At 72.4% G+C, this 53,725-nt stretch carries 66 protein-coding genes and 1 pseudogene (2 of these 67 running past the window's edge); 34 read left to right on the forward strand and 33 right to left on the reverse strand.

Annotation, left to right across the window (positions count from 1 at the left end):
* A protein-coding gene (gene htpG, locus OG494_RS15705; RefSeq protein ID WP_328456318.1) for a molecular chaperone HtpG crosses the window boundary here: on the reverse strand, positions 1-1,414 show its 5' portion. The gene continues 509 nt to the left of window position 1, outside the view; the window shows 1,414 of its 1,923 coding nt (coding positions 1-1,414); the start codon lies at positions 1,412-1,414; its stop codon lies beyond the left edge, outside the window.
* A 158-nt stretch (positions 1,415-1,572) separates the two neighbouring features.
* Between htpG and OG494_RS15710 the strand changes: the two genes are divergently transcribed.
* The 4 genes from OG494_RS15710 to OG494_RS15725 all read left to right on the forward strand — a co-directional run bounded on the left by OG494_RS15710 (position 1,573) and on the right by OG494_RS15725 (position 4,968).
* Positions 1,573-2,526 carry an alpha/beta hydrolase family esterase gene (locus tag OG494_RS15710; protein ID WP_328456320.1) on the forward strand — a complete coding sequence of 318 codons (954 nt, stop codon included), beginning with the start codon at positions 1,573-1,575 and terminating at the stop codon, positions 2,524-2,526.
* Between the two features lie 122 nt (positions 2,527-2,648).
* Positions 2,649-3,110: an HNH endonuclease gene (locus OG494_RS15715; protein ID WP_328456322.1), complete on the forward strand. Its 462-nt coding sequence runs from the start codon at positions 2,649-2,651 to the stop codon at positions 3,108-3,110.
* A 121-nt stretch (positions 3,111-3,231) separates the two neighbouring features.
* Entirely contained in the window at positions 3,232-4,587 is a 1,356-nt protein-coding gene (locus OG494_RS15720; RefSeq protein ID WP_328456324.1) for a serine/threonine-protein kinase, read from the forward strand.
* Between the two features lie 51 nt (positions 4,588-4,638).
* Positions 4,639-4,968: a hypothetical protein gene (locus tag OG494_RS15725; protein ID WP_328456326.1), complete on the forward strand. Its 330-nt coding sequence runs from the start codon at positions 4,639-4,641 to the stop codon at positions 4,966-4,968.
* Between the two features lie 292 nt (positions 4,969-5,260).
* Here OG494_RS15725 and OG494_RS15730 read toward each other — a convergent pair whose 3' ends face one another.
* Complete coding sequence (locus tag OG494_RS15730; RefSeq protein ID WP_328456328.1) at positions 5,261-6,187, reverse strand: LysR family transcriptional regulator; 927 nt, start codon at positions 6,185-6,187, stop codon at positions 5,261-5,263.
* A gap of 72 nt (positions 6,188-6,259) precedes the next feature.
* Between OG494_RS15730 and OG494_RS15735 the strand changes: the two genes are divergently transcribed.
* Positions 6,260-7,159, forward strand: a complete 900-nt coding sequence (locus OG494_RS15735) for a DMT family transporter (RefSeq protein WP_328456330.1) — start codon at positions 6,260-6,262, stop codon at positions 7,157-7,159.
* On the opposite strand, the gene OG494_RS15740 is transcribed toward OG494_RS15735, so the two are convergent.
* From OG494_RS15740 to OG494_RS15760, 5 genes are read right to left on the reverse strand one after another with little or no spacing between them, the layout of a single operon-like run.
* Complete coding sequence (locus tag OG494_RS15740; protein WP_328456332.1) at positions 7,125-8,048, reverse strand: dihydrodipicolinate synthase family protein; 924 nt, start codon at positions 8,046-8,048, stop codon at positions 7,125-7,127. The two genes, OG494_RS15735 and OG494_RS15740, sit on opposite strands and share 35 nt — an antisense overlap.
* Positions 8,048-9,001 (reverse strand): ABC transporter ATP-binding protein, encoded by a 954-nt coding sequence (locus OG494_RS15745; RefSeq protein WP_328456334.1) that lies wholly within the window; start codon positions 8,999-9,001, stop codon positions 8,048-8,050. Before OG494_RS15745 ends, OG494_RS15740 begins: the two co-directional genes overlap by 1 nt.
* Positions 8,998-10,896, reverse strand: coding sequence for a dipeptide/oligopeptide/nickel ABC transporter permease/ATP-binding protein (locus OG494_RS15750; RefSeq protein WP_328456336.1), 1,899 nt, complete (start codon positions 10,894-10,896; stop codon positions 8,998-9,000). The genes OG494_RS15745 and OG494_RS15750 overlap by 4 nt, the downstream gene beginning before the upstream one ends.
* Positions 10,893-11,852, reverse strand: coding sequence for an ABC transporter permease (locus tag OG494_RS15755; protein ID WP_328456338.1), 960 nt, complete (start codon positions 11,850-11,852; stop codon positions 10,893-10,895). The genes OG494_RS15750 and OG494_RS15755 overlap by 4 nt, the downstream gene beginning before the upstream one ends.
* Before the next feature lie 15 nt (positions 11,853-11,867).
* A complete protein-coding gene (locus tag OG494_RS15760) occupies positions 11,868-13,466 on the reverse strand; it encodes an ABC transporter substrate-binding protein (RefSeq protein WP_328456340.1) in 1,599 nt (532 codons plus the stop codon).
* Positions 13,467-13,609: 143 nt separating this feature from the next.
* On the opposite strand from OG494_RS15760, the gene OG494_RS15765 reads away from it, so the two are divergent.
* The 3 genes from OG494_RS15765 to OG494_RS15775 all read left to right on the forward strand — a co-directional run bounded on the left by OG494_RS15765 (position 13,610) and on the right by OG494_RS15775 (position 17,753).
* Positions 13,610-14,338 (forward strand): FadR/GntR family transcriptional regulator, encoded by a 729-nt coding sequence (locus tag OG494_RS15765; protein ID WP_328456342.1) that lies wholly within the window; start codon positions 13,610-13,612, stop codon positions 14,336-14,338.
* Positions 14,339-14,451: 113 nt separating this feature from the next.
* Positions 14,452-16,587: a hypothetical protein gene (locus OG494_RS15770; protein ID WP_328456344.1), complete on the forward strand. Its 2,136-nt coding sequence runs from the start codon at positions 14,452-14,454 to the stop codon at positions 16,585-16,587.
* Between the two features lie 14 nt (positions 16,588-16,601).
* Positions 16,602-17,753 carry a S53 family peptidase gene (locus OG494_RS15775; protein WP_328456346.1) on the forward strand — a complete coding sequence of 384 codons (1,152 nt, stop codon included), beginning with the start codon at positions 16,602-16,604 and terminating at the stop codon, positions 17,751-17,753.
* Positions 17,754-17,832: 79 nt separating this feature from the next.
* Here the strand turns inward: OG494_RS15775 and OG494_RS15780 are convergent, their stop codons facing one another.
* The 6 genes from OG494_RS15780 to OG494_RS15805 all read right to left on the reverse strand — a co-directional run bounded on the left by OG494_RS15780 (position 17,833) and on the right by OG494_RS15805 (position 22,402).
* Positions 17,833-18,468: a response regulator transcription factor gene (locus OG494_RS15780; RefSeq protein WP_328456347.1), complete on the reverse strand. Its 636-nt coding sequence runs from the start codon at positions 18,466-18,468 to the stop codon at positions 17,833-17,835.
* Between the two features lie 3 nt (positions 18,469-18,471).
* Positions 18,472-18,873, reverse strand: a complete 402-nt coding sequence (locus OG494_RS15785) for a hypothetical protein (protein WP_328456348.1) — start codon at positions 18,871-18,873, stop codon at positions 18,472-18,474.
* Positions 18,874-18,918: 45 nt separating this feature from the next.
* Entirely contained in the window at positions 18,919-20,133 is a 1,215-nt protein-coding gene (locus OG494_RS15790) for a cytochrome P450 (protein ID WP_328456350.1), read from the reverse strand.
* Between the two features lie 378 nt (positions 20,134-20,511).
* The gene (locus OG494_RS48360) at positions 20,512-20,637 is read right to left on the reverse strand and encodes a hypothetical protein (RefSeq protein WP_442874415.1); all 126 of its coding nucleotides are present in this window, start codon (positions 20,635-20,637) and stop codon (positions 20,512-20,514) included.
* 232 nt (positions 20,638-20,869) lie between these two features.
* Positions 20,870-21,364, reverse strand: a complete 495-nt coding sequence (locus OG494_RS15800) for an Lrp/AsnC family transcriptional regulator (RefSeq protein ID WP_328458949.1) — start codon at positions 21,362-21,364, stop codon at positions 20,870-20,872.
* Between the two features lie 486 nt (positions 21,365-21,850).
* The gene (locus tag OG494_RS15805; protein ID WP_328456352.1) at positions 21,851-22,402 is read right to left on the reverse strand and encodes a copper resistance CopC family protein; all 552 of its coding nucleotides are present in this window, start codon (positions 22,400-22,402) and stop codon (positions 21,851-21,853) included.
* 127 nt (positions 22,403-22,529) lie between these two features.
* On the opposite strand from OG494_RS15805, the gene OG494_RS15810 reads away from it, so the two are divergent.
* From OG494_RS15810 to OG494_RS15830, 5 genes are read left to right on the forward strand one after another with little or no spacing between them, the layout of a single operon-like run.
* Positions 22,530-23,012 carry a hypothetical protein gene (locus OG494_RS15810; RefSeq protein WP_328456353.1) on the forward strand — a complete coding sequence of 161 codons (483 nt, stop codon included), beginning with the start codon at positions 22,530-22,532 and terminating at the stop codon, positions 23,010-23,012.
* Positions 23,005-24,195 (forward strand): WXG100 family type VII secretion target, encoded by a 1,191-nt coding sequence (locus tag OG494_RS15815; protein ID WP_328456354.1) that lies wholly within the window; start codon positions 23,005-23,007, stop codon positions 24,193-24,195. Before OG494_RS15810 ends, OG494_RS15815 begins: the two co-directional genes overlap by 8 nt.
* On the forward strand, positions 24,192-24,506 hold the full coding sequence (locus tag OG494_RS15820; RefSeq protein ID WP_328456356.1) for a hypothetical protein: 315 nt from the start codon (positions 24,192-24,194) through the stop codon (positions 24,504-24,506). Before OG494_RS15815 ends, OG494_RS15820 begins: the two co-directional genes overlap by 4 nt.
* A complete protein-coding gene (locus tag OG494_RS15825; RefSeq protein ID WP_328456358.1) occupies positions 24,499-25,191 on the forward strand; it encodes a hypothetical protein in 693 nt (230 codons plus the stop codon). Before OG494_RS15820 ends, OG494_RS15825 begins: the two co-directional genes overlap by 8 nt.
* On the forward strand, positions 25,188-25,739 hold the full coding sequence (locus tag OG494_RS15830) for a hypothetical protein (protein ID WP_328456360.1): 552 nt from the start codon (positions 25,188-25,190) through the stop codon (positions 25,737-25,739). The genes OG494_RS15825 and OG494_RS15830 overlap by 4 nt, the downstream gene beginning before the upstream one ends.
* A gap of 19 nt (positions 25,740-25,758) precedes the next feature.
* Here the strand turns inward: OG494_RS15830 and OG494_RS15835 are convergent, their stop codons facing one another.
* Entirely contained in the window at positions 25,759-26,544 is a 786-nt protein-coding gene (locus OG494_RS15835; RefSeq protein ID WP_328456362.1) for a helix-turn-helix transcriptional regulator, read from the reverse strand.
* Positions 26,545-26,592: 48 nt separating this feature from the next.
* Between OG494_RS15835 and OG494_RS15840 the strand changes: the two genes are divergently transcribed.
* On the forward strand, positions 26,593-27,366 hold the full coding sequence (locus OG494_RS15840) for an ESX secretion-associated protein EspG (protein ID WP_328456364.1): 774 nt from the start codon (positions 26,593-26,595) through the stop codon (positions 27,364-27,366).
* A 64-nt stretch (positions 27,367-27,430) separates the two neighbouring features.
* On the opposite strand, the gene OG494_RS15845 is transcribed toward OG494_RS15840, so the two are convergent.
* From OG494_RS15845 to OG494_RS15860, 4 genes are read right to left on the reverse strand one after another with little or no spacing between them, the layout of a single operon-like run.
* The gene (locus OG494_RS15845; RefSeq protein WP_328456366.1) at positions 27,431-27,817 is read right to left on the reverse strand and encodes a hypothetical protein; all 387 of its coding nucleotides are present in this window, start codon (positions 27,815-27,817) and stop codon (positions 27,431-27,433) included.
* Complete coding sequence (locus OG494_RS15850) at positions 27,814-28,083, reverse strand: YbaB/EbfC family DNA-binding protein (RefSeq protein ID WP_328456368.1); 270 nt, start codon at positions 28,081-28,083, stop codon at positions 27,814-27,816. Before OG494_RS15850 ends, OG494_RS15845 begins: the two co-directional genes overlap by 4 nt.
* The gene (locus OG494_RS15855; RefSeq protein WP_328456370.1) at positions 28,080-29,117 is read right to left on the reverse strand and encodes a CHAP domain-containing protein; all 1,038 of its coding nucleotides are present in this window, start codon (positions 29,115-29,117) and stop codon (positions 28,080-28,082) included. The genes OG494_RS15850 and OG494_RS15855 overlap by 4 nt, the downstream gene beginning before the upstream one ends.
* Position 29,118: 1 nt before the next feature.
* Positions 29,119-29,853 (reverse strand): transglycosylase SLT domain-containing protein, encoded by a 735-nt coding sequence (locus tag OG494_RS15860; RefSeq protein WP_328456372.1) that lies wholly within the window; start codon positions 29,851-29,853, stop codon positions 29,119-29,121.
* 136 nt (positions 29,854-29,989) lie between these two features.
* Between OG494_RS15860 and OG494_RS15865 the strand changes: the two genes are divergently transcribed.
* The 4 genes from OG494_RS15865 to OG494_RS15880 are packed head-to-tail and all read left to right on the forward strand — an operon-like array spanning position 29,990 to position 32,415.
* Complete coding sequence (locus OG494_RS15865) at positions 29,990-30,499, forward strand: L,D-transpeptidase (protein WP_328456374.1); 510 nt, start codon at positions 29,990-29,992, stop codon at positions 30,497-30,499.
* A 19-nt stretch (positions 30,500-30,518) separates the two neighbouring features.
* Positions 30,519-31,298: a putative protein N(5)-glutamine methyltransferase gene (locus OG494_RS15870; RefSeq protein ID WP_328456376.1), complete on the forward strand. Its 780-nt coding sequence runs from the start codon at positions 30,519-30,521 to the stop codon at positions 31,296-31,298.
* A gap of 44 nt (positions 31,299-31,342) precedes the next feature.
* On the forward strand, positions 31,343-31,825 hold the full coding sequence (locus tag OG494_RS15875; RefSeq protein WP_328456377.1) for an RNA polymerase sigma factor: 483 nt from the start codon (positions 31,343-31,345) through the stop codon (positions 31,823-31,825).
* The gene (locus OG494_RS15880) at positions 31,822-32,415 is read left to right on the forward strand and encodes a methylated-DNA--[protein]-cysteine S-methyltransferase (RefSeq protein WP_328456379.1); all 594 of its coding nucleotides are present in this window, start codon (positions 31,822-31,824) and stop codon (positions 32,413-32,415) included. The genes OG494_RS15875 and OG494_RS15880 overlap by 4 nt, the downstream gene beginning before the upstream one ends.
* Here OG494_RS15880 and OG494_RS15885 read toward each other — a convergent pair.
* Complete coding sequence (locus OG494_RS15885) at positions 32,396-32,659, reverse strand: hypothetical protein (protein WP_328456381.1); 264 nt, start codon at positions 32,657-32,659, stop codon at positions 32,396-32,398. The genes OG494_RS15880 and OG494_RS15885 overlap by 20 nt on opposite strands.
* Before the next feature lie 184 nt (positions 32,660-32,843).
* Between OG494_RS15885 and OG494_RS15890 the strand changes: the two genes are divergently transcribed.
* From OG494_RS15890 to OG494_RS15900, 3 genes are read left to right on the forward strand one after another with little or no spacing between them, the layout of a single operon-like run.
* A complete protein-coding gene (locus tag OG494_RS15890) occupies positions 32,844-33,557 on the forward strand; it encodes a 2OG-Fe(II) oxygenase (protein WP_328456383.1) in 714 nt (237 codons plus the stop codon).
* Complete coding sequence (locus OG494_RS15895; RefSeq protein WP_328456385.1) at positions 33,554-33,931, forward strand: hypothetical protein; 378 nt, start codon at positions 33,554-33,556, stop codon at positions 33,929-33,931. Before OG494_RS15890 ends, OG494_RS15895 begins: the two co-directional genes overlap by 4 nt.
* Positions 33,931-34,425, forward strand: coding sequence for a methylated-DNA--[protein]-cysteine S-methyltransferase (locus tag OG494_RS15900; protein WP_328456387.1), 495 nt, complete (start codon positions 33,931-33,933; stop codon positions 34,423-34,425). Before OG494_RS15895 ends, OG494_RS15900 begins: the two co-directional genes overlap by 1 nt.
* Before the next feature lie 8 nt (positions 34,426-34,433).
* Here the strand turns inward: OG494_RS15900 and OG494_RS15905 are convergent, their stop codons facing one another.
* Positions 34,434-35,036, reverse strand: a complete 603-nt coding sequence (locus OG494_RS15905; RefSeq protein WP_328456389.1) for a LysE/ArgO family amino acid transporter — start codon at positions 35,034-35,036, stop codon at positions 34,434-34,436.
* 70 nt (positions 35,037-35,106) lie between these two features.
* Between OG494_RS15905 and OG494_RS15910 the strand changes: the two genes are divergently transcribed.
* On the forward strand, positions 35,107-35,991 hold the full coding sequence (locus OG494_RS15910; protein ID WP_442874482.1) for a LysR family transcriptional regulator ArgP: 885 nt from the start codon (positions 35,107-35,109) through the stop codon (positions 35,989-35,991).
* Between the two features lie 34 nt (positions 35,992-36,025).
* Positions 36,026-37,027: a methyltransferase gene (locus tag OG494_RS15915; protein WP_442874416.1), complete on the forward strand. Its 1,002-nt coding sequence runs from the start codon at positions 36,026-36,028 to the stop codon at positions 37,025-37,027.
* A 647-nt stretch (positions 37,028-37,674) separates the two neighbouring features.
* Here the strand turns inward: OG494_RS15915 and OG494_RS15920 are convergent.
* Positions 37,675-38,298: a TetR/AcrR family transcriptional regulator gene (locus OG494_RS15920; RefSeq protein WP_328456393.1), complete on the reverse strand. Its 624-nt coding sequence runs from the start codon at positions 38,296-38,298 to the stop codon at positions 37,675-37,677.
* Between the two features lie 65 nt (positions 38,299-38,363).
* On the opposite strand from OG494_RS15920, the gene OG494_RS15925 reads away from it, so the two are divergent.
* Entirely contained in the window at positions 38,364-39,872 is a 1,509-nt protein-coding gene (locus OG494_RS15925; RefSeq protein WP_328456395.1) for an FAD-dependent oxidoreductase, read from the forward strand.
* Positions 39,873-39,913: 41 nt separating this feature from the next.
* On the opposite strand, the gene OG494_RS15930 is transcribed toward OG494_RS15925, so the two are convergent.
* Positions 39,914-40,933, reverse strand: coding sequence for a hypothetical protein (locus tag OG494_RS15930; protein ID WP_328456397.1), 1,020 nt, complete (start codon positions 40,931-40,933; stop codon positions 39,914-39,916).
* Positions 40,934-41,061: 128 nt separating this feature from the next.
* Here OG494_RS15930 and pip point away from each other — a divergent pair, with 128 nt between their 5' ends.
* The gene (gene pip / locus OG494_RS15935) at positions 41,062-41,997 is read left to right on the forward strand and encodes a prolyl aminopeptidase (RefSeq protein WP_328456399.1); all 936 of its coding nucleotides are present in this window, start codon (positions 41,062-41,064) and stop codon (positions 41,995-41,997) included.
* A gap of 122 nt (positions 41,998-42,119) precedes the next feature.
* Here the strand turns inward: pip and dmpG are convergent, their stop codons facing one another.
* The 3 genes and pseudogenes from dmpG to OG494_RS15950 form a co-directional block, all read right to left on the reverse strand.
* Positions 42,120-43,151, reverse strand: coding sequence for a 4-hydroxy-2-oxovalerate aldolase (dmpG, locus tag OG494_RS15940; RefSeq protein WP_328456400.1), 1,032 nt, complete (start codon positions 43,149-43,151; stop codon positions 42,120-42,122).
* Positions 43,148-44,047 (reverse strand): acetaldehyde dehydrogenase (acetylating), encoded by a 900-nt coding sequence (locus OG494_RS15945; protein ID WP_328456401.1) that lies wholly within the window; start codon positions 44,045-44,047, stop codon positions 43,148-43,150. Before OG494_RS15945 ends, dmpG begins: the two co-directional genes overlap by 4 nt.
* 64 nt (positions 44,048-44,111) lie before the next feature.
* Positions 44,112-44,588, reverse strand: a pseudogene (locus OG494_RS15950) (LysR substrate-binding domain-containing protein); the annotation flags it as partial.
* A gap of 29 nt (positions 44,589-44,617) precedes the next feature.
* Here OG494_RS15950 and OG494_RS15955 point away from each other — a divergent pair.
* Genes OG494_RS15955 through OG494_RS15965 form a run of 3 tightly spaced genes read left to right on the forward strand, consistent with a single transcriptional unit; the run spans position 44,618 to position 45,872 of the window.
* Complete coding sequence (locus OG494_RS15955) at positions 44,618-45,100, forward strand: VWA domain-containing protein (protein WP_328456403.1); 483 nt, start codon at positions 44,618-44,620, stop codon at positions 45,098-45,100.
* On the forward strand, positions 45,097-45,486 hold the full coding sequence (locus tag OG494_RS15960; RefSeq protein WP_328456405.1) for a hypothetical protein: 390 nt from the start codon (positions 45,097-45,099) through the stop codon (positions 45,484-45,486). Before OG494_RS15955 ends, OG494_RS15960 begins: the two co-directional genes overlap by 4 nt.
* Entirely contained in the window at positions 45,465-45,872 is a 408-nt protein-coding gene (locus OG494_RS15965; protein ID WP_328456407.1) for an OsmC family protein, read from the forward strand. The genes OG494_RS15960 and OG494_RS15965 overlap by 22 nt, the downstream gene beginning before the upstream one ends.
* Positions 45,873-45,876: 4 nt before the next feature.
* On the opposite strand, the gene OG494_RS15970 is transcribed toward OG494_RS15965, so the two are convergent.
* Positions 45,877-46,152, reverse strand: a complete 276-nt coding sequence (locus OG494_RS15970; RefSeq protein WP_328456409.1) for a hypothetical protein — start codon at positions 46,150-46,152, stop codon at positions 45,877-45,879.
* 82 nt (positions 46,153-46,234) lie between these two features.
* Here OG494_RS15970 and OG494_RS15975 point away from each other — a divergent pair, with 82 nt between their 5' ends.
* Complete coding sequence (locus OG494_RS15975) at positions 46,235-46,447, forward strand: hypothetical protein (protein ID WP_328456411.1); 213 nt, start codon at positions 46,235-46,237, stop codon at positions 46,445-46,447.
* A 26-nt stretch (positions 46,448-46,473) separates the two neighbouring features.
* The gene (locus tag OG494_RS15980; protein ID WP_247052670.1) at positions 46,474-46,653 is read left to right on the forward strand and encodes a hypothetical protein; all 180 of its coding nucleotides are present in this window, start codon (positions 46,474-46,476) and stop codon (positions 46,651-46,653) included.
* Positions 46,654-46,659: 6 nt separating this feature from the next.
* On the opposite strand, the gene OG494_RS15985 is transcribed toward OG494_RS15980, so the two are convergent.
* Positions 46,660-47,058, reverse strand: a complete 399-nt coding sequence (locus tag OG494_RS15985) for a hypothetical protein (RefSeq protein WP_328456414.1) — start codon at positions 47,056-47,058, stop codon at positions 46,660-46,662.
* Between the two features lie 96 nt (positions 47,059-47,154).
* On the opposite strand from OG494_RS15985, the gene OG494_RS15990 reads away from it, so the two are divergent.
* A complete protein-coding gene (locus tag OG494_RS15990; protein ID WP_328456416.1) occupies positions 47,155-47,316 on the forward strand; it encodes a hypothetical protein in 162 nt (53 codons plus the stop codon).
* 322 nt (positions 47,317-47,638) lie between these two features.
* On the opposite strand, the gene OG494_RS15995 is transcribed toward OG494_RS15990, so the two are convergent.
* Together OG494_RS15995 and OG494_RS16000 are read right to left on the reverse strand one after the other, a co-directional pair.
* Positions 47,639-47,782, reverse strand: coding sequence for a 2Fe-2S iron-sulfur cluster-binding protein (locus OG494_RS15995; protein ID WP_328456418.1), 144 nt, complete (start codon positions 47,780-47,782; stop codon positions 47,639-47,641).
* Positions 47,783-48,014: 232 nt separating this feature from the next.
* The gene (locus OG494_RS16000; RefSeq protein WP_328456420.1) at positions 48,015-48,347 is read right to left on the reverse strand and encodes an FAD binding domain-containing protein; all 333 of its coding nucleotides are present in this window, start codon (positions 48,345-48,347) and stop codon (positions 48,015-48,017) included.
* 439 nt (positions 48,348-48,786) lie between these two features.
* On the opposite strand from OG494_RS16000, the gene OG494_RS16005 reads away from it, so the two are divergent.
* The gene (locus OG494_RS16005) at positions 48,787-49,065 is read left to right on the forward strand and encodes a WhiB family transcriptional regulator (RefSeq protein ID WP_328456422.1); all 279 of its coding nucleotides are present in this window, start codon (positions 48,787-48,789) and stop codon (positions 49,063-49,065) included.
* On the opposite strand, the gene OG494_RS16010 is transcribed toward OG494_RS16005, so the two are convergent.
* Complete coding sequence (locus tag OG494_RS16010) at positions 49,062-49,898, reverse strand: helix-turn-helix transcriptional regulator (protein WP_328456424.1); 837 nt, start codon at positions 49,896-49,898, stop codon at positions 49,062-49,064. The two genes, OG494_RS16005 and OG494_RS16010, sit on opposite strands and share 4 nt — an antisense overlap.
* A gap of 85 nt (positions 49,899-49,983) precedes the next feature.
* On the opposite strand from OG494_RS16010, the gene OG494_RS16015 reads away from it, so the two are divergent.
* Both OG494_RS16015 and OG494_RS16020 read left to right on the forward strand, forming a co-directional pair.
* Positions 49,984-50,736, forward strand: coding sequence for an SDR family NAD(P)-dependent oxidoreductase (locus OG494_RS16015; protein ID WP_328456426.1), 753 nt, complete (start codon positions 49,984-49,986; stop codon positions 50,734-50,736).
* Between the two features lie 56 nt (positions 50,737-50,792).
* A complete protein-coding gene (locus OG494_RS16020; RefSeq protein ID WP_328456428.1) occupies positions 50,793-51,638 on the forward strand; it encodes an alpha/beta fold hydrolase in 846 nt (281 codons plus the stop codon).
* Here OG494_RS16020 and OG494_RS16025 read toward each other — a convergent pair.
* The 3 genes from OG494_RS16025 to OG494_RS16035 all read right to left on the reverse strand — a co-directional run.
* A complete protein-coding gene (locus tag OG494_RS16025; RefSeq protein ID WP_328458951.1) occupies positions 51,595-52,338 on the reverse strand; it encodes a pyrimidine reductase family protein in 744 nt (247 codons plus the stop codon). The two genes, OG494_RS16020 and OG494_RS16025, sit on opposite strands and share 44 nt — an antisense overlap.
* Complete coding sequence (folP, locus tag OG494_RS16030) at positions 52,335-53,204, reverse strand: dihydropteroate synthase (protein ID WP_328456430.1); 870 nt, start codon at positions 53,202-53,204, stop codon at positions 52,335-52,337. Before folP ends, OG494_RS16025 begins: the two co-directional genes overlap by 4 nt.
* A gap of 81 nt (positions 53,205-53,285) precedes the next feature.
* On the reverse strand, positions 53,286-53,725 hold the final stretch of the coding sequence (locus OG494_RS16035) for a family 43 glycosylhydrolase (protein ID WP_328456432.1). It continues 1,129 nt past the right edge of the window; only the last 440 of its 1,569 coding nucleotides appear in the window; the start codon falls outside the window, past its right edge; its stop codon occupies positions 53,286-53,288.

Consider the following 53,725-nt stretch of genomic DNA (forward strand, 5'->3'; position numbering starts at 1 on the left):
TCGGGTCGGTGAGCACCAGCACCTCGTAGCCCTTGGCCGCGAACGCCTCCATGTGCGGCGAGTTCTCGACGGCCGACCGGGACTCGCCGGTCATGTAGTAGATGTGCTCCTGACCTTCCTTCATCCGCTCGACGTACTCGCGCAGCGAGGTCGGCTTCTCGGCGTCGTGCGTCGAGGGGAACGACGAGATCTCGAGGATCGCCTCGCGGTTCTCGAAGTCGTCGAGCAGGCCTTCCTTGACCGCGCGGCCGAACTCGCGCCAGAACGTCGCGTACTTCTCGGCGTCGGACGACATCATCGACTTGACCGTCGAGAGGACCTTCTTGACCAGCCGGCGGCGGATCAGCTGGATCTGGCGGTCCTGCTGCAGGATCTCCCGCGACACGTTGAGCGAGAGGTCCTGCGCGTCGACGACGCCCTTGACGAACCGCAGGTACTCGGGGACGAGCGACTCGCAGTCGTCCATGATGAAGACGCGCTTGACGTAGAGCTGCACGCCGCGCTTGCGCTCGCGCAGGAACAGGTCCATCGGCGCGTGCGACGGCAGGAACAGCAGCGCCTGGTACTCGAACGTGCCCTCGGCCTGCAGCCGGATCGTTTCGAGCGGGTCCTGCCAGTCGTGGCTGACGTGCTTGTAGAACTCGCTGTACTCGGTCTCGGTGACCTCGCTCGACGACCGCGCCCACAGGGCCTTCATCGAGTTGACGGTCTCGACCGCCGGCTCGGCGGGCTCTTCGCCCTCGGCGGCCGGCACCGCGTCGGCGGTCATCCGGATCGGCCAGGTGATGAAGTCCGAGTACTTCTTCACGATCTCCCGGATCTTCGCCGGGGACGTGTAGTCGTACAGGGCGTCTTCGGTGTCCTCCGGCTTGAGGTGCAGGGTGACCGCGGTGCCCTGCGGCGCGTCCTCGACCGGCTCGATCGTGTAGGTGCCTTCGCCCGCGGACTCCCAGCGGACGCCCTCGGCGCTGCCCGCGTGGCGCGTCACGAGCGTGACCTTGTCGGCGACCATGAAGCTCGCGTAGAAGCCGACGCCGAACTGGCCGATCAGGTCCTGCGACGCGGCGGCGTCCTTCGCTTCCTTGAGCTTGGCGAGGAAGTCGGCGGTGCCGGACTTGGCGATCGTGCCGATGAGGGCGACGACGTCGTCGCGGGTCATGCCGATGCCGTTGTCCCGCACCGTCAGCGTGCGCCCGGCCGGGTCCGACTCGATCGTGATGTGCAGGTCGGACGTGTCGGCGACGAGGTCCTTGTCGCGGTACGACTCCAGCCTCAGCTTGTCGAGCGCGTCCGACGCGTTCGACACGAGCTCCCGCAGGAACGTGTCCTTGTTCGAATAGATCGAATGGATCATCAGCTGGAGCAGCTGACGCGCCTCGGACTGGAACTCGAGCGTCTCGATCGGGGTGGTCACGGGCTTCCTTCCGGGTGTCGGCGAACGCGCCGATCGTACCGAGGGGGTCCGACAGTCCCGGCCGTCACCCGGCCGCGCACTTTATGAACGCAATGTAGGCGGTCCGCGACGGCCGGTGTGATGCTGGCCACGCCCTGCTGCCGATCAAGGAGGATCGAGTGCCCGGACGCTTCCCCCGGCCCCGGTGGGCGGCCGCGTTCGCCGCGGCCTGCGCGCTGACCACCGGTTTCGCCGCGCCTGCCGTCGCTTCGACGCCCCAGGGCGTCGTCGACCACCCCGTCCGCACCACCGGCTGCGGCCGCGCGGCCCCCGTCCCGGCCGGCGTCACGACGACCCAGCACCTCACGTCGGGCGGTCTCGACCGCACGTACACCGTGCACCTGCCCGCGCACTACGACCCGCGCGAGTCCTACCCGGTGCTGCTGTCGTTCCACGGGCACAAGCGCACGTCCGCGTACCAGGAGGAGCTGTCCGGCTTCTCGGCGCTGGACGCGATCTCGGTCTACCCCCAGGGCCTGGTCGGGACCGACGGCGAGACCGCCTGGACCGGCGCGCCCTACTCGGCGGCCGCGGACGACGTCCTGCTCACCAGTGACCTGATCACGAAGCTGCAGAAGACGCTGTGCGTGGACGCGAACCGCGTCTTCGCCGCCGGGAAGTCCAACGGCGGCGGGTTCGTCGGCGTGCTGGCCTGCCGCCTGGCCGGCCGGATCGCGGCGTTCGCGCCTGTGTCCGGCGCCTTCTACCCGCAGGGCGGCGCCTGCCACCCGAGCCGGCCGGTGCCGATCCTCGACTTCCACGGCACCGCCGACACGACCATCCCCTACACCGGCAACCCGGAGAAGGGCCTGCCGACGATCCCCGACTGGCTGGCCGCGTGGTCCACAAGGGACGGTTGCCGGTTCGGGCCCGTGTCGTGGACGCCGGTCAAGGGCGTCGTCGCGGAGAAGTGGCTCGCCTGCGACCGGCGAAGCACCGTCGAGCACTACCGCGTCGAGGGCGCGGGGCACGTCTGGCCGAGCACAAAACCGAACCTCGATTCGGCCACGCCGACCGTCATCGACGCGACCCCGGTGATCTGGCGGTTCCTCGAGAGTCACCCGTTGCGCTGAAACACGATTGACGCCTCTCGCGAAGCTCGGCGACCATGAACGGGTCGCTTCGCGGAAAGCCGCCCGGATCACCGCGATCCGGGCGGCTTTTCGTGTTCCTTCCCCCAGAAAGAGGGTGCGCCATGGGCGTTCTGGTCCTCAACGCCGGCTACGAGCCGCTGCACACCGTGTCCGTCCCGCACGCCATCCGGATGCTCGTGCGCGACGTCGCCGTGGTCCACGAGGCCGAAGACGGTCTCGCCTACGGGCTGTTCCCGCGCCCGAAGATCGTGCGGCTACTGCGGTACGTCGTCATGAAGTGGCGATATACGCAGCCGCCACGCTGGTCCCGGCGTGGTGTGCTGGCACGTGACGGGCACCGCTGCGCCTACTGCGGGCAGCGCGCGACGACGATCGACCACGTGGTGCCGCTGAGCCGCGGCGGCGCGCGGACCGACTGGCTCAACACGGTCGCCGCGTGCGGCGGGACGGCGCGCAGCTGCAACGCCCGCAAGGCGGACAAGCTGCCCGCCGAAGCCGGGATGAAGCTGCGGATCACCCCGCGCGTCCCGTCGTGGGACCAGCTGCACCCGCTCGGCGCGTGAGCGCGGCGACGGCCTGCTCGTCGGCGGGACGACGAGCAGGCCGTTAAGCTCGAACCGATCGCTCCCCGGATCCGTGTCACCCGGGGAAGGCCTGGGCGAGCACCGGTACCGGAGGGTCGTCGTGACCGAGGCAGGACAGCTGATCGCCGAGCGCTACCGGCTGGTCGACCGGATCGGCCAGGGAGCGATGGGCGTCGTCTGGCGTGCCCGCGACGAGCGGCTCGACCGGGTCGTCGCGGTGAAGCAGCTGGGCTTCGACCCGTCCGGCGGCGGCCAGGGTGGCCCGCGGGCACTGCGGGAAGCGCGGCTCACCGCGCGGCTGCGGCACCCGCACGCGATCACCGTGCACGACGTCGTCGAGCACGACGGCGACCCGTACCTGGTGATGGAGTACCTGCCGTCGCAGAGCCTGGCCGAAGTCCTGCTGGAGCGGGAAACCCTGCCGGCCGACCAGGTCGCGCGCATCGGCGAACAGGTCGCGTCGGCTCTGGCCGCCGCGCACGCCGAGGGCATCGTGCACCGGGACGTCACCCCCGGCAACGTCCTCACGACCCCCGACGGCGTCACGAAGATCGCCGACTTCGGCATCTCCCGCGCGACCGGCGAAGGGGCCGTGACCGGTGGCGGATTCATCGCCGGCACGCCCGCCTACCTGGCCCCGGAAGTCGCCGGAGGTGCCGAAGCCGGGTTCCCGGCGGACGTCTTCTCCCTCGGCGCGACGCTCTACCGCGCGCTGGAGGGCATGCCGCCGTTCGGGAACGAGGACAACACCATCGTCCTGTTGCGGCGGATCGCCCAGGACGACGTCATCCCGCCGAAGCACAGCGGCCCGCTGGCCGAGGTGCTCGGACGGCTCCTGCAGCGCGATCCCGCGCAGCGGCCGGCCATGGCCGAGGTGCAGGAGCTGTTCGAAGCGGTCACCGGCGGCCGGGCGCTGCCGCCACCGCGGGTCCCGCCCCGGACCGGAACGCGCCTGCTGCAGGTCCGCAAGCCACGGCGGCGGCTCGTCCTCGTCTGCGCGGCGGGCGCGTTGCTGCTGGCCCTGGGGGTCCTCATCGGCACGGTCCTGGTGCCCGACGGGACGCCGGTGGCCGCGCCGGCGCCCGTGCCGTCCACGACCGCGCCCCCGTCGACGACCCCGGTCACCAGCTCGTCGGCCCCCGCCGACCTCGGATGCGCGGCCGACTACCGGGTGACGAACTCGTGGCCCGGCGGCTACCAGGTCGAGGTGACCGTCCGCAATGACCGGGCGGTCGGCCTCCTCGGCTGGCGCGTCAACTGGACCCTGCCCCGCGGCCACCACATCACAGGCCTGTGGAACGGGACCTTCACCGTCGACGGCTCGACCGTCACGGTCGACAACGCGGACTGGAACGCGAAGCTCGACGCGAACGACACGACGTCGTTCGGCCTGACCGCGCTGACGGGCCAGGGCAACGGCGCCGCACGGCCGGAGCTGACCTGCAAGACGCTCTGAGCACCCGGAAGCACCTGTCCCGCGGGGCGCGCGCTCTGCGATAGTCGGACGGTGCATCTGAGGGCCAGGCGCAGGTCGATCCGCTTCGACGGGCACACCGTCACGCTCAGCATCGCGACGAAGAGCTGGTTCATCATCCCCGGCGACACCAAGAACCGGTTCCCGGTCGAGAAGATCAGCAAGATCCAGCACACCCCGCCGACGGCCTGGAAACCGGGAAAGATCGTCTTCGTGGTCCCGGATTCGGCGCCGGACGTCGTGGCGAACGTGCCGTTGTTCGCCGACAAGCTGGCCGGGAACACGTTCCTGTACCCGTACGGGATGCGCGCGAAGGTCGCGAAGTTCCTCGAAGCCGTGGAGAAGGCGCGGCCTCAGAGGTAGGGCGTGACTGGCAAAGGCACTGTCGGGGAGAACCAGTCGCCGCTTGGTTGCGTTCCACGCGCGCGGTTGTCAATGGCCGTTCCCGCGTCGAGCAGCGTGCGGAGACCGGTCCGGCAGCGGTCTCATATCGCGGTTCGACCAGTTCGTCCAGCCCGTGCTCGATCCCGCCAGTCGCTCCCCGAGCCGGTCCTCGCTCGAGGCGAGGGCCAGCTCGGACGCGAGATCTCCGGGCACCTGCCCACCGGAGAGTGCGCGGATGAGGCCCGGCGACCCTCGCGTTTCGGACGTGGCCTCAGAAGTAGTGGTCTTCCCGGTCGCGAGCCGACCGTTCGAGTTCGTCGAGCACGACCCGGAGGTCCGGGCGCCGCGCGGTGCCCGTCCGGGTCAGCGCGAACACCTTGCGGGTCAACGGTTCTTCGAGCGGGTGGAGGCTGACCCCGGGCGGCCCGGCGGGCAACGCCATGGCGGGCACCAACGCCACCCCCGCGCCGGACGCGGCGAGCGCGACGAGGACGGCGAAGTCGCTCGCCTCCGCCGCCACCGGCGGGACGAACCCCGCCGCGCCGCAGGCCCGGTGGATCATCTCGCGGCACGAAAGATCGGCGGCGGGCACGAGCCACGGGTGACCGGCGAACCGCTCCAGCCGCACGGGTTCGCCCGGCGCCAAGCCGGCCGACGCGGCCAGCGCCGGATCGAGGGCCAGCAGCACCGGGTCCGCCAGCAGCCGCCGGTCCTCGCAGCGCGGCGGGATGCTGCGCGGCAGCAGCGAATAGCTGTGCACCAGTGCGATGTCGACGTCCTGGCGGCGCAACGACTCCAGCGCGTCGTCCGGCTCCTCCTGGACCAGGCGCAGCGACACCGTCCCGGCCTCCCGGAGCGCGGCCCACGCCGCCGGCAGCAGCTGCCGCGCCGCCGAGGCGAACGCGGCCAGCCGCACCGTGCCGGTGCCGCCGTTCCCGGACACAGCCGCCATCGCCGACTCCGCGGCGGCGAGGTCGTCGAGGATCACCTCGGCGTGCGAGACCAGCAACCGCCCGGCCGGGGTGAAGGCCAGGGTGCGGCCCCGTTTCTCGAGCAGCGGCGTACCCGCTTCGCGTTCGAGGGCGGCCAGGTGCTGCGAGACGGCCGGGCCGGTCAGGTGCAACGCGGTCGCGGTCGCGGCCACGGTCCGGTGCTGGGCGAGACCGTGCAGGATGCGCAGGCGGCGCAGCTCCAACATGAAGTCCGACTTTCTCTTCAGCGAAGAAACCGTAACTGGTACTTCTGCATCTTCCGGCCGACGATAGCCGTCGTGAAGCGCACTCTCAAGGCAACCCTCGCCCTGGCCGTCACCGTCGTCCTGTGGGCGTCGGCGTTCCCGGCGATCAAGGTGGGACTCGACGGCTACGGCGTCGCGGGGCTGTCGTTCGCCCGGCTCGCGGTGGCCTCGGCCGTGCTGCTGCTGGTCGCGCCGGTGCTGGGGGTGCGGCGGCCGCGCGCGGCCGACCTGCCGCGGATCGCGGGGTGCGGGCTGGCCGGGATGAGCGCGTACCAGGTGCTGCTCAACTGGGGTGAGGTGCGCGTTCCGGCGGGCACGGCGAGCCTGCTCGTCTCGGTGGCGCCGGTGTTCAGCGTGCTGCTCGCGGCGGCGTTCCTGGGCGAGCGGCTGACGACGGCGAAGGTGCTGGGCAGCGCCGTGGCACTCGGCGGCAGCGTGCTCATCGCGCTCGGCGGCGGCCTGGGGTACCCGGGCGCCGCGTGGGTCGTGCTGGCCGCCGCCGCGGTCCAGGGTGTCTACCACTTCGGCAGCAAGCCCTTGCTGAAGCGCTACACCGGACTCGAGGTCGCCTGCTACGCGATGTGGGCCGGGACGCTGTTCCTGCTGCCGCTCGCGCCCGCGGCCCTCCGCGGCGTCGGAACGGCACCGCTGAGCGCGACGCTGTCCGTGGTCTTCCTGGGTGTGCTGCCCTCGGCGGCCGGGTTCGTCGCCTGGGGGTACGCGGTGGCCCGCCACCCGATCGCCGTCGCGACCGGCGCGCTCTACCTCGTCCCGGCTGTCGCCCTGGCGGTGGCGTTCGTCTGGCTGGGCGAAACGCCGACCTGGGTGGACATCGCCGGCGGCGCGCTCAGCGTCGCCGGCGTCGTCCTCATCTCCCTCGGGCGGGTCGGCGGGACGGTCAGAGCAGGCCCGCCTCGACGAGCTTTTCCTTGATGCGCAACAGTTCCTCGTCGTCCAGGGGCAGCTGCGGCGGCGCCATGACGGCGTTGTCGATGAAGCCGCGCATCTTCATCGCGGCCTTGAACGCGCCGAGGCCGGCCGAGCCGCGGCCCATCCGGCTCGGCGGCGCGACGGAGGTGATCGAGAACAGCTTCAGCAGGCGCTCCTGCTCGCGGCGCGCCGCGGCGAGGTTGCCGGCCTTGAAGTGGTCGTGGACGAGGACGTAGCCGACCGGGTCGACGTTGCCGAGGCCCGGGACGGCGCCGTCCGCGCCCATCGCCAGCGCCGCGTCGACAAGGAGTTCGGAGCCGGTGAACACGGCGAAGGCGTCGAGGCCGCGTTCGCGTTTGCCCAGCAGCACCGCGCGGAACGCCGCTTCGTCCCCGCTGGAGTCCTTCAGGCCGGCGAGGACGCCGTCGGCGGCGAGGTCGAGCACCATGGCGCCGTCGAGCTTCGTGTGGACCGCCACCGGGATGTCGTAGGCGACGATCGGCAGTGACGTGCGTTCGTGCAGCAGCCGGAAGTGCCGGTCGATCTCGGCGACGTGCGTGCGGGTGTAGTACGGCGCGGTGACGACGACGGCGTCGGCCCCGGCCGCTTCGGCGGCGCGAATGTGCTCGGCGACCCGCAACGTCGTCATGTCGATACAGCCGGCCAGCACCGGGACGCGCCCGGCGACCTGCTCGACCGTCGTCTCGACGACGACCCGGCGCTGGGCGTCGGGGAGGAAGGCGACCTCGCTGGACGAGCCGAGGACGAAGACGCCGTGGACCCCGGCGTCGAGCTGGACCTCGACGTGCCGCCGCAGCGAGTCGGTGTCCACGCTGAAGTCGTCGTGGAACGGCGTGCACAGCGGGGGGACGATTCCGGCGAACTTCGGCATCAGGCGATCACTCCGGCAGGGGTCTCGGGATGGATACAGCGGTAGGTGTGGCCACCGTCGGCCACGGCGAGCGGCGGCAGGTCGGCCGCGCACTCGCCGGTCGCCTTCGGGCAGCGGGTGCGGAACGGGCAGCCGCTCGGCGGGTGGGTCGCCGACGGCACCGGGCCGGTGAGCACGATCGGCTCGACCTGGTGCAGCAGGCTGGGCGTCGCCGAGAAGAGGGCCCGCGTGTAGGGGTGCCGGGCGGCTTCGGGCAGTTCCGGCGCGGGGGCTTCCTCGACGACGCGGCCGAGGTACATCGTGACGATCCGGTCGCTCATCTTCTTGACCGTCTGGATGTCGTGGGAGACGAACACCATCGCCAGCCCGAGCTGTTCGCGCAGGTCGAGCAGCAGGTTGAGGATCTGCGCGCGCACCGAGACGTCGAGCGCGGACGTCGGCTCGTCGGCGACCAGCAGGGCCGGTCCCAACGCCAGGGCGCGGGCCATGGCGACGCGCTGGCGCTGGCCGCCCGACAGCTGGCCCGGCACCGCGTCGGCGACGCTGTCGGGCAGCCCGACCAGCGTCATCAGCTCGCGGACGCGGTCGTCGCGCTCGTCCGGGGTGCCCACGCGGTGGACGTCGAGGGGGTCGCGGATGATCTTGGCGACGGCCAGCCGGCGGTTGAGCGCGGTCGACGGGTCCTGGAAGACCATGCCGGCCTCACGGCCGAAGCCGCGGTCCAGGGGCTTGCCGCGGAACCGCACGGTGCCCGCGGTGGGACGCTGCAGGCCGACGATCACCTTGGCCAGCGTCGACTTGCCGCAGCCGGACTCGCCGACGACGCCGACGGTCTCCCCCGGGTTCACGACGAGGTGGGCGTCGGTCAGCGCGTAGACGTTGTCGTGGCCGAACAGGTTCGCGCCCCGGATCTTGTGGACGACGTGGACGCCGTCGAGTTCCAGCAGGTTCACGCCGTCGCCTCCTTCTCGCGGGCGACGTCGACCGCCGGGAAGTGGCAGGCGACGAGGTGGTCGACCGGCTCGCCGAAGCGGACCGGCGGCTCGTCGTGGCACTTGTCGCGGGCCGCCGGGCAGCGGCCGGCGAACCGGCAGCCCGCCGGGAATTCGGCCGGAGCCGGGACGACGCCCTTGATCTGGGTGAGGCGGGCTTCGTTCTCCTCCAGCGACAGCACCGCGCTGAGCAGGCCGCGGGTGTAGTGGTGCCGCGGCGAGCCGATGACCAGCGCGGTGGCGCCCAGCTCGGCGACCTGGCCGCCGTACATGACGACGACGCGGTCGGCGATCTCGGAGACCAGCGCGAGGTCGTGCGACACCAGGATCAGCGCGAAGCCGAGTTCGTCCTGCAGCCGCAGCAGCAGCGCCATGATCTGGGCCTGCACGGTGACGTCGAGCGCGGTGGTCGGCTCGTCCGCCACGATCAGCTTCGGGTCGCGGGAGAGCGCCATCGCGATCAGCACCCGCTGCCGCTGCCCGCCGGACAGCTCGTGCGGGTAGGCGCGCAGGGTCCGTTCGGGGTCGAGGTTGACCAGGTCCAGGAGCTCGGCCGGGGTGCGGGTGCCGCCGCGGCGGGTGAACTGCTTGAGCTGGGCGCGGATGGTCATCGCCGGGTTGAGCGAGCTGAGCGCGTCCTGGTAGATCATCGCGATGTCGTGGCCCAGGTGCCGGCGGCGCTCGCCGGGGCGCAGCGCGAGCAGGTCGCGCTGGGCGAACCGGATCTGCCCGGTCACCGTGGCCGTCGGCGGCAGGAGGCCGAGGATCGACAGCGACGTCAGCGACTTGCCGCAGCCGGACTCGCCGATCAGGCCGAGCACCTCGCCCGCGCGGACGCTGAACGAGACACCGTCGACGACGTTCACGCCGTCGTGGCGGCCGGGGAACGCGATCGCCAGCCGGTCCACCTCGAGGACCGTCTCCCGGTGATCCAGCGAGCGAGCGGTGCGGGCGAGGCGCTCCCCCGCTTCACGCAGCCCCGCGATCGGCAGCACGGGCGCCGTGTCGGCGTCTTCGCGGGCGGCGACGGCCTTCGCCACCGCTCCGGCCCGGGCGGCGCGGGCCGAGGGCGCGGCGAGCGCGTCCGAGAAGCGTTCGGACAGGACGTTCAGCGCCAGCACGGTGATCAGGATCAGCAGGCCGGGGAACAGCGTCGCCCACCAGCCGCCGGTCAGCACCAGGTCCTTGCCGTCGGCCAGGACCGAGCCCCACGACGGGTCCGGGGGCTGGATGCCGGCGCCGATGAAAGACAGCGACGCCTCGAAGACGATCGCGTCGGCCACCGTCACCGTGCAGAACACCAGGACCGGCGCCGCGCAGTTGATCGCGACGTGCCGGGTCAGCACGTGGAACCGGCGCGCCCCGATGACGCTTTCCGCCGCGACGTAGTCCTCGCCGTACTGCGCGAGCACGTTCGCCCGCACGACCCGCGCCACCGGCGGCGTGTTGAGGAACCCGATGGCCAGGATCAGCACCAGGATCCCGTGGCCGAACACGGCCACCAGGACCGCGGCCAAGGCGATGCCGGGGAACGCCATGACGATGTCGAGCACGCGCATCACCACGGCGTCCACCCGGGCGCCCGACGTCGCGGCGAACGCCCCGATCGCCGCGCCGGACACGAGTGCGAGCGCCACCGCCCCCAGGCCGATGGCGAGCGACCAGCGTGTCCCCGCGACCAGCCGGGAGAAGATGTCCCGGCCCGACTGGTCGGTCCCGAACCAGTGCGCGGCGCTCGGGCCGCCGGTGTCGGTGCTCAGCGCGTCCGGGTTGTGCGTCGCGACGAGCGTGCCGACGACCGCGACGAGCAGCAGGACGCCGAGCACCGCGAGCGCGGGCCAGGACCGGCGCGTCACGAGTGGCTCCGCAGCCGCGGGTTCGCCATCAGGTAGAGGACGTCGACGATCAGGTTGACCAGCACGAACCCGATCGCGATGGTGATCACGAAGCCCTGCACCTTGGCGGTGTCGCCGTCCTTGACGGCCTGGATCATGTTCTGCCCCATTCCCGGCAGCGCGAACATCGTCTCGATGACGACCGCGCCGCCCAGCAGGTAGCCGACCCGCAGGCCGAGCACGGTCAGCGGGGTGACCAGCGCGTTGCGCAGCACGTTGCGGCCCACGACGACCACCGGTGGCAGCCCACCGCCGCGCGCGGTCCGGACGTAGTCCTTGTCCAGCTCCTCGACCATCGACGTCCGGATCACCCGCGTCAGCTGCGCCGCGACCGGCAGCGCGAGGGAGACCGCGGGCAGCGTCAACGAGTTCAGCCAGCCGCCGAACGAGTCCGCCGGGCTGACGTACCCGCTGGTCGGGAACAGCCCGCGGTCGACGGCCAGCCACTGCACCAGCAGCAGCGCCACCCAGAACGCCGGGGCCGCGACCCCGGCCAGCGTGACCACCCGGATCACCTTGTCCGGCCAGCGGTCGCGGAACAGCGCCGACGTCACACCGAGCACGAGCGAGACGACCAGCGCGATGACCAGGCCGAGCAGGGTGAGCTGCACGGTCAGCGGCAGCGCGGTGGCGATGGTCTCGCCGACCGGCTGCTTGGTGATCACGCTGGTGCCGAAGTCGCCTTGCAGCAGGTGCCAGACGAAGTGGACGTACTGCAGCGGCAGCGGGTCGAGCAGGCCGTTGTCCAGCCGGAACCGCTGCAGCTGCTCGGCGGTGGCGTTCGCGCCGTCGAACGCGGCGAGCGCCGGGTCGGTCGGCGCGAACCGCATCACGACGAAGACGAACAGGATCACGCCCAGCAGCAGCGGGATCAGGGCGAGGACGCGGCTCAGCAGCATCCGCACGACGACGACCACGGGAGCTCTCCTCGCTCAGGCCGGCTTGGCCTGGTTCAGGTAGATGCCCGGGTAGCCCTGGGCGTGCACGCCGCTGATCGCCTTCGGGTCCCACGCGGTGCCGAGCTGGGTGAACACCACCGGGTAGATGACGGCCTGCTCGGAGATCGCGTCCAGCAGCTGCTTGTTCAAGCTCGTCCGCTTCGCCGCGTCCGTCTCGGCCGCGGCCTGGTCCTGCAGCGCCAGCAGGGACTGGGCGTCCGGGCCGGTCCAGCGCGCGTACTTCACCGTCAGGATGGACTTCGCGTCGTAGTAGTAGCGGATCATCAGGTCGGGGTCGTTGCCGAACTGCAGCGGGTTGTTGGTCGAAGCGACGACCTGGAAGTCGGTACCCGCGTCCAGCTTGGAGAACAGCGCCTTGGTGTCCTGGGAGTCCAGAGTGGTCTGGACGCCGATCGCGTCCCAGCCCTCCTTGATCACCTTGACGCAGTCGGCGACCAGTGACGTGTTCGTCGTGGACAGCGTGATCTTCAGCCCGGTCGCGCCCGCCTGTTGCAGCAGCGACTTGGCTTTGTCGGGGTTGTAGGCGAAGTCCTGCGACGCGGGTTGCGAGGACGGGAGCTTCGGGTTGATGAACGACGTGCCGGGCGAGCCGGCGCCCTTCAGGCCGATCTCGACCATCTTCTTCTTGTCGATCGCGTAGTGCAGCGCCTGGCGCACGAGCTTGTCGTCGAACGGCGCGTGCGCGGTGTTGAACAGCAGGAAGAGGTTGTTGCCACCGTCGGCGAACTCGACGGTCCGGCCGGCCTTGCGCAGCTGGTCGGCGTTGGCGGGCGGGATGTTCTCGGCGATCTGCGCGTCCGGCGTCGCCCCGGAGATCGCGGCGACGCGCGGCGCGGAGTCCACGATGGACTTCCACAGCATCTTGTCGTAGGCGCCCGGGCGCGGGCCGTTGTAGTCGGCGAACTTCTCGAAGCTGGTGTGCGACAGCGGCGCCTGCTCGACGATCTTGTAGGGCCCGGAGCCGACGACCTTGCCCGCCGCGGCGTCGGCCCACTTGCCGTCGTAGACGTGCTGGGGGACGATCTTGCAGCACTGGATGCGCTGCAGCGCGTAGGGGAACGGGAACTTGAGGACGAACTCGACCGCGCGGTCGCCGGTCTTGCGGACTTCCTTCAGCCAGGTGGAAAAGAAGCTGTGGATCAGCACGTTCTCTTTGTCGTCGAGCGCCCGCGCGTAGGTGAAGACGACGTCGTCGGCGGTGACCGGCTGTCCGTCGTGCCACTTCGCGCCGTCGCGGAGCTCGAACTTCAGGCTCGTGCCGCTCGCGTCGGCGGGCAGGGCCTTCGCCAGGCCGGGGAACGGCGCGCGGGTGATCGGGTCACCCTCCACCAGGGACTCGTAGCAGTGCAGGATCGCGGCCATCGAGAAGGCCGACGCCGTCTGCAGCGGGTCCCACGTCTGGTTGTTCCCGTAGCCGATCACGGCCGTCAGCGAGCCGGTCGAGCTGCCGGTCTTGTTGGTGGACGCCGGGCCGCCGCACGCGGCGAGCACGGTGGGGAACGCCAGGGCCGCGCCGGCGAAGGTGGTGTAGCGCAGCACCTGGCGGCGGCTGAGCGACGGGCTCTGGGACATCGCTGTCTCCTGCGGGCCTCGAACGGTAGGACATGGGACGTCCTATGACCGGCGTGAGCCTAGGACTGGTGCGCGTGCTGGTCAAGCGTGGCGAACGTATGACGTAGGATGTCCTCTCACGACGCATCCGGGGAGGACAAGCAGTGGCCCGTCCGCAGCGCAGCGAAGAGATCACCAAGCGCATCATCGACCTGATCGTCGAACGGGAGCTCCCGCCGGGCGCGCCGATGCCGACCGAGCTGAGCCTGATGGAGGACATCGGCGTCAGCCGCAACTCCATCCGCGAGGCGATCAAGGCCCTGCAGGCCCTGGGCATCGTCGAGATCCGCCACGGCTACGGCACGTTCGTCGGGTCGGCGGGCTCGGAGTCGCTGCAGACCTGGCTGCTGTTCCGCACGCGCGCCCGCGGCGCGACCGACGTCGGCCGCCTGCGCGACCTGCTCGAGGTTCGCGAGATGCTGGAGACGGAGCTGACCCGCCGCGTCGCCGTCGAGCACCGGCCGGAGCTGATCGAGGACCTGCAGGAGTGCGTGGCCCGGATGCGCCGCAAGGGCCCGGACGCGGCGGAGGCCGATCGCGAGTTCCACGACCTGATCTGCGCGGAAGCCGGCTTCGACCTGGCCCGCGAGCTGACCGGGCTGTTCTGGGACGTCTACCAGATCGCGGAGCGGGAACTGGGCGGCCCGGCCGGCGCCCCGACGGCCACCGCGAAGCGGCACCAGGTGATCGTGGACGCCCTCCTGCTGCGCGACCCGGACGCCGCGGCGGAAGCGGTGCACCGCCACTTCGACGAGGTTCGCAAGCGCGCGAAAGCCGGACCGTACGGCGGTTTCGGCGTCGCGAGGCCGGTGCCGGTGGTCCACTCTTCCTGACTCTGGGTGGTTGATCCGTTCGAGGTAACTTCGGAAAAGATCGCGAACGGCCTCAACGGGTACGGCAACTGGTTCGTAAGTAGTGGGTGATCAACCACCTTACGGAGGTGCCAGTGCGAAGAACTCTCACGGTGTTCGCGGTCCTGCTCGCCGGTCAAGCGGGGTTGACCGGGCTCGCCCCACCCCCGGCGGGCGCGACGACCCCGGCGTCCACCGCCACGCTCATCACCGGTGACCGGGTCACCGTCCGGACCGCTCCGGACGGCCGGGACACCTTCGAGGTCCGGCCCGCCGCCGCGAAGGGGATGGCGCGGGCGCTCGTCCACCTGCGCCTCGGCGGCCGGGACTACGAGGTCCCCGGCACCGCGCTCCCCTACCTCGGGCGCGGGCTCGACCTGAGCCTGTTCGACGTCAAGGCGCTGCTGGCCGGCGGGCAGGTCGCCGCCGCCGAACGCGTGCCCGACTTCGGCGCGGCGCTGGCGAAGCAGTTCAAGGAGGACAACGCCCGCGGCCACTTCGGCGGTCAGGGCATCTTCGCCGGCGGAGCGAGCTTCGCGCTCAGTGGCGCTAAGCAGCCGAAAGCGCAACCACGGTCGGTGATGCGCACCGTCTCGGTGGACGCCACGGACATCGGCGGGAAGCCCGCCGACACCGGGATCGCGTTCCTCTACAACACCGACGACGGCACCATCCTCGACCCGAACGAAAACTACAACTACTTCGCCGGGGGAACGGCGAAGTTCAGCGCGCCGGACGGGAACTACAGCGCGCTCGGCGTCTTCTGGACCGCCGACGCCGACGGTGCCATGACCGAACTGCGCCTCAGCGCGCAACCCGAGTTCGCGGTGAAGGCCGACACGACCGTCCGCGTCGACGCGAAACGTGCCAGCAGCAAGCTGACCTGGGTGACCCCGCGACCCGCGCTGCTCGACGACACCGGGTTCCTGTTCCGCCGGGCCGCGAAGACCGGGCCGGCGCTGCTCGTCGACTTCGACGCCGGTCCCGGCGTGCCGATTTCCGTGTCGCCGACGGCGAAACCGGTCACCACCGGCGCGCTGCAGACGTACCCGTACAGCCGGCTCGTGTCCCCGCCCGGACCCGGCACGCCGTACGAATACGTGCTGCAGAAGGCCGGCATCGGCACGATTCCGCAGCAGCGGTACGTGATCACGGCGAAGGACGTCGCCGCGGTCGACGCCACCTACTACAGCGAGTACGCCTCCGCCGGCCTGCGGCAGCGCAGCGGCATGTTCGCCTTCGAGGACACCAGCGGGCGGCCGTCGCACCCGATCGACCTGCCGCGGCGGCAAACCGAGTACGTCTCGGCCGCGCCGGACCTCGTCTGGTTCGGCGGGGTCTCGAAGTACGTCCTGCCCGGGCCGGTCCCCGGCTGGGCGGGCGGCCAGTACGAAGCGTTCCACGGCTACCGCGGCGGCACGTCCGTCACCGAGGGCTGGAACCGGTTCCCGCTGCACCCGGCCGGCGCCGTCGCCCTCGAGCCGCTGGACAACGCGACCGTCTACACCCAGCCGGGCGCGACCCGGGCCGGCGACCTGCTGCGGTTGGCCCTCACGCCGTTCAGCGACAACGAACCCGGCCACACCGGGTTCGGCTTCTACGGCGAGTCCCGCGACACGATCACCGGGCACTACACGCTGACCCAGGACGGCACGACGGTCGCCGAGGGCGACCCGGTCGGCGGCTTCGCGCTCAACCTGGAGCAGGAGGTGGGCGCCGGGCCGTCGACCCTGGGGCTGACGCTCGACGCGGGCCGCACGGGCCCGATGTACCACCAGAGCACGGCCACCCGCACCGAGTGGACGTGGAAGTCGCAGCACGTCGAAGGCGTGACGCTGCCGCAGGCGCTGTACTGCGCGCGGGGCGAAACCGGGCCGGACCGGTCCTGCGCCGTCGAACCGTTGCTGACACTGGGGTACGCGGTCGGCGGGCTCCGGCCGGACGGCTCCACCGCGTCCGGGCCGCAGGGGCTCGACCTCACGGCCGGGCACCTGCAGCAGAGCACCGCGAGCGCGATCACGGGGGTGACCGTGCAGTACTCGACCGACGGCACCACCTGGCAGGACGCGGCCGTCACGGCCCGCGGCGACGGCGTCTACCACGCGGACTTCGCCGCGACCACGGACACCTTCCGCGGCACGGACGTCTCGCTGCGGGTCACCGCGTCCGACGCCGCCGGGGCGACGATCGCGGAGACGATCACCGCCGCCTACCACGTCTACGCCATCTGAGGGGAGTGTCCACTGTGTACTTTCGAAAGATCGGCGTGCTGAGCGCCGTCTGCGCGGCGGCGATCGCGCTGGCTCCGGCCGCGGCCGCCGCACCCGGGCCGCGCGCGGCCTGTCCCGACGCGGGGCCGGACGTCCTGCGCTGTCTCACCACGTTCACGCCGGGGGCCACGCGCGCCCTGGCCGACGGCCCGGTCGGCTGGGGTGCCGACGACCTGGTGTCGGCCTACCGGCTGCCCGGCGCTGCCGGGCCCGCCACGGTCGTCGGCATCTCGATCGCCTACGACGCGCCCGACCTGGAGGCCGACCTGGCCACCTACCGGGCGCAGTACGGCCTGCCGCCGTGCACCTCGGCGGACGGCTGTTTCCGCAAGGTCAACCAGCAGGGCGCCGCGACGCCGTTGCCGGCGGCCGACTTCGGCTGGGCCCTGGAGTCCACTTTGGACGTCTCCATGGTGTCGGCGGCGTGCCCGTCGTGCCGGATCGTCGTCGTGGAGGGCAACACCCCCGGGTTCGCCGACCTCGCCGAGACCGAGGACACCGCCGTCCGGCTGGGCGCGAAGGTGGTGTCGAACAGCTACGGCGCGCGGGAAGGCGGTGCCCCGCTGGCGTTCGCCAGCCACTACCGGCACCCGGGCGTGACCGTGGTGGCGTCCTCGGGCGACTTCGGGTTCACGTCGGCCAGCTACCCGGCGAACCTGGCCACGACGGTGGCGGTCGGCGGGACGTCGCTGGCGAGGAACCCCGACTCCCCGCGCGGCTGGGAGGAGCAGGCGTGGTCCTACGGCGGCAGCGGCTGCTCGGCCTACATCGCGAAACCGAAGTGGCAGAAGGACACCCACTGCGGCAAGCGGACGATCGCGGACGTCTCGGCGGTGGCGGACAGCGTGGCCATCCACAACACCGACGCGGGCGGCTGGCTCCCGGTGAACGGCACGAGCGCGTCGGCGCCGTTCATCGCGGGCCTGTACGGCCGCTCCGGCCGCGCGGGCGTCGCGCAGCCGGCTGACCTGTACGCGCGGAAGTCGCAGTTCGTCGACATCACGGCCGGGAACAACGACCCGGTGGGCGGCGGCGCGAAGTGCGGCGGCGACTACCTGTGCGTGGCCGCCCCGGGTTACGACGCGCCCACGGGCGTCGGCGTCCCGGACGGCCTCGGCGGCTTCTGATGAAGGTCGTGAGGGGCACCCTCAGGGCTTGTGCCGCCCTGAGGGTGCCCCTCACGGCAATCCGTCAGCGGCAGAGCCGTCAGCGGCAGAGGCCGCGTTCGATCGCCAGCAGCCCGGCTTCCGTCCGGTGCGCGCAGCCGAGTTTCCGCACCACCTGCGCGACGAGGGTCCGCACCACCGGCCCCGGCAGCTCGAGCCGCGTCGCGATCTCGACGTTCGTCAGGGCCGAGCCGATGCCGATCAGCACCTCCCGCTCGCGCTCCGACAGCAGGTCGACCCGGGCCAGCCGCTCGTCGCGGGGGCCGGACAAGCGGGTCGCCGCGGAGACCAGGCGGCGGGAGGCGTCCGGGGAGAGCACCACGTGCCCGTCGGCCGCCAGCCGGACCACCTTGATCAGCTCGTTGCGCCGGGCGGAGCGCAGCAGGAACCCCGCCGCGCCGTCCCGCAACGCGCGCAGGATCCCGGACTCGGAATCGAACGTGGCCAGCACGACCACCGCCGGACGCCGGGAAACCGGCCCCAGCGGCGCCAGCCGCGGGTCCAGCAGCACCACGTCGGGCAGCCGCCGCCGGAGGGTGGCCCGGGCCGCCGCCGCGTCGCCGACCGAGCCGACCACCTCGATGCCGTCCGCCTCATCGAGGATCCCGCTCAGGCGGTCCCGCACGCCGGGGTCGCGTTCGGCCAGCAGGACCCGGACCGGTGGCGGTGGGAGCACCGCTCAGTCCCCGGGCTTGTCTTTGGCCCGCAGCCGGATCAGCGGCAGGTCGGTCCGCGACGCGCCGACCAGGTCACGCCCGCCCGGCCCGCGCAGCCGCAGCTCGCGGAACCGCACCGACGACAGCTGCGCGGCTTCGATCGGGTAGACGTCGCCGTAGCGCTTGATCTTGTCGACCAGCTCCTTGCCGAGCAGCTCGACGAGCCCGGCGTGCCGGTTCGCGCCTCCGCCGAACGGCACGTCGAGCTGCCGCCGCACCTCGGGGAACCGCTGGTCGAGCTCGACGGCCAGCTGGTGGATCGTGACGAAGGCGGGGCCGAAGTCCTCGGCCTCCGGGCCCGGTGGGATCTCCTTCAGCACCTTGACGAGCTTGTCGTCCATTCCGAGCTTGTCCCACAGGGCCATGCTGTCCTGTCTTTCCGGTGATAACGGCGTCGAAGCCGCTTCGGTCTACCAGAGGACCGGCACGCGGTCCACTCCCCCGGTGACCCGATTCGTCCGGACCTCCAGTTCGTCCACACCGACGGCCAGCCGCAGTCCCGGGAAGCGGCGGAACAGCGAGCCGAACACCACCCGCAGCTCGGTGCGGGCGAGGCTGGCGCCGATGCAGAACCAGCCGCCGTAGGCGAAGGCGACGTGCCCGTTCGGCTTGCGGTCCGGGTCGAACGTCGCGGCGTCGGCGAACACGGACTCGTCGCGGTTGGCGGCCCCGATCGACAGCACCATCGCGTCGCCGCGGGCGATCGGCACGCCGTCGAGGTCGACGTCGTCGTGCGCGTACCGCAGCAGCCCGAGGCCACCCGGCGCCGACATCCGGAGGATCTCTTCGACGACGCCGTGCACGCGGCCCTCGGGGTCGGCGGCCAGCGCGTCGCGCTCGGCGAGGTCGGTGAGCAGGAACAACACGCCGAGGTCGATCCGGTTGGACGTCGTCTCGTGCCCGGCGAACAGCAGGCCGGCGGCGAGCCGGGCGAGGTCGTCGTCGCTGAACGACGGGTCGCCGGCCTGGGCGCGGACCATGTCGGAGACGACGTCCTGGGTGGGGTGGCGCCGCTTCGCCGCGGCGAGGCGCCCCATGTACCCGGCGAACTCGTCGAGCGCGGCGTCGGCGCCGGTGCCGATGTCCGTGCGGCCCATCCGCTCCGAGAGCACGCGGAACGTGTCGCGGTCCTCGTACGGGACGCCGAGCAGCTCGCAGATCACCAGCACGGGCAACGGGAACGACAGCAGTTCGTGCAGGTCGACCGGTTCCCCGGGGTGCTCGGCGCGGGCGCGGTCCATCGCGTCGAAGCAGCCGTCGGCCAGCTCCTGGACGTGGCCGGCCAGCCGCCGCATCCGGTTGGCGGAGAACGACGGGACCAGCATCTTCCGCATCCGCGCGTGCTCGGCGTGCTCGGTGTCGTGATCACCCTGCGGCCGGCTGAGGATCGCCGCGTCCGACAGCGACGACGCTTCTTCCGGCGCCGGGTGCGAGCGGCCGAACCGCGGGTCGGAGAGCACGGTCCGCACCTGGTCGAAGCCGGTGACGAGCCACGCCGGGTCACCCACGGGCGTGGTCACGCGCACCACCGGCCCCTCGCGCCGCAGCACCTCGTAGAGCGGGGCGATCTCCAGGACGTTCGGCCGCGCGAACGGCAGGCGCGGGGTGTCCGTGGTCGCGGTCATCGAGGATCCTCCCGGGTGCGCGGCCGACGTCATCGACAGTCGGGCCGGCAACGGCCGCTCCCCCGGTCCCAAGATCCACGGTACCCAGCAGGGCGGGCGCCGCGCAGATTCGTTGCCCGTCCGGGCTAACCGACCCGCACGAACGCGACTTTCCCGGCGGGCACCCGGCTACTGCACCTGGAGCGTGTCGCTGATCGCGGCATCGCCACCGTCGGGATAGCCGACGGACGCGTGAGCCGCACGCGTGCGGGGCAGGACGCACGTGGTGCTCGGTGTCTGCCGGACCGAACGAGCCGGAACGGCGAAGTTCGTGATGTAGGCGCACGGGTAGTAGGTGCCCGACTTGTGGAAGTTGATGTTTTAGCCGCGCCTCCGCTCTCACCTGATCGGCCGCAGCGACCAGGGCAGCTTCCAGGCCCGGGTCAGGGTGTCGCGCAGGATCTGCGCCATCTCGTCGAACTGTTTGTCCAAAGTGGACCAGACCGCCGACTCGTTCGTCGGCACGTGACCTAGAGGTCCTCGCGCTCCAGCAGATCCAGGTTGGCCGGCGCCACCGCACAGGACACCAGGTGCCCGCCGTAGGTCGACCTCGTCCGACACCAGCAGGACGTCGTGCTCGTCGCAGATTTCGCGCACCCGCCCGAAGTAGCGCGCGGCGGCTTCGGCCGGCAACCATCGTCAACGACTGATTATCCCGACCGTTTCGCGATCTTGGCTTCGGATCCAGTCGTCACGGTCAGCGAGTGCCCCACTGGTACGTCTGTTTCCGCAGCTTGAGGTAGACCATCGCCTCCGCGTGCCGGACGCCCGGCAGCGCGCGGATGCGCGTCGAGATCAGCTCGAGCAAGGCCTCGTCGTCGGCGCAGACGGCCTCGCAGAGCAGGTCGTAACGCCCGGCGCAGAGGATCACGTACGCGATCTCGTCCATGTCGGCCAGCGCGTCGCCGACCGGCTCGAGCGGGCCGTCCACGGTGATCGCGATCATCGCCTGCCGGAACAGCCCGACCTGCACCGGATCCGAGACGGCGACGATCTGGATGACACCGGAGTCCGACAGCCGCTGCACCCGCTGGCGCACCGCGGCCTCGGACAGGCCGACGGCCTTGCCGATCGTCGCGTACGCGCGCCGGCCGTCCTCCTGCAGTTGCGCGATGATCTGCCGCGAGATGTCGTCGAGCACCGGCGGCGCGGGCCGGCTGGGGGTGTCCTGGCTGCTCACGCCCGGGATCATCCCTGACGCGGGCGACACGAGGCAAACCTGGCGAAGCGATCACGGATGATCACTAAATACGAAGGCTTCAGGCCGAACAAACGACTAATTCAGTCGAATTCTCGGCGTCTCACGTGCTGTTCCCTCCGTCGTACCTGACCCGGCCGGAGGGAACGGCGACGCCCCGCACCCAGCCTCGCCCGACCCGAGCAGGACCGTCACCCCCGCCGGACCCACGGTCGCGAACCGGCTCACTGACCGGCTGACGTTCATGCTGCAGGTGATCGTCATCCTCGTCGTGCCGCCGATCATCGCCATCGGCGTCGCGGACTACCTCGCCGCGGCCGTCGCCATCACCCGTCGGTAGCGGGCGCGATCGGGAGGCCGGCGGCGACCGTTCCCGGTCATCGAACTGGTCGCGATCTTCGTCGTATCACCGCCGGCCTTCACGCACACTTCACAGAGCCCCGCGTTCAACGGCGTCACGGGGTTGTCGGCAGGAGCAGGTCAGGCCTTCGGGCCGCCGCCGCGCAGGAAGCGCAGCCCGACGACGATCACGGCGAGCAGGCCGACGACGGCGACCACGATCCAGACCCAGCCGGGGAAGCTACCGGTGTCCACGCCGACGACGGAGGCCTGCGAGGTGGGCGCGGCTTCGGTGATCGCCGCGCGCGTCGGCGCCGCCTGGGAGGCCGCGGCGGTGAGGGTGAAGTGGACGGTGCCGGTCACGTTGTCGCCGTCCTTCGCGACGACCTTCCAGGTCAGCGTGTAGGCCTGGGCGGGCCCGGCGGGCGTCACCGGCGCGGTCACGACGTTCCCGGCCGCCACCGGGGTGCTGACCGGCCAGGCGGTGCCGTCGCGGCCGGTGATCTTCACGGCGTCCGGCGGCAGCGTGACCGGCTCCTCGAAAGTGAGCTGGACCTGCGTCGGCGCCTCGGCCAGTGACGCGCCTTCCGCGGGCGAGCTCGACGTCAGCTCGGTGTGGGCCGACGCCGGCGGCGTGCACAGCAGGAGTACGGCGGCGGAGGCGAACACTGCGGTCAGGGCGCGGCGGATCATTCGGACATCCTGCCCTATCCGGTTCGTGCACCGTTCGTGTCCACCTGTGCAGCGGTGGGGGTGTCGCTGGTCTCCGGGCGGCCCATTGGTCAAGATGGACGCCTGGGTGGCGTAGGGAAGGACCTCCATGGCGACAGTGCGCGACGAAGCCGACGCGCAGCGGCAGCTGCGCGCGTTGCACGAGCGGGAGAAGAACGAGCAGCACGGACCCCGGGAAAAGGCGTCGAGCGTCGCGAAGCCGCAGGGTGGCGGTTCGGCCGCGCTCGTCGCCGACGGCGGTGACGTGCTCGCGCTGGACTACGCCGAGATCGCCGCCGCGCAGAAGGCCCTCGACGAGCGGTACCAGGAGGTCGCCCGCTACCTCGGCAACGCGCAGGACCTGGGCACCCCGCTCGCCGACGGCAGGGGGCCGGTCTCGCACTGGATGCGCGCGTCGTTCGGGCTGCGCGGGGGCGCCGGGGCCGGCGGCGTGCAGACGGCGTTGCAGTCCTACCTGACCGAGCTGGCCTCGCTGCGGCAGGCGCTGGACACCGTCGCCGCGTCGCACCGCCGCAACGACGAAGAAGCCGCGGCCACGCTGGCGGCGAGCGCGGGAGCACAGGATGCCTGACTACCACTCCACGAACCACGAGCCGACGAAGCGCGAGAAGGCGAAGGCGCGGCGCGTCCGTCGCGAGAAGATCGCGAACCGGCAGGAGGACGCCTTCGGGCGGATCAACTGGGACAGCTACGACCACCGCGAGATGTGGGACATGGTCCAGTCGGCCGACCCGCCGAAGCTCGGTGAGCAGGCGCACCGATGGGCCGAGCTCGCCAAGGGCGTCGACACCGCCACCGGCGACGTCCACGCGACGGTGCAGAAGCTGCTGCTGTCGTGGCGGGGGCCGTCGGCCGTGCAGGCCGCGGACTCGATCCAGAAGCTGACCGGCTGGGCCACGACGGCGGGCGAGAACGCCCGGAGCATCGGCGACGGCCTCGACGCGTACACCTCGGCGATCGGCGAGGCCCGGCGGAAGATGCCGGAACCGGTGCACTACTGGGCCGAGCGGTGGTTCCAGGAGGGTTACGCGGTCAAGCGGCTCGACGGCCCCGAGGGCGCGTACATGCTGGACGACCTGCTCGACGACAAGCTCCCCACGAAAAAGCAGGCCGACGACGCGAAGGCCGAGGCCGTCCGCGTGATGGAGCAGTACGAAGGGGCGAGCCACGAGGTCCGGCACGGCCTGCCGCCCGCGTTCGACGCCGCGCCACAGGTGAGCGCGAACGGTGAGGACCCGGTGGTGCCGCACGTACCGCCGACGCTTCCGCCCCCTCCCACGCCGTCTCCTTCGCCTACGCCGTCTCCCTCGCCTTCGCCCGGTCCGGACGGCGGGTCCGGCGGCCTGCCGGACGACTCGACGACGACCGCGGGCGTGCTGCCCGGCACGCTCACCGGGTCCGTGCCCAGCGGGGTCGGCGGGCCGGCCGGCCTCGACGGCGTGATCGGCGCCGGCTCGGGTTCCGGATCGGCCCCCGGCTTCGCGGGCGTGCCGGGCCTGACGGGCAGCGGCGCCGGCGCGGCGGGGCTCGGCGAGGGCGGCCGCGCGGGCACGGGCCGGTTCGGCGCCGGGACGGCCGGCTTCGGCCCCGGCGCGACCGGCGGCCGCGGTTCGGCGGGCGGTTACGGCATGTACCCGCCCGGCCAGGGCGGCGCGCGGGGCGAGGAGGACTCGGAGCACCGCGACAAGTACGCCCACGGCTACGACCTGCTCGACGACCTGCCGCCGGCCTATCCCCCGGTGTTCGGCGAATGACCGGGTTCCACGCCGACCCGGCCGCCCTCGACGGCCTGGCCGTCCGGCTGGAGGACACGGCCGACGAGTTCGCGGCCGTTTCGGCCGACGTCGAGGCGACGACGGACGGCGACCTCGGCCCGCCGGCCATCGCGGCCGCGCTCACCGCGCTGACCGGCGAGTGGTCCGGAAGGATACGAGCCGTGCGGACGGACTACGCGGCAGCGGCGGACAGCGTCCGCGCGGCCGCGAAGGCGTTCCGCGGTGCGGACGCGAGCGCGCAAGAGGCCCTCGGCCGGATCACCGACCCTGCGGGCCGTGCCGATGGCTGAGTTCCGGGGTCTCGGCTTCGACCCCGTCCCGGGCAGCGCGGACGCCGTCGCCGAAGCCGCCCGCCGGTGTGTCGCGGCCGCGGCGAAGCTCGGCGAAGCGCCCGCACCCGGCGAGATCCCCGAGTGGGCCGGACGGTCCGCGCACGCCCTCGCCGACCGCGCCGGCCGCACCCGCACCGGCCTCGCCGCGCTACCCGCGGCTCTGCGTGCGGCCGCCGCCGTCCTCGACGACTGGGCCGGTGTTCTCCTGGCGCACCAACGCCAAGCCGAAGTTCTCGACCAACGGGCCGTCGCCGCCCGGCGCGCGGTCGTCGACGCCCAGGACGACGTCGAGCGCGCCGAGACGACCGTCCAGTTCTCCGCCGGTGCGGAAGGCGAACTGACCGCGGCTCGCTCTCGGCTCGCGACCGCGTACCGAGAGCTCGACCGCGTGCTGGAGCAGGCTCGGGACCTCGAACGCGGCCACCGCGCGGAAGCGGCCCGCGTCGCCGAGCGGCTGCGGTCCCTCGGCGACGGCGCCCCGCTGCCCGCCGCACCGGATTTCCGAAGCCTGGCCACCCACCTGGACTCGTTTTCCCAAGCCGGACGCGACCTGGGCGTCACCGTCGCGCGGACGCCCGTCGCGCCGGTCACCCCGCCTTCCGGCGCCGTCGGCGCGTTCACCGCGGCACTGGGTGGCCGGTGAAACTGCCCGCCGTGCCGGGGATCAGCCCGGTGAGCCTGGCCTCGGTCGAGCGCACGACCGCCGAGCTGCACGCGCTGATGGCGCGGCTGCGCGGTCCCGACGCCGCCCGCGACCTGGGCCTGGAGGCCGCGGCCGTGCAGTCCGCCGAGATCGCCCACGAGCAGCGGGCGGGCCTGCTGGCGCTGGTCGAGCACCGCGACGCCGACCCCGCGTTGCTCATCGCCGGTGTCGTCGCGGTCGACGGTCCGCTCGACGAGACCGCCGCCGCGGACCTCGGCCACTTCGTCGCCGACAAGACGCCGGGCATCCGCGAGGTCAGCAGCGCCCGCACCGGGCGCGGCTACCCGGTGGTGATCGTCGAGCGGATCGGCCTGTCGGGTGCGCAGCTGCAGGCCGTCGTGCTCGACCCGGACCGCCCGCGCGCGGCCGTGTTCACCCTGCACTCCCCCGGCGGCCGCGGCTGGCTGGAGGTCGCGGGCCTGGCCGGGACGCTCGTCGCGGGCGTGGACCTGACACCGGCCGAACCCCGCGCGGCGGCGAGGCGCTGATGCCTCAGCCCCGCATGCCTCAGCCCCGCAGTGCCTGCTCCCGGAACTCGCGCGGTGTCCGCCCGGTCGCCCGGCGGAACGTCCGCGAGAAGTGCGGGGCGCTGATGAACCCGCAGTCGCGCGCGACCTCCGCGATCCCGCGGCCCGCCTTCGCCGGGTCCGCCAGCAGCACCTTGGCCCGCTCGATCCGCAGGCCCTTCAGGCGTTCCGAGACACCTTGGCCGTCGTCGAACAGCTGGTACAGCCGCCGTCGCGAGATGTACAGCGCTTCGGCGATCTTGTCCGCGCTCAGCGACTGTTCGCCCAGGTGCGCGCGCATGTACTCCAACGCTTCGCGCCTTCGCGCCGCGAGGGCGTCGACGCGGTCCAGCTCGACGCGAAGCGCGCTTCGCAGGACCAGTTCGGCGAGGCCGAGCAGGTGGTGGGCCAGACCGTGCGGATCCAGCCGCGGACCCGCCGCGAGGACGTGCGCGACGGCGCCGGCGAACAGCGACCGCAGTGGCGCGGCGACCTCGACCGGCCGGAACATCAGCGGCCGCAGCTCGGCGAACGAGATGGACAGCTTCGCCGCCGCGACGGTCAGCATCACGACGCCGGACGGCTGCAGGTGCAGCGTCGCGTCGGCGAACGTCAGCTTCGCGCCGGACTCGGCGACGGCGCGCGGGACCGGACAGCGCAACAGCAGCTGGACGCTTTCGGGCGCGGCCGAGCCACCTAGGATGGCCGCCTTGGCGGCCGCCGCGCCGGAAGCGCGGACGACGAGGTACCCGGTCGCGGGTACGTCGACTGAGTGCGGCTCGGCCATCGGCACCATCGTGCCCGACGGCGGCCGCATCCCACGGGAAGGGGGACCATGGCGCGGCGCACCGCGACGGCGGCGGGAGTGATCCTGTCGCATCTGGAATTCGATCTCCTCTGGGAGGACCTGGGCCCGGGCGGGCCGCCGCCGTACCCGTTCGACGTGCCGGCGCACGGCGCCACCCACGCCGAGCGCGACGACCTGGGCGTGCGCGTCTTCGCCGGGCTCACCGAGGCCGGTCTCACCGACGGCGACGACGTCGACCCGGGGCTGGCGGACCTGTTCGTGCTGCTCGGGGCGCCCGCGCTGAGCGTGGACGCGCTGGTGCTCGGGGAGGCGCCGTGGCGGCTGCTGGCCGCCGTGCAGGGCCGGGCCGGGGTGCTGGCCGTGCTGGACGAGCGGGACCTGGTGCTGGAGCCGCTGCGCGCCGCCGACCTGGTGCCCGCGGTGACCCGCATGCTCGGTTCGCAACCCGCGGGCCCGGGTGACCAGCTCCGGCTCCCGCGCGCGGCGTACGCGGCGGCGATGGACGCGTACGCGCGGTCCGGGTACGACGCGTTCGAGCGGGCCCTGGGCGCGGCCGGGATCACCGGCCGGCCGGTCCGTCCACTCGCGACGCTGGTGACGGCCGAGCGGTACGCCGCCGGTCAGCTGGCCGCGACCGGGCCGGCCGGCCGCACCCCGGTGCTGGCCTGGTTCGACACGGCGGCGGGCCGCTACGCCGTGACCCCGGAGGACGTCGGCGGCGAGCCGTGGGTGATGGTGACCCCCGCCGACGACGCCTGGATCGCCGACCGCGTCACCCGCCTCACCGACGACGCCCGCTAGCGTCCTGCCGCGGCTCGTCGTGAGTGTTCAGGGCGGTTCTAACCGCCCTGAACACTCACGACGGTCAGGTGGCCCAGGTCGCCGGGATGAAGGAGTCGTCCTCCCGGTCCAGCCGCGCCATCCGGACGGGACGCGTTTCCGGCCCCCACACGCGATCGGCGGGCTCGTCCTCGGGCAGCAGCTCCCCGAGCACCTCGCGTCCCTGCCGCAGCGCGTCGGCCGCGGCGTCGGCCGCCAGCCGCTTCACCATTCCCGCCAGCTCCCCCGGCGAGCGGTTCAGCTCCCACCGGTCGAACCGCAGGTCCACCAGGCAGCCGTGCAGATCCGCCATCACCGAGACGCCGTCGGCGGCCGCCGTGGCGCGGATCAACGCCAGCCGGGCCCCGTAGCCCGGGTCGGGAGCCGCGAAGGCGTCGTCGGCCAGTTCCACGGCCGTACGCTCGGCGCTCACTGGGCCCGCCAGCTTTCCGGCGTCGTGTCTTCCGCCGTCTCCCCGGGCGCGCTCAGCCCGAGCGCGTCCAGGTCACCCTCGGGAAAGGTGTGCAGGAGTGACGCCGTGGCGCGGGCCGACGCGGCCGCGGTGAGCAGCAGGATCCGGCGGGCCAGCTCGTCCGGCTCGAGCCGGAGCGCCGACGCCTCCAGCGTCAGCTCCTGCAGCGCGCCGCCGGGCGCGACCTCCACGGCGACCGTCCGGTCGGCGGCTTTTCCGGTGATCACGGGTGGACCCCTCCGTAGAACGTCGACGACGAGAGTGTGTGCGTGTTGCGGCGGACGGCGTCGCCGGAGTTGCCCTCGATCATCGTGACCTTGTCGCCGTCGACCTTCTCGACGATGCCGATGTGCGTGCTCGTCGACGTGTTCTGCGGGCCGGTGCCGAAGATCAGGACATCACCCGGGCGAGCTTCGTGCAGCGAATTCTTGCCGTACGCGTGCCCGTTTTCCTGGCCCCAGTGGTAGACGTCGCCGCTGAAGGGCAGGACCGGGATCTTCACCCCGGCCTTGCGCCACATCGCCGTCGCGAACGACGAGCACCACGCGGCGGTCGGCCCGTACGGGTTCTTGTTGCTGCCCGGCGGGTTCTCGCGGACGCCGAGCTGCATGCGTGCCGCGTGGACGACGTCCTTGCCCTTCGCGGACGCCTTGCTCGTGCCGCCACCGTGGGGCTTTGTGTGCGTGGCCTCGGTCTTCGCCACGGCTTTGTCCATGACGCCGTCGTGCGTCAGGTCCTTCCGCAACGCCTGCAGTTTCTTCGCCGCCGCCTTGAGTTCGGCGTCCACGTGCCGCAGCGTCGACGCCGACTGCCGCGTGTAGTGCGGCGCGAGGTCGGCGGCGTGCCCGACGGCCCGCATCAACGCGGCCGACGTCCCGGCGGCGGTGCCGGCGTCGAGGAGCTGCTTCGCCTTGGTGGTGTACTCGTCGACCAGCCGCTGCACGGCCGTGTGCCCGCTGTCCACTGTGGACGCCACGTGCGCGACGATCTTCTCGGCCGCCGCCCCCGCGGCGCCGGTCACCTTCAGCTCCTTCGTCAGCTTCGCGCTGTTGTGCTTGAAGCCGTCGGAACCGTGGCCGTCCCACTGCCCCAGGACGGTGGTGCTTTCCTTGTGGTAGGCGGTGTGCTGGTCGTCCAGTGACGACGTCACCCGGTTGAGCGCGTACTCCGCGCGGACGGCGTCCTCCGCCTTCCCCGCGAGCTTGTTGCGGTGCGCGATGAGGTCCTTCGCGAACGAATGCGCGAGCGCGGTCGTGTCCATGTCAGCTCCGTCGGGCGTGCTCGTCGAGGGCGGCGGCGGTGGCCGTCTCGTGGTCGCGGTAGGTCCTGGCGGCCTTCTGCGCGGCAGTGGCCAGCCCCGTGGCGTGCGCGCCGACGCCCTTGACCTGCTTCTGCAGCGCCAGCCCGAAGCCGGCGAGCGCGTCGGCGAACCCGGACTCCTTGCCGATCTTGCCGAAGCTGTCCCCGGCGATGTCCCGGACGTCGCCCAGGTGCCCGGCCGCCCCGCCGAGGGCGTCGGAGACGCCGTGGGTGCGCTTGGCGTAGGCGTGCAGCACCGCGTCGTCGACCCGGAGCGCGCCGCTCGGCGTGCCCCCGGACTGCGCGTGGGACGGCTTGCCGTGGTGCTTCGTGACGTCCTGGGCGGCCTTGCGCGCCGCGGTCAGGTGGTCCTTGTAGGCGCCGTTCGTGTACGTCGACCAGGGCGTGAAGTCCTTGCCGTCGCTGGAGATGTCCTTCGCCACCCGGGCATTGGTGTCCGGGTCGAACAGCGCGTCGTTCGACTTCAGGTGGTACTGGTGGCGCCGGTCAGGGCCGAGCGCGCCCAGCATGTTGATCTGCCACAGGCCGTAGGAGTTGTCCGGCGGGGTCGCGTTGTGCGCGGTGGTGCGCCCGCCGGACTCGGCCAGCGCGACGGCGACCGCGGTGGTCAGGCCCTGGCCGCGGAACCCGGCGTCGTAGGCGTGCCGGGCGATCTGCTCGGCGCTCAGCTTCGTCATGGTTCGACCTTGACCGCCCGGGTACCCGCCGCGGTAGCCGCGCTGCACGCAGGGACACGCCCGTTGCACGCCCGGCTCAACCTTCCGGGCCGCTCAGCCGTACTGGACTGCGGACGCACGAACGAGGAGACGACGGATGCGCAGCACGCGGGCGGTGGCCCTGCTGGGGTTCCTGCTGGTCACGGCGGCCTGTGCCGCGCCGAGGGAGACGACCCCCAGCCTGATCGCGGAGCCTTCGACGCTCCCGCCGACCACCTCGGCGACCCCCACCCCGGCCAGCACCACACCGCCGCCCGCGCCGCCGTGCGACGTCACGACCGGCGCGTGTGTGAGCCTGTCGCAGCACCTGGCGTGGCTGCTGCGTGACGGCCGGGTGGTGCGCGGCCCGGTCCCGGCCGGGTTCGGCCCGCCGGACCAGGCGACGCCGGCCGGGTCCTTCCACGTCGTCTGGAAGGACCGGGACCACCACAGCAGCGTCTACGGCACGAACATGCCCAACTCGGTGTTCTTCGCCGCCGGCGGCATCGCGTTCCACGCCGGGCCGCTCGACGCGCCGTCGCACGGCTGCGTGCACCTGTCCGACGCCGATTCGGCGGCGTTCTTCGACGGCCTCGGCGTCGGCGACGCGGTGCAGGTCCAGGCCTGATCGCCGGGTACGGTGATCCGTGCCCGACACCTCCCACGCCTCCCACGCCGCCGTCGTCTCGAAGCTGCGTGCCGCCGGCTGCGTGTTCGCCGAGGACGAGGCGGACCTGCTGCTCGCCGCCGCGACGACGGCCGCCGAGCTCGAGTCGCTGGTCCAGCGCCGGGTCGCCGGCCTCCCGCTGGAGCACCTGCTCGGCTGGGCCGGGTTCCACGGCCTGCGGATCACCGTGGCGCCCGGGGTGTTCGTGCCGCGCCACCGCACCGAGTTCCTGGTCGACGTCGCCGTCTCGCTGTCCCCGCCGTCCCCGGTCGTGCTCGACCTGTGCTGCGGGTCCGGCGCGCTCGGGACCGCGTTCGCCTCCCTGGTCTCCCCCGGTGAGCTGCACGCGGCCGACGTCGAACCGGCGGCCGTCGCGTGCGCTCGCGTCAACGTGCCCGGCGAGGTGCACCTGGGCGACCTCTACGACGCCTTGCCGGACTCCCTGCGGGGCCGCGTCGACGTGCTCCTGGCGAACGTGCCGTACGTGCCTTCGGACGCCGTCTCGACCATGCCGCCGGAGGCTCGGCTGCACGAGCCGCTGACCGCGCTCGACGGCGGCGCGGACGGTCTCGACCTCGCCCGCCGCGTCGCCGCGGGCGCTCCGGACTGGCTCGCCCCGGGTGGCGTCCTGCTGATCGAATCGAGTGAGCGGCAGGCTCCGGTCCTCACGGAAGTCTTCGCCGGGGCGGGTTTGCGGGCGCGGGTGCACCGTTCCGAGGACCTCGGGGCCACGGTCGTGACCGGTTACTCGATCGCGTGACAGACTCGGATCTCACGTTTCGGCGTGGGATGCGTCTACAGGGTGTGATCGTGAAACCGTTCGAGCAAGTCGTCGCCGAGCACGGGCCGATGGTCCTCCGGGTCTGCCGGGCCGTGCTCGGACCGGCGGACGCCGAAGACGCCTGGTCGGAAACCTTCCTCTCGGCGCTGAAGGCGTATCCCGACCTGCCTCCGGACGCGAACGTGCAAGCGTGGCTCGTCACGATCGCGCACCGCAAGGCCGTCGACGTCACCCGCGCCCAAGCCCGCAGTCCCGTGCCGGTCGGCGAGGTGCCGGACCGGCCCGGCCGCGCCGCGGAATGGGACGGCGACCTGTGGGACGCGCTCGCGCGGCTGCCGGACAAGCAGCGAGCCGCCGTCGCCTACCACTACCTGGCCGGGCTGCCCTACCGCGAAATCGCGGAGATCACCGGCGGCACCACGGACGCCGCCCGCCGGGCGGCCGCCGACGGCGTCAAGGCCCTGCGGGCGACCTATCCCGCGAGCTTGGAAGGAGCGCACTCATGATCGACATCTTCATGGCACCTCCCGGCGCCTACGAGGTCGTGCCGCACCGCATGCACGAGCGGCTGACCGCCGCCGCCGAGCGCGAGGGCCTGCTGGACCTCGCCTACCGCACCCTCGACTCCCCGGTCGGCCCGCTGCTGCTGGCCGCGACCGAACAGGGTCTGGTCAAGGTGGCCTTCGATCGCCAGGGCCACGACGCCGTGCTGGCCGAGCTGGCCGAACTGGTGAGCCCGCGCATCCTGCGCGCCCCCGCCCGCCTCGAGGCCGCCACCCGCCAGCTCGACGAGTACTTCACCGGCGGCCGGCGGCAGTTCGACGTCGCGCTGGACTTCCGGCTGGCCCGCGGGTTCCGGCTCTCGGTGCTGGAACACCTGCCCGAGATCGGCTACGGCCACACCGAGAGCTACGCCCAGGTCGCGACGGCCGCGGGCAGCCCGAAGGCGGTCCGCGCGGTGGGCACGGCGTGCGCGAAGAATCCGCTGCCGCTGGTGGTCCCCTGCCACCGGGTCGTCCGCTCCGACGGCTCGTACGGCCAGTACGCCGGCGGCGAGGAGGCCAAACGGATCCTGCTCACGATGGAAGCGGCTTGAGCAAGGCGGCGCCGTGCGGTCGTAGAGCTTGGAGAGCGGGGCGGACACCACGGCGAGCGCCCGGCAGGTGCACCTGCCGGGCCAGGACGCTCGCGAACACCAGGCCGGTGGTGAGGATGCCGGGCAGGGCGTCCCGGCGGACGACCCGCCACACCCGGCCGTCGAAACCCGGGCGGCGCACCAGGACCAGCGCCGTGGCCAGCACGATCAGGTTGCTCTCGACGGTAGTTGGCGTCGGCGCCACCGGCGAACAGCATCGCGGGCTGGATCACGAGGGACGCCACGATCACGGCGGCGATGAGGCCGTACCACTACCGCGAAACGGTCGTCGCCGAGCTTGCCGACACGGCCGACGTCCGACCCGGAAGCCCTCCGGCCGCGAAGATCACCCGATCTCACGTTTCGCCCGGCCCACGCGTCTACCGGGTATGAGCACTTTCGAGAAGCGCGTCGCCTCGGCCGATTGGGCCGCGGTGGCCACCGAGGTCGACGACTACGGCTGCGCGTTGCTGCCGCGGCTGCTCACCCCCGCGGACTGCGCGAAGCTCGTCGCGCTCTGGGACGAGCCGGAGCACTTCCGGGCGACGGTCAACCTGCGGCGCCACCGGTTCGGGGACCACGGCGACTACCACTACTTCGCCGCACCGTTCCCGGAACCGGTGCACGCGTTGCGTGAGGCGCTGTACCCGCGGCTCCTGCCGATCGCCCGGGACTGGGCCGCCCGGCTCGGCCGGGACGCCGAGTGGCCGGACACGCTCGAAGAGTGGCTGGCGATCTGTCATGACGCGGGTCAGGCCCGGCCGACGCCGATCCTGCTGCGCTACCAGGAGGGCGGCTGGAACGCGCTGCACCGGGATCTGTACGGGGACAAGGTGTTCCCGCTGCAGGTCGTGATCAACCTGAACGACCCGGCCACCGACCACACCGGCGGTGAGTTCCTGCTGGTCGAGCAGCGGCCGCGAGCGCAGTCGCGCGGCACGGCGACGCTCATCCCGCAGGGCCACGGCCTGGTGTTCACCACCCGCGACCGTCCGGTCCGCTCGGCGCGCGGCTGGTCGGCGGCACCGGTGCGGCACGGCGTTTCGGCGGTCCGCTCCGGGCAGCGGCACACGCTCGGGCTCGTGTTCCACGACGCGGCATGACCGACGCGGAACTCGAAGCGATGGTGCGCTTGGTGGGCCGGGCCCGGCACATCGTGCTCGGCACCGCGGCCGACGCGGGGTCCAGGGCCGACGGAGCACGGATCGCCGCGGCGTGGGGCGGGCTGGTCCTGGCGACGGTGGTGTGGCCGGAAACAGCGGCGTCGTGGCTGCGCCAGGCCCGGCGGTTCGCGGCACCCGAGCCGGACGTCTGGGTCGTCAGCGCGACCCCGGCCGGCTGGGCCGGAATGGCCCGGCGGCTGGCGGCGTCGACGTCGTGGAGTCCACATCGGACGGTTGGCACGGCGGCCCTCGAAGAGTGCCCGCCGCCCGGCCTGCGTGGCGCGCGGGCGGACGGCAGCAGGTGGGAGAACTGATGAAACACGCGATCATCGACTCGCCGATCGGCGAGCTGACCCTGGTCGGCGACGACGACGGCAGCGTCGTCACCGGCCTGTACTTCCCGCACCACTGGACCCACCCGGACCGCACGACGTTCGGCGAGCGCGACGACACGGCGTTCCCGGACGCCGTCCGGCAGCTGAAGGAGTACTTCGCCGGGCAGCGCACGGAGTTCGACGTCCCGGCCCGCGCCGAGGGCGACGAGTTCCAACACGAAGTCTGGGCTGCGCTCGACCGGATCCCGTACGGCGAGACGGCCACGTACGGCGATCTGGCGAAGGCCGTCGGCGGCCTGCCGCACGAAGTCGGCGCGGCGGTCGGGCGCAACCCGCTGAGCATCCTGGTGGCGTGCCACCGCGTCGTCGGCAAGAACGGCAAGCTCACCGGCTACGCGGGCGGCCTGAAGCGCAAGCAGTTCCTGCTGGAGCTGGAGCGCCCGCCGGCCGAAGACCGCGGCCAACTGTGGTGATCGGGTGATCAGATGCGGCTGAGCACCATCGACACGCCGAGGCCGGTCATCGTCACCGCGATGAGGACGTCCAGCACCCGCCACGCCGCCGGCCGGGCGAACACCCCGGCCAGGCGGCGGGCGCCGAACCCCAGGGCGCTGAACCACACCGCGCTCGCGACGCAGGCGCCGAGGCCGAAGAGCCAGCGGCCGTCGCCGTGGGCGACCGCGATCGAGCCGAGCAGCAGCACCGTGTCGAGGTACACGTGCGGGTTGAGCCAGGTGAAGCCGAGGCAGGCGAGGACAGCTTTGCGCAGCGGGGTGCGTTCGTCGCCGACATTCAGGACCGCCGGCCGGAACGCGCGCCGCGCGGCGATGGCGCCGTAGCCGAGCAGGAACAGGCCGCCGCCGACGGCGATCACGCCGATAGCGGTCGGCCACCGGCCGAGGACGGCGCCGATCCCGCTGACCCCGAGCCCGATCAGCGCCAGGTCGGACACCGCGCAGATGACGACCAGCGGCGCGACAACGCCCCCGCGCAGGCCCTGCTGCAGCAGGAAGGCGTTCTGGGAGCCGATCGCGACGATGAGGGACAGGCCGGTACTGAACCCGGCCAGGAGGAGAGCGAGCACGTCACCGACGTTAAGCGCCGACGGCCGCATTACTCCAGCTAAAGATTCTTACGTAACATTAGCGATCGTGATGTCGGATCTACCGCTGGACCAGGTCAGGACGCTGCTCGCCGTCGTCGACGAGCAGAGTTTCGACGCCGCCGCGGCGGTGCTGCACGTGACGCCGTCCGCGGTGAGCCAGCGGGTGAAGGCCCTGGAGCAGCGCACCGGCCGCGTCCTGCTGCTGCGCACGAAACCGGTGCGGCTCACCGAGTCGGGCCAGGTCGTGGTCCGGTTCGCGCGGTCGCTGGCCCAGCTGGAACAGGACGCGCTCGGCGAACTGGGTCTCGGCGAGGACGGCACGCGGACATTGACGATCGCGGTGAACGCCGACTCCCTGGCGACGTGGTTCCTGCCCGCCCTCGCCGACGTGCCCGAACACCTCGGTATCTGCTTCGACGTCCAACGTGAGGACCAGGACCACACGGCGGCGCTGCTGCGCGAAGGCCTGGTGATGGCCGCGGTCACGGCGGCGCCGCAGCCGGTGCAGGGCTGCACGTCCCGCCGGCTGGGCCGGATGCGTTACCGCGCGATGGCGTCGCCCGAGTTCATCGAGCGGCGCCTGACCGGCGGCCCGCTCCCCCACCTCCTGCCGACGGCGCCGGTGATCATGTTCGACCGCAAGGACGACCTCCAAGACCGGTTCCTCCGGGGGCTGACCCGCCGCCGGAACTTCACGCTGGTGCGCCACCACATCCCGGCGTCACAGTCCTTTGTGGACGCGGTGGCGGCCGGCCTCGGCTGGGGCATGGTCCCGGAGATCCAGGCGGCCCCACGCGGCGACGCGCTGGTGGACCTGGTCCCGGACCGCCCGCTCGACGTCCCGCTGCACTGGCAGCAGTGGAAGCTCGACTCCCCCGCGCTGGCCGCCGTGGCGGACGCCGTCGCGAAGGGCGCGAAGGGCGCGTTGCGCTGAATTCCGGTTGACCGGCCTGGCAAAGTGGGTCGTCGTGGGACGCGAAGACACGACCGAAATCCTCCGTTTGGCCGGCCTGGCGACGCCGATGGCGCTGCGCGTCGCCGTGACCCTGGGCCTGCCGGACCGGCTCTCCGACCGCAGCGACACCGCCGACCGGCTCGCGGCGGAACTCGACGTTTCCCCGGTCGCGCTCGATCTCCTGCTGGGCCACCTCACGACGCTCGGCGTCGTCGAACGGACCCCGCACGGCTACCGGACCACGGAGTACGGCGCGAACCTCCGCGCCGGCGCCGGGAACAACCTGGCCACCCTCCTGCACCTGGACACCGCGGGCGGCCGCGGCGAGCTGGCGTTCGTCGAGCTGGCCCACAGCATCACGACCGGCCGCGAAGCCTACTCGCGCCGCTACGGCCGGGACTTCTGGGCCGACCTCGCCGAGCACCCGCACCTGCGCGAGTCCTTCGACCGGCAGATGACCCAACGGTTCCGCGAACAGCTCCCGCACCTGGTCGCGGGATTCGACTGGTCCCGCTTCACCACGCTGGCCGACATCGGCGGCGGCCAGGGCACCCTGCTCGCCGCGATCCTGGCCGCGCACCCGGGCCTGCGCGGCCACCTGGTCGACCTCCCACCCACAGCAGCCGACGCCGAGCGCACCTTCGCCGCGCACGACCTCACCGAACGAGCGGACGTCACCGGAGGCAGTTTCTTCGACCCGCTCCCCCCGGGCGCGGACGCCTACCTCCTGGTCGACATCCTCCACGACTGGAACGACGAGCAGGCCGGCCGCATCCTGGCCCGCTGCGCCGGGGCAGCTCACCCGCAAAGCCGCATCCTGGTGGTGGAAGCAGTCGGCGACCTACGCGCCGACACGGCAATGGACCTGGTCATGCTGGTGTCCTACGGCGGCCGCGAGCGCCGGGTCGACGAGTTCCGCACCCTGGCGGCCGCCCACGGCCTGATCCTGGAAGAGGTGACAACACCGCCCGGCGAGCGCTGCATCCTCGAGTTCCGGCTCGCCCTGCCGAACTAGCCCACTCCAGTCCGCCGCGTCAGCCGCCCCGCCCGCCGGGTGTTGGCCGCTCCGGTCGCCGTGTTAGCCGCTCCCGTCGCCATGTTGGCCACTCCAGTCGCCGCGTTAGCCGCTCCGGTCGCCATGTTGGCCACCCGGTCGCCGCGTTAGCCGCTCCGGTCGCCGCGCTAGCCGCTCCGGTCGCCATGTTGGCCACCCCGGTCGCCGCGTTGACCACCCCGGTCGCCATGTTGGCCACCCCGGTCGCCGCGCTAGCCACCCCGCCACCGCGTTAGCCACCCCGGCCGCCGCCTTGGCTACCCCGGTCGCCGGCTCCAACTCGACCGGGCCGATGCCGTGGCTCAGCGCGTTCGTCAGCGCTCCCTGCACGATCCGGTCCACGTCAGCCACTCCAGTTCGCGATGTCGGCCGCTCGGGACGCCGTGTCGGCCGCTCCAGCCGTCGTGTTGGGGCACACCAGCCGCGGCGCTGGCCGGCACGGGGGCTGGAGAAGTCCCTACGGCAACCGGACGGCCAGGCACCGGACGGCCCCGATCGCACAAACCGCCATCGGGCATGCTCAGGCCGGGTAGTCGCCACACGAACCGCGCCGCCGCGGCTTGGCCGGTCGACCCGTGCATTCGTCGGCCGCCGCGCACGAAAAAGACTCAGCCCGGGTAGTCGGCCACTCCGTGTTCCACCAGGTCGAATGCCTGATCGATCACCGCCACCTGGTCGCGTTGGACCTCGGCCTCCTCGTCGCCCGCTACCAGCCTGCTGACCGCGTTCGCGAAGATCGTGCTGATCGCCGTCGTCAGCAATGCCGCCACCGTGCGGGCTCGCAGGGCTTCGCCGGTCTCCTCCACCAGGACCTCCGCCAGCGCTTCGGCGATCTCGCGTTCCTGCTCGTGGAACCGCGTCATCAGCGCCGGGCTCGAGCGCAGGACCCACCAGAAGCCCGACGCTCCCTTGATCGCGCCCGACAGCGGGTGGCCGGCGGCGAGCAGCTCGTGCTGGTGACGTCGCAACGCGGCGACAGCCGAAACACCGGGAGGGCGGGAGCGGACCGCCGAGACCAGGTCGGCCAGGCGGTCGGCGTGGCGGTCGAGGAACAGGTCCTCTTTGCGGGGGAAGTAGTTGAAGACCGTCATCTTCGAGACGCCGGCGGCCTCGGCGATCTCCGCGACCGTCACCTCTTCGAAGCCGCGCTGGATGAACAGGCCGCTCGCGATGTCCGCGATGAGCTGCCGGGTCGCCCGCTTCTTGCGCTCGCGCAGTCCGTGATCCGCCATGAACCGAGAGTATAGACCGAGCACAAAGTTTGACTCGGTAAAAGTTTGTCGGCATCATCGAAACCATGAACAGGGATGTGGTGATCTCCGGGGGCGGACCGGTGGGCCTGATGCTCGCCTGCGAACTGCGCATGGCGGGCGTCGACGTGCTCGTCGCCGAACGGCTGCCCGAACCGGACCAGACGATCAAGGCGGGGTCGATCAACCTGCCGACGGCCGAGGCGCTCTACCGCCGCGGCATGCTGCCGGCGCTGCAAGCGCTGATGCAGGAGGACTTCGCGCGGATGCAGGAGTTCCTGAAGGGCCGCGGCGCCCCGGCGGGGAAACCGGTGCCGCCGGTGGGGCACTTCGCCGGGATCATGGTGAGCTCGGCGGGCGTGCACTTCGACGATCCGGCGTTCCGTGACGTCGGCCCGGCGGCCGGGGTGGTCGTGGTCCGGCAGCAGGCGATCGAGGCCCTGCTCGCCGAACGCGCCGCCGAGCTGGGTGTCGAGGTGCGCCGCGGTGTCGAGGTGACCGGGTTCGAAGCGGACGACGACGGTGTGACCGTCCACCTGGGCGACGACGAGATCCGCACGGGCTGGCTGATCGGCTGCGACGGCGGCCGCAGCCTGGTGCGCAAGCGGGCCGGGTTCGACTTCCCCGGCACCGACCCCGCCGTCACCGGGCGGCAGGCGCTGGTCGAACTGACCGGCGCCGACAACCTGCGCACCGGCTGGAACCACACCGACCACGGCATCTACGTCCACGGGCCGGTGCCGGGCCGGATCCTGACCGTCGAGTTCGACGGCCCGCCCGAGGACCGCGACGCGCCGATCACCACGCGGGAGCTGGAAGACAGCCTGCGGCGAGTGTCCGGAGTGGACGTTCGCGTCACGAAGGTGCACACCGCGACGCGCTTCACCGACAACGCGCGGCAGGCGAGCACCTACCGCCGCGGCCGGGTCCTGCTGGCGGGCGACGCGGCCCACGTGCACTCGCCGTTCGGCGGGCAGGGCCTCAACCTCGGCATCGGTGACGCGGTCAACCTCGGCTGGAAGCTGGCCGCGACGATCCGCGGCCGGGCGCCCGAAGGCCTGCTCGACAGCTACACCACCGAACGGCACCCGATCGGCGAGTGGGTGCTCGAGTGGACGCGGGCGCAGATCGCGCTGATGCGCACCGACGCGCGGGCGAAGGCGCTGCGCCACGTCGTCACCGACCTGCTCCACACCGGCGACGGCGCGACGTACCTGGCCAAGAAGCTCTCGGGCGTGCTGCACCGCTACCCGATCGAGGGCGAGCACGACCTCACCGGCCGCGCCGCCCCCGACTTCGCGTTCGCCGACGGCACCCGGCTCGGCGAGCACCTCCAGGACGGCAAGGGTCTGCTGCTGGACCTCGCGGAGTCCACGGACCTGCGCGAGACGGCGAGCGGCTGGGCCGATCGGGTCGGCGTGCTGACCGCGAAGAGCGAGCCCGCCCTGACCGGCGTCCTGATCCGGCCGGACGGGCACATCGCCTGGGCCACCGAGGACGGCGGCACCGCGGGCCTGGAAGCCGCGCTGCGCCGGTGGTTCGGCGAACCCGCCTGACCCCGCAGGGGCGCGCCGGGAAGCCGGCGCGCCCCGCCGGATCAGTACGTGACGGCGAAGGTGTGGCTCATCGCGTCGTTGTGCGTCGCCGTCGAGCCGACGGCGTCGGGCAGGCCGCTCGCGGCCATCTGCACCGCCCCGGTCGAGCCGGACAGCCAGTCCGTCTTGACGTAGAAGTTGAACTTCGGGACGCAGCCGTTGCCGGTCGCCGCCGTGAAGTGGGTGTTGAGCGGCACCACCAGGTGGTGGACGTCGCGGCGCACGACCGCCGTCCCGGTCGCGGACGCGTCCGACTTGCAGACCGTGCCGTCGGCCTTCCACTGGTTGACGAACAACGTCACCTTGGCGGTCATCTGGTTCACCGGGCAGTCGTAGCCGGCCGGTTCGGGGTAGCAGGCCATCAGTTCCATGTCGCCGAACACGCTGAGCCCGGTCACCGGCGCGGTCTCGAAGACGTCGATGGCCGGCTCGCGGACCGTCTTGTCGGTGGAGTTGAGCGCGCTGACGCGGCCGGTGGGCGTGTCGCCGTCGTCGGCCTGGATCGGGGCGCCGGCCGTGGTGTTGCCGACGCTGGTGTCGGCGAACTTCAGCTCGCCGCCGACCAGCCGCATGGTCGAGTTGCCCAGCCCGAGGTTGGCGCTGCGCAGGTACGTCGTGCAGGTGACGGTGCCGGCCGCGCCCGGGTGCACCAGGAACCGGGTCGTGACGCCGATGTCCCGCAGGGACGCCGGGGCGTCGGCGCTCGTGATCAGCACGTTCTGCCCGAGCACCTCGTTCTTGGTCCAGCCGCCGGGGCCGGCGCAGCGCACCTCGTTGTCGGCGAGGGTGGTGTTCGACGCGTTGTTCACCCGCAAGGTCGAATAGACGTACGCCGTCTGGGTGGCGGTCATCGACAGCTGGACCGACCCCAGCGCGACGACGTACTGCGTCTCGTGCGGCGAGGTCACCGTGCGCGGGGTGAACGTCACCGCCGTCGCCGCCTGGGCCTGCGGCGCGACGCCGACGAGGCCGGCGAGCCCGGCCGCGCAGGCCGCGACCGCGGCGAGAATCCTGCGTTTCATCAAAATCCCCTCGTGTGAGCGGCGACGACCCGGAATGATCATCACCCCGGATCGATCCTGCCGCGCCCGGGTGCGCAGCGATAGCGGTCAGATCCGGACAGTGACCAGGAGAGGACACGGGGGGCGCGTTGACGACCGAGCTGTACCCGCCGATCGAGCCGTACGACCACGGCCTGCTCGACGTCGGCGACGGGCACCGCGTGTACTGGGAGACCTGCGGCAACCCGGACGGCAAGCCGGCGGTCATGCTGCACGGCGGCCCCGGCCAGGGCTGCGCACCGGGGATGCGGCGGGTGTTCGACCCGGCCCGCTACCGCGCGGTGCTGCTCGACCAGCGCGGCTGCGGCCGCAGCCTCCCCCACGCCGCCGATCCCGCGACGTCGCTGGAACACAACACCACCGACCACCTCGTCGCCGACCTGGAACGGCTGCGCGAGCACCTCGGCATCGAGCGCTGGCTGCTGACGGGCGGCTCGTGGGGCACGACACTCGCGCTGGTCTACGCGCAGCGGTACCCGCACCGGGTGTCGGAGATCGTGCTCAGCGCGATCAGCACGACACGGCGGTCGGAGATCGACTGGCTCTACCGCGGGGTCGGCCGGTTCTTCCCGGAGGCGTGGCAACGGTTCAGCGGCGGATCCGCCGACGTCGTGGCCGACTACGTCCGGCTGCTGGACGACCCCGCCCGACGGGAACGCGCGACTCTCGCCTGGCGGGAGTGGGAGGACACCGTGCTGTCCCTGGAGCCGGGCGCGACGCCACGCGTCCACAGTGGACCGCCGGACGCCGCGACGCGCGCGTTCGTGCGGCTGACGGCCCACTACTACGCGAACGCGGGCTGGCTCGAGGAAGGCGCGGTGATCCGCGATGCCGGGCTGTTGGCGGACATCCCGGGTGTGCTGGTCCACGGCCGCCTCGACCTGAGCTGCCCGGTCACGACGGCGTGGGAGCTGGCGCAGGCGTGGCCGGGAGCGGAACTGCTGATCGACGACGGATCGGGGCACCGCGGCAGCCCGGTGAAGCGCGCCTGGACGCTCGGCGCGCTGGACCGGTTCGCCGGGTGACCGACATCGCGGTGAACGGCCACGCGGTGGGTGACAGCCCGGCCGGGCCCCAGCGAACGGGCCACCAGCCGGGGCCGAGGAGAGCAGTCATGTCTCCTCGGGACTTCGCCCGCTGAAACCTCTCACCCGGGTCCCTCGGCGGCCAGCTGCACCGCGACGTCGATGATCATGTCCTCCTGCCCGCCCACCAACGCGAGTTCCCCACACCTCCGCAGGATCGCCTGCGCCGGCACGCCGTACCGCTCCGCCGCGCGCTCGGCGTGCAGCAGGAAGCTCGAGTACACCCCGGCCCAGCCCTGGACTATCGCGTTGCGGTCCATCTTCGGCCAGCGCTGCAGGTACGGGCGGACGATCTCCTCGGCGGCGTCCAGCAGCCCGCCGACGTCCAGGCCGGTGTCGACCTCCAGGCGGTCGAACACCGCCGCGAGCACTTCCGTCGGCGAGTTGCCCGCGCCGGCGCCGAGGGCGCACAACGACCCGTCGATGTAGCGGACCCCGGCTTCGTAGGCCAGCACGGAGTTCGCCACGCCGAGGGAGATGTTCTGGTGGCCGTGGTAGCCGACCCAGGCCTCGTCGCCGACTTCGGCGACCAGCGCCTCGAACCGGGCGCGGGCTTCGTGCATCAGCAGCGCGCCGGCCGAGTCGGTGACGTACGCCGCCTGGCAGCCCGCGTCCACCATGATCCGGGCCTGCTTCGCCAGGTCCTCCGGCGGGGTGCGGTGCGCCATCATCAGGAACCCGGCCGTCTCCATGCCCAGTTCCCGCGCCAGGCCGAAGTGCTGCGGCGAGACGTCCGCCTCCGTGCAGTGCGTCGCGACGCGGACCATCTCCGCGCCCGCGTCGGACGCGCGCCGCAGGTCTTCGGCGGTGCCGATGCCGGGCACCAGCAGCACCGCGATCTTCGCCTGCTTCGCCTCTTCGCGCGCCGCGGCGATCAGTTTCAGTTCGTCGACGGCGGAAAACCCGTACGTGAACGACGATCCGCCGAGGCCGTCGCCGTGGGTCACCTCGACCACCTCGACGCCGGCGCGGTCCAGCGCGCGCACCGTGTCGCGGACCTGCTGCTCGGTGAAGCGGTGCGCCATGGCGTGACTGCCGTCGCGCAGCGTGGTGTCGACGATCCGGACGTCGTGCTTCAACTCGGGACGGCTCATGCCAGGACCTCCTGCTTCGCGCGGGCCATCAGCTCGCCGACCCGGGCGGCCGCGGCGGTCATGATGTCGAGGTTCCCGGCGTACTCCGGCAGGTAGTCGCCGTTGCCGCGGACCTCCAGGAAGATCCCGACGCGCGCGTGGCCGTCCCACTCCTCGCGCGCGTCGTCGAACTGCGGGTCGGCGCGCAGCGAATAACCGGGGACGTACTCGCGGACCTCGTCGGCCATCGCGTGGATCGACGCGGTGATCGCGTCGCGGTCCGCGTCGATCCCGATCGCGCAGAACACCGTGTCCCGCATGATCATCGGCGGTTCGACCGGGTTGAGGATGATGATCGCCTTGCCACGCCCGGCGCCGCCGATCTCGGCCACCGCGCCGGACGTCGTGCGGGTGAATTCGTCGATGTTGGCCCGTGTCCCGGGGCCCGCGCCGCGCGAGGCGACCGACGCCACGATCTCCGCGTACGGCACCGGCGTCACCCGGGAAACCGCGTGCACCATGGGAATCGTGGCCTGGCCGCCGCAGGTGATCATCGAGACGTTCGGGGCGTCGAGGTGCGCCCCGAGGTTGACCGGCGGGCACACCATCGGGCCGAGGTGCGCCGGGGTCAGGTCGATCGCCTGGATGCCGGCGGCCTCGTAGCGCGGCGCGTTGGCGGCGTGCGCCTTCGCCGACGTCGCCTCGAACACCAGCTGGGGCAACGGGTCCTGGCGCAGCAGCCAGTCGACACCCTCGGCGGACGCCGCGATCCCATGCGCGCGAGCGCGTTCGAGCCCGTCGGACTCGACCACGCCGACGACGTAACCGACTTCGATAACCTCGCTGCGTCGCAGCTTCGCCAGCAGATCGGTGCCGATGTTGCCGGGGCCGACGATCGCCGCCATCACGGGAGCCATGCTCCGACCGTCGCACCGGGCCGGGCCCGCGGGACAGCCCGGTGTTCCGGCGAGCGGAACGCCGTCAGCTCCAGATCGTCACGTAGACCGGCGGCCGGAAGCGGGACGGCGGCACGCCACTGCCCGGCGCCCGCATCACGTGCATCGCCCCCGGCGTGCCCAGGAAGTGCCGCAGCGAGTTGGCCACGCCCGTGCGGCGGTCCGTCGGCAACGTCGTCACGAACCAGCACGCCGGCACCGGGGTCGCGCGGGTCGGGACCACCGTCAGCTCCTTGCGCCGCAGCTGCGGCGCGACCAGGTGTTCCAGCGCGACCGACACTCCCCCGCCGCTGGCCGCGGCCGACCAGGCCGCCGTCTGGTTGGGGAACACCTGGATCGCGTCGTCCGCGACGCCGAGAGCGCGCAGCAGCCGGCCGGTGTCGCTGCCCGGGTCGGCGCCCGCCGGGTCGAGCAGCCACGGCCAGTGCGCCGGGCTGCCCTGGTGCCGCCCGTGCGGCGAACCGACCACCACCAGCGAGCCGCGGAAGATCGGCACGCTGTCGAGACCCTGCCCGCCTTCGACGCTCGGCGATGGCCGACTACTCGCGAGCCCAGCTGCAGTTCGCTTACTCGGCGGGCCGCGCGACCACGCACGTCGAAGTGTTCTGCTTCGTCACGCGGCTGTCGCGGATCACCGACGAGCTGCGCACCCGCGACGTCGACGAGGCCCTCGACCGCGCCGCGAAAGCCGTCTTCGACTGGGACGGCGGCACGCGGATCGGCGCGTCGCTGGCCGAGTTCGTCCGCACCTGGGGGCGGCGGGGCCGGTGCCGCGGCGGCATCGTCGTCGTCTGCTCCGACGGCCTCGACCGCGGCGACCCGGACGTCCTGGCGCGCGTGGTGGAGCGGCTGGCCCGGCTGTGCCACCGTCTCGTGTGGACGAACCCGCACCCCGGGACCGGCGCGCTCGGCATGAGCGTGGTGCGGCCGCACGCCGACGTCCTGGTGTCCGGCCAGGACCTGCGCGGGCTCGAGGAACTCGCGGCGCTGCTGCCCGCGCTGGAGCGTTCGTGATCCGCCTCGGCACGGCGGCGGGTTACCCGTTCGAGGGCCCCCGGCTGCTCGGCGGCTGGACCCGCCGGCGGGGTCCAGCCGTCTACGCGATCCTGTGCCGCCCCGACGCCGAAGCCCGCCCGGACCGCTACGCCGTGATCTACGTCGGGCAGGCCGACGACCTCGCCGCCGAGCGCCTCCCGTTCCGGCACCCGCGGGCGCCGTGCTGGATCGCCCGGGCGGGTTCGCGGTGGAAAGTGCACATCTGCACGTACGATCCGCCGGGCGGGCTGCGGTCGCACCGCGAGCAGATCGTCCGCGAGCTGACAGCGGTGTACCGGCCGCGCTGCAACCGCGAACGGTACGAACACGCCTGGGAGGACGAATGGATCGGGCACAGCCGGTGACACCGGCGTTCGAGGTCGTCGCGGGAGCGGGTTCGCTGCGCAGCGTCAGCGGGGTGACGTTCCCGCACCGGTGGACGACCGCGGGCGTGAGCGTCGAAACGGACTTCACGGGCGGTCACCTGCTGAACCTCGCGGCGGCGGGGTGCGTCCTCAACGACCTGTACCGGGAGGCGGAACCCCTGGGCATCGAGCTGACCGGTGTCCGCGTGACGGCCGGCGGCGGGTTCGACCCGCGCACCTGGACGTCCACCGGGATCAGCTACCGGGTCGAGCTGGACTCCCCCGCGCCGGCCGCGGACCTGGACCGGCTGCTGGCGGCGGTCGACGCCGTCGCCGAGATCCCGCGCGCGCTGCGGGCCGGGGCGACGGTGCGCCGCGTGCCCTGAACCGTCACCGCCGCGACCAGGGCACCGCGCCGTAGCCCAGCCCCCACCCGATGAGCAGCACGAACGCGCCGGCCGGGCCGGCGAACGGCAGCAGCCCGGCGGCCGCGGCGACGAGGAACGTCACCACGAGTCCACTTCGGACTCCCGGGCGGCGGAGCAGGTTCTTGAGGACGGCCGCCCGGGTGGCGGCCAGGCTCGGCAGGGCGAGCAGGAGGAACGCCGTCCGCCAGCCGGCGAGCTGCCCGACGAACGTGCCGAGCGGGCGGCGGTTTCGCGACAACTCGGGTGACGTCGGATTCCCGCCGGTTTGATCACCGGGGGTTCGGGGCAACTCACCGCGAAGACCCGACCGAGGAGGTTCGATGGCCACACGCTGGCACGTCATCCCGCGAACCACGGCGCTCTGCTGGCTCAGCATGGCGGCCGGCGTCCTGCTGCTGGTGTCGAGCATCGTCACGCTGTCGATGTCCGCCGCGCGGATGCCGGCCCTGGAGATCATCGTGGCGGTGCTGGCGGTGGTCCTGATCGTCTGCGCCGCGCTGGGCCTGGCGAAACCGCAGCTCAGGGGCCGCTGAGCGCCACAACCGACCGAGGAGTCGTCGTGACCGATCAACCCGCAGGCGAAGCACAGCTCGCCGAGGTCCGGGAAAGCATCAAGGAAGCCAAGGAGGCCGCCGAGCAGGCGGAACACACCGGCATCGCCGACGCGACCCCGGACAAGGTGGAAGCCGTCGAGGACGGCGGCGAAGGGGACGCCGAAGAGGCGGCGGACACCGACTGAGCCTCCTCAGGGGCGCACACAACGCTGGGTGTCGACGTCCCAGGTACCGCCGCCGTCGAGGCAGTCGGTGAACTCCCGCTGGCCGTCCACCCAGGCTTTGTGCCCCGCGCAGACTTCGTACTTCGCCTCGTCGCCGTCCCGGCACTGGTAGCCGTACTGCGGCGCCCTGCGGGTCGGTGTGGCCTTCCGGACCGGTGCTTTGGCCGTCGCCTTCGGCGGTGAGGTCGTGACCGGAACCGAAGTCGGCGGCAGCGTGATCGTTGTCGCGGCCGGCGTCTGCTGCACCGTCACGACGGTCGTGGAGGTGGGCGGCGCCACGGGTGCCGGGGCGGTCGCCGGGGCCGCGTTGCAGCCGGCCGCCAGAACGGCGGCCGTGAGCAGCGTTGCCGGGAACCATGCCTTCACAGTTGCGAGGTCGCCCGGTTCGCCCGGGAAGTTACCGGATCACGGAAACCGTGCCCGGATCGCGATGCTCCCTAACCCGGTCGGCGGCGGGTGGTCGTGCGGCGGTGTGTGGTCGTCTTCTTCGTGGTCACCGTCGTCGTGTGGGCCCGCGTGGTCGGGTCGTCCGGCGCCGTCGTCGGTGACACCGGCGGGGTGGTCGTCGTCACCGGGGACTCCGAAGTGGACCGGACCACGGTCGTCGACGGTGGCACCACCTGACCGTTGCCCGACCGGCCGCTGCCGCACGCGGCCAGGATCACTCCCGCCGTCAGGACCAAGCCGCACCACCACACCCGCATCGCCTGGACGCTACCAGCGGGTCCCGCACGAAAAGGGCAAAACGGCTCAACGTGGCGCGAAGCCGACCGCGTCGTGCAGGCGGCAACGGCGGGTGCCCGAGGCCGGGCGGGCCACCGGGTAGTGCGGGCGCAGCTTGGAGATCCGGTCGGCGTTCGCGAACGCCCGGTTCCCGACAGCGCCCAGCGGACGTCCTCTTCGGACGGATCGGGATCGCGGTCCAGCAACGCCTTCGCGGCGAGCATCATGCCGGGGGTGCAGACCTCACCGGCGTGCCGTCGACGAGCGCCGTGCAGGTGCCGCAGCTGGTCGTGTCGCAGCCCATGTGCGTGCCGGTGAGCCGCAACCCCTGCCGCAGCAGGTGTGCAGCAGCAGCCGCGGCTCGCACTCAATCACCCTGCGGCGGCCGTTTACGGTCACCGTGATCCGGCGTTCGGGGACGCCCGCGGCCGGTTCGTCGCGGACTTCGTGGACGAGGCTCATCGGGTGGTCCCTTCCAGTGCGCGCACCACGAAGGTGTGCACCATGTGCCGCTTGTACCCCGCGCTGCCGCGGTGGTCGGACTTCGGCCCGGGCGTCCGCCGCGGCGAGCGTCGCCGCTTCTTCGATCGTCTCCGGGGTCAGCGGACCGCCCACGAGGGCCGCGGCCGCGTCGGCGCACTCGATGGTCGCGCCGCCGACAACGGGCCGAGCACGAAGTCCCGCGCCGGGATGCTGCGCCGTCCGGCCGGGCCGGCCGCGACGATCGAGCCGTCCAGGGCGAGCACCACCGACGCCCAATCGCCCTGCGGGTCGGCGTAGCACAGCGACCCGACGAGCGTGCCGCGGTTGCGGACGATCGGGTCGGCGATGAGCGGTGCCGCTGCGGCCATCGTCGGCCGCCTCTCACGCAGCAGGCCGAGCGCCTCGCCGAGGTCGCGCGGGGCTTCGTAGGAGAACCGGGTGGGGCACACCGGCGTCAGTCCTCGTCCGGGACGGCGACCGGCAGGGCGTCCTCCTCGGCCGCTGGTGCGGCGGCCACGGCCCGGCCACCGGCTGCCCGGCCACCTTGAGGAAACCGATCAGCTGGGGCCACGCCCACACGGTCGGGCCCGGGCCTTCCTTCGGCGCGTTCTCGACGAGCTCGAACAGCCGCGGATTGCCGCGGCTGTGCCCGTCGGACTCGATCCGCATGACGCGTACCCGCGTCCGCCGTCGATCAGGTGATCGGATGGTCCGCCTGGACGACACGCGGGGCAACGAGCGAATAGCCCTTCGCTTAACCCTCGATGCAGGCCGTGGCGTAGCACACGTGGGTGATCTTCGCGGCGGCGTGGGTGATCAGCGCGGATACCGGGTAACCGCCGCTTGGTGGCCGGTTCGCGGCCCGAAACTCGAGGGGATGTGGTCCCGGTGTCCGAAGTGTCCCGGCTTCCGGCGGTCGTCAGCGAGAACTGGGATTGGCAGATGCACGGGGCGTGCCGGGGGATGGACGCCGGCGTGTTCTTCCACAGCGACAACGAACGCGGGATGGCGCGCAAGCGCCGGGAAGACCTCGCCAAGCAGATCTGCGCGAGCTGCCCGGTGCGGCTGCAGTGCCTCGACCACGCCGTCGCGGTGCGGGAGACGCACGGCATCTGGGGCGGGCTGGGCGAGGGCGAGCTGCGGCAGCTGATCGCCACCCGGATCTAGCCCAGCTGCTGGAGTCCGACCACCGAGAGCAGCCGCAGAGCGTCGTGGGCAGGGGTGCCGGCGTCGGCGGTGAACAGCACGACATGCTGGTCGCGTTCCGGCACGACGAGGATGTCGCAGGTCAGGGTGATCGGCCCGACCTGCGGGTGGTCGACGGTCTTGACCAGGTGCCGCTGGTCGGAGACTTCGGGGCTCGGCCACAGGGCGGCGAACTCGGGGCTGCCGCGCAGCAGTTCGCGGATGAGTCCCCGGGTCGCGGGGTCGTCGGGATAGCGGGCGGCGGCCGCGCGCAGGTGGCCGGCCGCGAAGACCCCGAAGTCGCCGCCGCCGCTGATGCCGTAGTGCCGGCGGGCCGCGTCCGGGTGCAGGAAGTAGCGGCGGATCATGTTCCGCTCGCGGCGCGGCTGGGCCGAAAAGTCCTCCAGGAGCGCCGCCGCGAGGGGGTTCCAGGCCAGGACGTCGTACTTCGCGTCGAGCACGATCGCGGCCGTGTCCGGCAGCCGCTCGATCAGGTCCATGATCCGGTCCGGGACGTCGGCCGACGGCCCCGGCGGCTCCGCGAGCTGCCCGCCGAGGGTGTAGAGGTGGTCCCGTTCGGCGTCGTTGAGCCGCAACGCCCGGCCGAGCGCGGCGAGCACGTGCCGCGACGGGTGCGGGCCGCGGGCCTGCTCCAGCCGCGTGTAGTACTGGGTGGAGATGTGCGCCAGCTGCGCCACTTCCTCGCGGCGCAGGCCCGGCGTGCGACGCGGCCCGGCCGCGGGCAGGCCGACCGTCGCCGGGGTCAGCCGCTCGCGGTGCAGCCGCAGGAACCGGCCGAGTGCGTGCTTGTCCATGCTCCGAGCATCTCCCGGACGCGCCGGTCCTGCCAGGTACAGCCAGGGCCTGCCAGGGTGCGCGCCGGCGTCGCACGGTGGAGTCATGACCCAGAACGGAATGTTGTCCGGCAAGATCGCCCTCGTCACCGGAGCCAGCCGCGGCATCGGCGCGGCGGCCGCCCGCCTGTTCACCGCGGAGGGCGCGACCGTCGTCCTCGCCGCCCGCACCGAGAACGACCTGAAGACCCTCGCCGAGGACCTGCCCGGCGCGTCCTACGTCGTCGCCGACCTGGGTGACGTCGCGAGCATCGAACGCGCGGTGGACACCGTCGTCGAGCGGCACGGCCGGCTCGACATCGCCTTCAACAACGGCGCCGTCGGAGTCCCGCCGCACCCGATCGCCGGCTTCCCCGAAGACGACTTCGACCTCGTCATGAAGGTCAACCTCAAGGGCGTGTTCTACGCCGTGTCGGCCGAGGTCGAGGCCATGCAGCGCACCGGCGGCGGGGCGATCGTCAACACCAGCAGCGTCGGCAGCCTGATCGGCAACCCGGCCCTGCCCGCCTACGGCGCCGCCAAGCGCGCGGTCAACAGCATCACCGAGTCGGCCGCCGTCACCTACGGGCCGGCCGGGATCCGGGTCAACGCGATCGCCCCGGGCCTGACGCTCACCGAGATGGTCGACGAGTGGAACCGCCACGACCCCGGCATCGTGGACCGGATCGTCGCGGGCACTCCCCTGGGCCGCGCGGCGGCACCGGAGGAGATCGCGGAGTCGGCCGCCTGGCTGCTGAGCGACCGCGCGTCCTTCGTGACGGGCGTCGTGCTGCCGGTCACGGGCGGCACCGCGGTCTGATCGCCGTGTCAGGACGGCGTCAGGGCCGTGTCAGGCGAGCCTCCGATAGTCACACCATGACAAAGAACAGCACGACCTGGTCCGGCATGGTGGAGATCGACGACACGGCCCTGGCCGTCACCGACACCGGCGGGCCCGGCATCCCCGTGGTCTACCTCAACGGCCAGTTCGCCACCCAGGGCTACTGGCGCCGGGTCGTCGCCGAACTCGGCGACGGCTTCCGGCACATCACCTACGACGAGCGGGCCCGCGGCAAGTCGAAGCGCTCGGGCGACTACTCCTTCGAGGTCGCCGTCCGCGACGTCGACGCCGTGCTCGCCGCCCGGGGTGTGGACCGGGCGCTGCTGGTCGGCTGGTCCTACGGCGCGCTGGTCGGCGCACACTGGGCCGCCCGGAACCCGGCGCGCACGATCGGCGCGGTCCTGGTCGACGGCGCCTTCCCGTACGACTGGCTCGACGACGCCATGGAGCAGCGGATCCGCAAGCTGTTCAAGCGGATGAGCTGGTTCCTGCCGGTGCTGCGGCCCACCGGCCTGGCGCCGCGGATGAGCGCCGAACAGCAGGCCGAGAGCAACATCGAGATCGGTGTGCTCTCCCGCGAACGCGAGCTGGGCCCGGTGCTCGACGCGATCACCGTCCCGACGCGGTTCGTGGTCGCGTCGGGGACGTCGCTGGGCAGCCGCGGCGACGAGCAGGAGCGGATCCGCGCCGGCCTCGACGCCGCGGTCGCCCGCAACCCGCACATCGAGGTGAGCGCGAAGGTCACCAGCAACCACGGCGCGATCCTGCGCAAGGACTTCGGCGCGGTCGCCGCGGCCGTCCGCGAGGTCGCGGGCACGCCGAGCGGCGAGGACGGCCTTACGGCACCAGGTAACGCGTCAGCAGGCTCGACCCGTCGGTGAGCACGGTGTCGAGGTCCAGCTTCAGCGGATCGAAGGCACCGCCGACGGCGGCGCGATCGGCCGTCCCGGCCACCAGGAACGGCGCGACCGTCAGCCGGAACTCGTCGACCAGGCCCGCCTCGGCCAGCGACGCGAACAGCCGGGGCCCGCCTTCGCAGTCGATCCGGCGGAAGCCGCGCTCGGTCAGGGCGGCGACGGCGAGGTCGAGCGCGACCGTCTCCTCCCCCGCGACGATCACCTCGGCACCCGCCGCCGTCCAGGCGTCCCGCTGGTTCTCCGGCGTCCGCTCGCTGGTGATGACGATGGTCGGCACGGCGGCGCGGGTGATCACCGGCGCGTCGGGCGGCAGGCCGCGGCCGGTGGTGACGACGGCGATCGGCGGGACCGGCTCGAGGCCGTGCCGCCGGCGGCGGTCCGCGGTCTCCTCGTCCGGGTGCACGCCGTCGAACTCCTCGATCACCGCGGTCCCGGCGCCGAGCAGGACGACGTCGGCGAGGTCGCTGCCCAGTTTGAACACGACCCGGTCGGGCTCGGTCGAGAGCGGGAGCGAGCGGCCGGCGACGGTGATCGCGCCGTCGGTGCTCGACACGAAGTTGACGATCAGCCACTTCGCGACGTCGGGGAAGCGGTAGAGGGCTTCGAGGTCGTCCCGCCCGATTTCGCGGACGCTCTCGGGGGGCCAGATCTGCTGGAGTTTCACAGCCACCGCACCGCGTTCTTCGGCGGGCGGGTGCCGACGATGCTCGCGATCATCTCGACCACGTGCCGCGTCTCGCGGACCTGGTGCGCCCGGAACATCGCGGCGCCGTGCGCGGCCGCGAGCGCGGTGGCGGCCAGCGTCCCGGTGACCCGGTCGTCCATGCCGACGTCGAGCGTCTCGCCGACGACGCCCTTGTTGGACAGCGCCATCAGCACCGGCCACCCGGTGGCCACCAGCTTGTCGACGTTGCGCAGCACGGCCAGCGACTGGTGGGTGTTCTTCGAGAAGTCGATGCAGGGGTCGATCATGATGCCTTCGCGCGGGACGCCGCGCTCGACCGCCCGCTCGGCGAGCTCGGTCGTGTCGGCGATCACCGACGCGACGACGTCGTCGTACACCGGCTTCACCGGGTCGGTGCGCGGGTCGAGGCCGTCGGTGTGGGCGCAGATGTAGCCCGCGCCGTGCTCCGCGGCGACGTCCAGGATCTCGGCGTCGTAGGCGGCCCAGTTGTCGTTGATCAGGTCCGCGCCGGCCCGGCACACGGCGTCGGCGACCTCGGCGCGGTAGGTGTCGACGCTGATCACGACGTCCGGGAAGTGCTCGCGGGCCCACGCCACGGTCGGCACGACCCGGGCGATCTCCTCCTTGACGGTGACCTCGGGGCCCGGGCTGGCCGGCACGCCGCCGATGTCGATCACGGCGGCGCCGTCGTCGAGCACCCGGCCGATCGCCGCCTGCGCCCGCTCCTCCTCGAACGTCACCCCGTTGTCGTAGAACGAGTCCGGGGTCCGGTTGACGATCGCCATCACCAGTGCGTTGTCACTGGTGAGGCGCCGTCCCCGGAAGACGAGGTCGTGGATCGGCATGCGGTTTCTCTCCCGTGCAGGACGAACGTGGCTGCCACCGAGCATAGGCGATCACCGTTCTCCCGAGGTGCTCTCTCACGCTCAGCCGACGCTGGTGGAGAACTTCAGGGACCGGGCCGCCTCCGCGCGGAACGTCGAGCCGTGGTCGTCGCTGTAGGCCTCGCCGCCACCCGGGTAGGGGCTGGAGTCGTTGTACTCCAGGCCGTAGCAGCCGGTGGTGGTCGCCGAGCGGACCAGCAGCCCGTAGCGTTTCCCGGCGGTGACGGCGATGTCCGGCGCCACCGTGACCTCGCGCGGGGACCACCCGATCGACGTCGCCGGCACGACGACCGAGTTCAGCGCGGCACCGGTCGGCTGGAACGCGTCCGTCGCCTGGTAGACGCTGATTTCGAGGCCCGCGTTGGGGTTTCCGGCCTGGAAGCTCGTGTACGAGACGGCGGTCAGCGTGCCGCTGCGGCTCGGGACGAACGTCTGGAACCGGGCGACGCCGGAACCGACGTCGCAGTAGGTCCGGAAGCCGG

The organism is Amycolatopsis sp. NBC_00438, assembly GCF_036026695.1.
In the GTDB taxonomy this organism is placed as follows: Bacteria; Actinomycetota; Actinomycetes; order Mycobacteriales; family Pseudonocardiaceae; genus Amycolatopsis.

Coding starts and splice junctions, on each gene's coding strand:
- OG494_RS15715 (WP_328456322.1), top strand. CDS start 2,649: ATGGGCGTTCTGGTCCTCAACGCCGGCTACGAGCCGCTGCACACCGTG.
- OG494_RS15730 (WP_328456328.1), bottom strand. CDS start 6,187: ATGTTGGAGCTGCGCCGCCTGCGCATCCTGCACGGTCTCGCCCAGCAC.
- OG494_RS15740 (WP_328456332.1), bottom strand. CDS start 8,048: ATGCCGAAGTTCGCCGGAATCGTCCCCCCGCTGTGCACGCCGTTCCAC.
- OG494_RS15760 (WP_328456340.1), bottom strand. CDS start 13,466: ATGTCCCAGAGCCCGTCGCTCAGCCGCCGCCAGGTGCTGCGCTACACC.
- OG494_RS15785 (WP_328456348.1), bottom strand. CDS start 18,873: ATGGCCCTGTGGGACAAGCTCGGAATGGACGACAAGCTCGTCAAGGTG.
- OG494_RS15790 (WP_328456350.1), bottom strand. CDS start 20,133: ATGACCGCGACCACGGACACCCCGCGCCTGCCGTTCGCGCGGCCGAAC.
- OG494_RS15800 (WP_328458949.1), bottom strand. CDS start 21,364: ATGATCCCGGGCGTGAGCAGCCAGGACACCCCCAGCCGGCCCGCGCCG.
- OG494_RS15805 (WP_328456352.1), bottom strand. CDS start 22,402: ATGATCCGCCGCGCCCTGACCGCAGTGTTCGCCTCCGCCGCCGTACTC.
- OG494_RS15810 (WP_328456353.1), top strand. CDS start 22,530: ATGGCGACAGTGCGCGACGAAGCCGACGCGCAGCGGCAGCTGCGCGCG.
- OG494_RS15815 (WP_328456354.1), top strand. CDS start 23,005: ATGCCTGACTACCACTCCACGAACCACGAGCCGACGAAGCGCGAGAAG.
- OG494_RS15820 (WP_328456356.1), top strand. CDS start 24,192: ATGACCGGGTTCCACGCCGACCCGGCCGCCCTCGACGGCCTGGCCGTC.
- OG494_RS15825 (WP_328456358.1), top strand. CDS start 24,499: ATGGCTGAGTTCCGGGGTCTCGGCTTCGACCCCGTCCCGGGCAGCGCG.
- OG494_RS15835 (WP_328456362.1), bottom strand. CDS start 26,544: ATGGCCGAGCCGCACTCAGTCGACGTACCCGCGACCGGGTACCTCGTC.
- OG494_RS15840 (WP_328456364.1), top strand. CDS start 26,593: ATGGCGCGGCGCACCGCGACGGCGGCGGGAGTGATCCTGTCGCATCTG.
- OG494_RS15855 (WP_328456370.1), bottom strand. CDS start 29,117: ATGGACACGACCGCGCTCGCGCATTCGTTCGCGAAGGACCTCATCGCG.
- OG494_RS15860 (WP_328456372.1), bottom strand. CDS start 29,853: ATGACGAAGCTGAGCGCCGAGCAGATCGCCCGGCACGCCTACGACGCC.
- OG494_RS15865 (WP_328456374.1), top strand. CDS start 29,990: ATGCGCAGCACGCGGGCGGTGGCCCTGCTGGGGTTCCTGCTGGTCACG.
- OG494_RS15880 (WP_328456379.1), top strand. CDS start 31,822: ATGATCGACATCTTCATGGCACCTCCCGGCGCCTACGAGGTCGTGCCG.
- OG494_RS15890 (WP_328456383.1), top strand. CDS start 32,844: ATGAGCACTTTCGAGAAGCGCGTCGCCTCGGCCGATTGGGCCGCGGTG.
- OG494_RS15895 (WP_328456385.1), top strand. CDS start 33,554: ATGACCGACGCGGAACTCGAAGCGATGGTGCGCTTGGTGGGCCGGGCC.
- OG494_RS15900 (WP_328456387.1), top strand. CDS start 33,931: ATGAAACACGCGATCATCGACTCGCCGATCGGCGAGCTGACCCTGGTC.
- OG494_RS15910 (WP_442874482.1), top strand. CDS start 35,107: ATGTCGGATCTACCGCTGGACCAGGTCAGGACGCTGCTCGCCGTCGTC.
- OG494_RS15920 (WP_328456393.1), bottom strand. CDS start 38,298: ATGGCGGATCACGGACTGCGCGAGCGCAAGAAGCGGGCGACCCGGCAG.
- OG494_RS15925 (WP_328456395.1), top strand. CDS start 38,364: ATGAACAGGGATGTGGTGATCTCCGGGGGCGGACCGGTGGGCCTGATG.
- OG494_RS15930 (WP_328456397.1), bottom strand. CDS start 40,933: ATGAAACGCAGGATTCTCGCCGCGGTCGCGGCCTGCGCGGCCGGGCTC.
- dmpG (WP_328456400.1), bottom strand. CDS start 43,151: ATGAGCCGTCCCGAGTTGAAGCACGACGTCCGGATCGTCGACACCACG.
- OG494_RS15945 (WP_328456401.1), bottom strand. CDS start 44,047: ATGGCTCCCGTGATGGCGGCGATCGTCGGCCCCGGCAACATCGGCACC.
- OG494_RS15955 (WP_328456403.1), top strand. CDS start 44,618: ATGGCCGACTACTCGCGAGCCCAGCTGCAGTTCGCTTACTCGGCGGGC.
- OG494_RS15965 (WP_328456407.1), top strand. CDS start 45,465: ATGGATCGGGCACAGCCGGTGACACCGGCGTTCGAGGTCGTCGCGGGA.
- OG494_RS15975 (WP_328456411.1), top strand. CDS start 46,235: ATGGCCACACGCTGGCACGTCATCCCGCGAACCACGGCGCTCTGCTGG.
- OG494_RS16010 (WP_328456424.1), bottom strand. CDS start 49,898: ATGGACAAGCACGCACTCGGCCGGTTCCTGCGGCTGCACCGCGAGCGG.
- OG494_RS16015 (WP_328456426.1), top strand. CDS start 49,984: ATGACCCAGAACGGAATGTTGTCCGGCAAGATCGCCCTCGTCACCGGA.
- OG494_RS16020 (WP_328456428.1), top strand. CDS start 50,793: ATGACAAAGAACAGCACGACCTGGTCCGGCATGGTGGAGATCGACGAC.
- folP (WP_328456430.1), bottom strand. CDS start 53,204: ATGCCGATCCACGACCTCGTCTTCCGGGGACGGCGCCTCACCAGTGAC.